This is a genomic window from Paucihalobacter ruber, from assembly GCF_006494535.1.
GTDB lineage: Bacteria > Bacteroidota > Bacteroidia > Flavobacteriales > Flavobacteriaceae > Paucihalobacter > Paucihalobacter ruber.
This window is the reverse complement of the sequence record NZ_VHIQ01000004.1, coordinates 230,687-288,357: the sequence shown is the minus strand read 5'-3', so window position 1 is coordinate 288,357 and position 57,671 is coordinate 230,687. Positions and strand designations below refer to the sequence as shown.

Sequence of the window (57,671 nt, the reverse complement as noted above, 5' to 3'; positions counted from 1 at the left end):
CAGTACCATCAAAATATTGGCTGCTGTTATCATCTCTAAACATGGTATCTACCCAGTGTTTTAGTTCATCACCCCTATTTTGATCATAACCCAGTATTTTAACATCAGGGTTTGTTTGTCGTAATTGCGGACCCAGATATTGCTCCACAAAATCGGTCATTTCCTCCGCAGTAAAATGCATGCTTTCCCAGTTGTTATCGTTACCTAGAGGCTCGTTTTCAACAGTGATACCCCAGATATCGATACCTTCGTTTTTGTAGGCTTGCAAATATTTTGAAAAGAACAATGCCCAGGTTTGATTGTATTCAGGTAATAACTTGCCACCGCGCCAGTCTTTATTGTCTTTCATCCAGGGTGGCGCGGTCCATGGCGAGGCTATGATATTAAAACCTTCGGTAGACACCTTCATGGCATCTTTTATCATAGGAATGATATCGTCTCTATCTTCGTCTATGCTAAAATTGTCGAGATTCACATCGCCTTCAACCGGCGCATATGAATAGTTTGACAGCGAAAAATCACATGAGTTGATATGCGTACGGGTTAAAGAATATTTCGCCCCATCATCACCAAAATAGGCTTCAATAATATGACGTCTGTTAGTTTCACTTAATTGATTAAGTAAGTAGGCTGAAGCTTCTGTAAAAGAGCCTCCTATTCCTGTAAGTGTTTGAAATTTTTGATCTGGATTTAAGGCAATGGTCGCATCTGATTCAACAGATTCTAAAGCAGCTATCTCAGTAAATTTATTACCTGATTTTGAGGTTTCAAAAACCTGAACATTTAACTGCTTTGATACGTCGTTGCAAGCCATAACTACTAGTGAAAATATGATAACAAATATTGTTTTTAACGGGTTGTTGATTTCAATTGTCATTGGTTGTTAATTTTATTCATTTGCCAGTCGTTCATCGATTTCTTCTGTAGTTGGCGGTACCAATACAGTTTCCATTAAGGCATCTTTATCACCGTTAAATGTTTTGGTGATGGCATTTCCGTTTCGGGTGAGACCGTCAAACGTACCTTGATCTACCATATTCCAAAGAGCGTATTTTGCTTTACCTTCAACGGTAAACAAGCCAAAATGATTTTCAGAACCCAGCGGATTGTGAGCATCTTTCCAAGGCTCATCAAAAGCTTCAAAATAAAAGCAAGAAATACCATTATTATTGGTCCAGTCGCGCATTAATTCATGGTATTTGGCCTCTTTGTATTCGTCAGTGGCTTTCGAACCTTTGGGTCCGTAGTAACCATTTGAAACAGTGGCCCAACCGGTTTCACCAATGTGTACCGGTTTTTTAACGCCAATGCTATTCATATAACCAACCACGCTGTCGTATTGTTTTTGCGCAAATTGCAAGGCGCGATACATAGCATTGTCAATCTTTTCAATATCGGTTAAATCTTGTTCACTTTCAGGAACACCCCAAAATTGCGGATTGTAGTGAGAATTGTGGTACGGATAGGTATGCATAGACACATAATCTACCGCTTTGAAAAGTTTTTCCAAGTCTTCTGTATGGTAAGTGTTGTCACCACCACCCCAAGACACATAATCGTCTGAACAGGTGATCCATAAATCTTTTGGTAGTTTACCTGCGACTTTTAGATCCTGCAGGTGGGTTACCCATTTCAAAATAACTTCGGGTTGTACAAAATAGCTGGCAGCCCAACGCACCATGGCTTCGTTACCAACCGCAAGAATTTTAATAATATCGGGATATTTATTAGCCAAATCAACTGCTCTTGCTATTTCATCGGCATTGGCTTCGCTTTCAACCGTATGATCGGGTGCTAGTTCTGTCCATGCATTTTTACAATCAATCCAGGCGCCCAGCATCATATACATTTCAAAATTTTCATCGGCCGACTTTAATTCTGAAATGGCCTTTGCTACATTTGATGCATGTGGTAATTGTACATTATAGGTACGCACTATTCTAATACCCATAGCGTGTAATATTTTTAAATCGTCTTTAATCTCATTTAAAGTTGGCTGTGAGTCTCTGGTTTTTTCTCTGTAAGCACCAAAAGAAATGGCTTGATAGTCCGGATTACCCAAAATATCTTTTGCGGTTAGCGAGGTTGTTGTCTCCAAATTTTCGGTTTTAGAATCTTGTTTGTTTTTATCGTTACAACCCGAAAGCAGAGCGGTTAACAAACAAATAGCAGTTAGTTTTAGATTGTTTTTCATAACTCAATAATTTAATCCGAATCCATATTCAAACAAAGGTTCTATACTGTTATCCCAAAAATTAGGACCGAATAGACCTTCAAAATCTTCTTCATTTTTAGGCCATGAATGTGGCAATGTTCCTTTAAAATTATAATCTCCAAACAACACTTCGGCAATACCATGACCTTCAGAACCCGGTAACCAAGCCGCCACAAAAGCATCGCTTTGCTCAATTTGTTGAGTTGTCACCAGAGGTCTTCCTGAAATTAAAATCACTACCACCTTTACACCCTGATTTTTGTAATGATTGATGTAGTTTTGGTGTGCTTCGGTAAGTGTTAACTGGTATCTATCCATTTCACCACCTATATCGCCAAAGAACTCTGCATATGGGGTTTCACCTATTACTATCACAGCCACATCGGCGTCTGGATGTTGTTCTAATGCTGTTTCGTCGTAAATGATTTCGGTATTGGTTTGTTGTTTGAAGCCATCTAATATGGTGGTTGCACCGTCATAATTTTCGGTAACACCTTGCCAAGCGATGGTCCAGCCACCCGATTGCAGTCCGGCATTGTCTGCATGTTCACCTACCACCACAATTTTTTTAAGATCCTTACTTAGAGGAAGTGTTTGATTGTTATTCTTAAGCAGCACCATTGATTCTCTCACGGCTTGTCTGGCGACATCGCGATGTGCTTTAATCCCTATTTTTGAAACCAAAGTGGTATCGGGAAAAGGATTGTTAAATAATCCCAATCTATATTTTTGACGAAGAATACGTTTAACGGCATCATTGATTCTATCGATGGAAATAGAATCGTTTTCCAAACCTCGTTTGATGCCAATATGAAAATCATCCATATCTCCATCAACTGCCATCACCATATCAATACCGGCATCGATAATGGCATTTTCACCGTACTTAGAATATCCTTTCCAGTCGGATACCATGATGCCGTCAAAACCCATTCCTATTTTTAGAGAATCGGTTATAAGACGTTTGTGTGCATGCATAGGAATATCTGAAACCTTGTTAAAAGATGCCATCACCGAACCCACGCCGGCTTTTACGGCCTCGCTATAGGGTTTCATTAATTGCTCACTAATTTCTAGTTCGCTTAAAGAGGTTTTGCCGCCTTCAATTCCATAATCGGTGGCACCGTCGCCAATGTAGTGTTTTGCTGTGGCCATGACAGTGTTCGACTTTGACAAATCACCCTGATGACCTTGAACTGAAGCCTTGGTTAAATTAGCTGTTAATTCTACATCTTCAGCAAAAGCTTCGTACACTCTACCCCATTTTTCGTTGTAGGGAATAGCAACACAAGGCGAGAACACCCAATTAAAGCCGGTTGCCTGCGATTCTATAGCCGTGATTTCTGCGATTTGTTCCACCAATTCTGCATTACGCGTGGCACCTAAGCCTATATTGTGCGGAAAAATAGTGGCACCATTATAGGTGTTTTGGCCATGCACAGCATCCACACCAAATAACAACGGAATCCCCAATCTGGTAGACAGCGCCAATTTTTGCAGTTCGGTAAACTTGCCCTGCCAGGCTTTGGCATCTTCACCGGGCGCAGGTCCGTCAGTATGAATGATAGACCCAATCAACTTATTGGTGATGGCTTTTTCGGCATCTTCATCAAAATGCCTGATTTGTGTCATCTGACCGATTTTTTCATCTAGGGTCATCAACGCCAAAATGGAATCTACTTTGCGCTCAATCTCTATGGACGGATTTATTGCAAATTCTGTATCTGATTTACAGCCAAAAAACAATATGGTAAGTAAAACAAGACTTACAATAGAACCTTTATATGACCGAGAAACCAATTTCACTACTTCAATAAATCTTTGGTTAAATTCACAATTAACTGATTGACTTCACCGGTTCTGTTAAAAATTCGACTACTAAAGTCTTTATTTAATTGAAGACCTTCAACCAGCATATTATCATTATCTTGTAAAACAACTTCTATATTTGCGCTGTCGGCTATATTATAAATAATCGGTACCTGGCAATAGCTAAACGCCAGAGATTGCGGTTGCAACGAAATTTGTTGTTGGTTGTGGTGAATATCTATAAATCTATAGGTTCTGGGTTCGGTTAAGAACTCTGTAGCCCGCAGCAGACATGGATTAAAGGTGATGCATCCATCTTTAACAAACACACCCAATTCCCCTATTCTAGATAAGATATCTTCCTTTACCTGACCGGTCATTCCGGGTTGCTGTACGCCTTTACCTGCCGGTGTATGCGAATACGGATCGGTTGGGAAGGCACCGTACAATTGTGGTGATTTATGAACGCCAATACCTTCATTGATTTCGTAGTAATGTTCTAATAATTTACCAACAGTTACCTCATTTTCTCCGGCTTCAACAGCTTGTAAACAGCACTCCTGAACAGCCAGTTGTAGCTTAGATACCATATGCCAGTAAATAGAACCCAAACCTTCATAGCCATAAAAAGTACCTGATCTACCGGTAAAAGCTTTATGGTTGAATACGGTTTCGAATGCTTTTAAAGCATGGTCGGTTTCTTTTTTAACCAAGTCGCCAAACTCAGAATCTTTTAAATTATTCAATGCGTTTTTTAAATCATTGGCATTGTTAAAGCTGCCGTTGAAATGGTATTTTCCATTGATATCCTTTGTGATGATACGCTGGTTACCTTTAGCTACCAATGTCTTAAACAATTTAGATTCTTCAATCAAATGCTCCGGAATATTGTTTTTTTCGGTGAACTTTGGCAAATCTTTATTAGGATACAATATATAACTGTATTGATCGGGTCTAAACAGCTTACTGGCTTTCATGGCGTCTAACACCTTTAAACAATCGGCTGCCGATAAATAGCCGGCGCTTAAAACAGCCACCTGACCTTCTAACATTTCGTCTAAATAAGATATGGCAATACCATCGTTATGTATGGTCATTAAATTATAAGCGTGGAACAGGTTATCAGTGCGTTTGTTGGCTTCAATTGAATGCTCTGCAAACTCAAGCATGACGGCAACAAAATCTTTGATGTTTTCAACAGCTATTTTGTTCTTTTTACCCGAAAATGCGTTTTGATACACATTTACGCGATACCTACTGCCGGCGGTACCCAATCCATCTAAAATAACCTTGCGGTCCTTATCAGAAATTTTACCTGACAACAAGTGCTTATTAGATTGAAGTGTTGCATAGGTAGAATTAAAGAAACTAAGCAGCTCTTCTGAAATTTCAGTATCTTTTAATTTGGAGTGCTCTAAAATTTGTTCTAAAAACTTAAGAAAACGTCTCAAATAGTAAAGCGTCACCATAGAAACACCATTACCAACAAGTGCATTGTTGGCATCGTTCCATTCTGGTCTTTGTGTATTTAACCAAATACCGCCCTCGGGAATAAAATTGGAAACTTTAGCTAAAACGGTGGCCAATATTTTCTCAACAAAATTAACTTTATGGATAAAGTAATTCTGGTCTCTTAACAAAGCGCCGTCGGCACCAAGCTCAGTTTTTTTAATGTTGATTTTTTGATCTAAGTCGTAGTCAAAATCAATGGTATCTTTCGGGTTTTTTAAAGTCTCCTGATAGCTCTTTATTTTATAAGGCACATTGGCGTACACAAATAAATCATCATCAAAATAGCTATTAAGTTGACCCGGATTATGATTTTCAATAAACTCTAAAAACTTCAACAAATAAATAATTTGATGATCGCCCCAATAACCAATATAAGACCACGGATCGTGTTCTTCAATCACCTCCCAGTCAAAGCCATCTTTGGTAACCCGGTATGGATTGTAGCCATCGAAGGTGGTTGCATTTAAGAATTTATGAATCATGCTGTCTATAAACTCCGGATAGGCATGTGCCAGCGCTTCCCAGTTTTGGAAAATATCACGCCAGTTACCTTCGTAATCCAGAATTTTAGAGCCATCTACTTCGCTGCGCGTATTAATTGAAAATCTGTTCCAGGGCCTGCTGGGGTCGCCATGTCTGCGACTAAACTTAAGTGGCATGTACTCCAAACAAAGACGTCTGAAATTTGGATCGGTACTTTCTGTTGCTAATCTTCTTAAATGACTTAAATTGAATTGATTTGGCAATTCCTGCAACAACTTTTGAGACTTGGCATATACCTTTTTATTGGCTTTTGCCAAATAGTTGTCGAAATCCCACTTTTCGATTTGATAGTTAAAATCGAAAATACCGCCGCGCATAATGTTAAAGAGCGTGTTTGAAAAATGACGCGTATCTCTATATTGATCAGCGGTGAGTTGTAAACCATCTGAAGAAGCATTCAAATTTAACAACTGTCTTGAACCGCTCTCAACATCGGCTTTAATTTTAACTTCTAAATTGCTGCTATTTTTAATTTCAGAAACTAGTTCAACTATGGCAGCATGATCTTGGTTGACGTTTGCTATGATAAACCATGACTTTTCACAATTGGCTTCAAGAGTTATTTCCTTACTAACAAAATAGGCACCTTTTTCAGCCTTAATATCGGTTTCGGTATTAATTTTTTGGATTCCTCTAAATTTATCAAGTTGAAGAGATGACAACAAATAAGTTGGATTTTCAAGTCCGATGGACCAGGCCAGATTGGCTTTAAGCGCCTCGCTGGGCTCAGCTTTATCAACTATTTTTGCACTTAGGGCAAATATACCCATTCCTGAAGATGTTTCGAGTTCAGAACGCTTATAGGCGTCTACCAAGTTACTCACTCTGTTTTGAAGATCGGCACCAACACCATAGGGTAGCACATTTTGAATACCGTCTAAAAGTTCAATGGTGACGTTTTGATCACTGTGATTAACTAAAGTTGAAGTTTTAACAAAACCATACACATTACTAGAGCTCCACTGGTATTTAAAAGAGAGGTTTAAATCGTGATTAATCTCTTCAAATATAATTTTATTGCTAATGGCATTTTTGTATAGGTTTCTTGAAATTTGATATGCCCCTTGAAACCGAATTGAAAAAGGTTCCCATATATGAACTTTACCGTTGTGATGAATTCTAAATATGGATTTACTTCCGGTAATTTCGGCGCTTTCGGTTATTTTATCGTCGGTGTAATATGGAAATAAAGAATGGTCGCTGTCCTTTCTTCCCGCACTTAGTCCACCATTACTCGATATAAACATCCAGTGATTGGAATCGCTCACAATGCTCATGAAGAATGGCCGCATGAGGTTACTGTTAGTGATCTTGTAATAGTATTCGTTATCTATTTTGAGATAATCTATAGTAACTTTTTTGTTCGAATCAAGATTTAAATCTGCACTCATTGTTGATGATTATAATGTATTATTTAGTTTTTAAAAATAGTTGCTCTAATTGTTCCAGGCTTTTTCCTTTGGTCTCTACAACATATTTGGCTACAAATAAAAAGGCCAATAATGATAAAATGGCATAGATGGCAAAAGTAAGTGTTGGACCCAAGTTTGATAATTCCCATGGGAATATTTGGGTTACCGAAAAACTTACCAGCGAATTAAAAAATCCTACTACCGAGATGGCGATGCCTTTGATTTTATTTGGAAATATTTCTGAAATAAGCGCCCACATTACCGGACCTAAGGAAATGGCGAAGGCAGCAACATATAAAAGTATTGAAATAAGCACCAAAGGTGCATTAATACTAATTAAATTAGTGATTTGATTGCGCTTAAAATCTATAAATTGTTCTTTACTGAGTTGCGCTTCAACAGCATTAAAAAGCAAGGTCTGACTGTTATAAGTGTTGTTTGATAAAGGCTGAAGTAATTGTTTGGTTTCCTCGTTGGTTATTTTAGCCATATTGTCTTCAGAAAATGAGTAGGTAGCTTTATTGAAGGCAAAAGTGGTCATTAATAAAGCCACTGTCATTACCGAAGTACCAATTAGCAACAAAGGCTTTCTTCCTAATTTATCGATTAAAGCAATGGCCACTAGGGTAAAAACAAGGTTTGTTAATCCAACAACAATAGCTTGTAAAAAAGAGGCATCTGTTGAGCCTCCGGCTTGTTCGAATATGGTAGGTGCGTAATAAAATATAGCATTGATACCGGTTATTTGCTGAAAAAAGGCAATACCTAGCGCAATAATCATAATGGTGGTATACTTACTGCTGAACAAATCAGACAACCTCCCTTTAGATTCAGAGAGATTGATATTTTGTTGAATTTCGTTAATAGTTTGATCGGCATACTCTTTGCCTCCAATTCGCTCCAGTGTTAATTTGGCGGCTGCAACTTTATTGCACTGTTGTACCAACCACCTTGGACTCTTTGGAACTAAAAATAAAAACAAAAAATACAACAATGCCGGAATGGCCTCTACCCCTAACATCCATCGCCAGCTCTCTTCACCGTAATTTACTAGGAAATAATTTGAGAAATAAGCTACCGAAATCCCAAGTACAATATTAAGCTGATTAAAAGAGACTAGTCTGCCCCGTAAATTGGCAGGTGCTACTTCGCCTATATAAATGGGTGCAATTAAAATAGCACCACCAATACCAACACCACCAATAATTCTGGCTATGATAAACTCGGTGTAATTAGTTGCCAATGCCGACCATGTTGCCGAAATAACAAACAAAGCTGCAATAACTATAAGTGTGCTTTTTCTTCCAAACTTATCGGCAAAATAACCTGACATTAAATTACCGGCCATAGCACCAAAAATAACACAACCCACTGCAAAGCCCAACATTTCGTCGGTCATGTTGAAGTAAATTGAAATACCTTTAACTGCCCCCGAAATAACCGCACTATCAAAGCCCAACAAAAATCCGCCAAGAGCAACAATTAAACTAATGAATGTGGTGTACGATTTATTCATAATTACAGATGCAGATTAACTAGAGTATAACTGATTCAAGCGTTTCCATATTAACTAATGAAAAGGCCGAAAGTTTATTTCGACCTTTTCCGGGATAGTTTATTTTTAATTATTAATCTAATCTAATATCGTCTACATAAAATATTTGTTCTTGAGAAGTCACCTGTGGATCTGTTCCTTCTGGATTATCCGGTTTAATAACCAACTGATTATAGGTAGTTGGTGTTGCCGGTAAATTGATAAATGTAAACTCAAGTTCTACCCATTGGTTCGCGCCACCACTCACCTGACGGAATACCGGAGCCGGATTACCAACTACGGGATTGGGTTGCGGATCTAAGGCCAGTTCAAATCTGTAGGTTACGTCAGGAATACTGGAATATACTTTTATTTTGAAAGTTCGTGTTGTAATATCAATAGTTCCGGCAGGAAAAGAGTTTTGAACACCACCCCAACGGTTAATGCCACTGGCACGGGTAATTCTTAGTACATTATCTGAAGTATTGATACCTGATGGATTAGGATTGGCCACCAGATTTGTGGTTACACCGCCATCACCTATACTTGAGAATGTGCTGATGAACGATTCGCAACCTTCAAAATCTACGGGTAAAGTAGTTGCAGCAACCGCATCGCCTTCACAACCGCCGCCACCGCCGCCGCCGCCGCCGCCGGTAACGAACAGCGATACGTTGTCAATGTTTACCACACCGGCTTCCTCTGCTAAATCAAACAGAACTCTGGCATCAGGCGCACCAAAACCGGTGGCCGTAAAAGTACGTTGGTAAACAGCAGGTGTTGTAGTAATATTAACGGTTTCGGAAGCATTAGAAAAGTCACCACCACTTAAACCAATACCGGCAACAATACTTCTATTGACACTGGACCAGGCTTCGAAAGATAGTATGTAAGATGTACCCTGAACTATTTCAACCTTTTGACTTAAGTTTATATTGAAGGGCTCACCAGGTGTTGGTGTGGTTATATTTATAGAATAGTAAGTATTTCCACTTACAGTGACAACTGGCGCGGGATTATCATCATCTACACCTTGTATCCAGGCCACCACATTACCGTTGCCATCTAAGGTTTGGAAATCGCCATTAGTTAGCAAACCATCGTCAAATGGTGGTGGTGGTGGTGCTCCGTCAACCTTCTCAATATCGTCTACATAGAAGGTTCCTGCTGCCGTTCCGGGGCCGTCTACAAACAATATCATATCGTTGTAAGTGCCGGTTGAGTTTAAGGTGAAGGTTAATTCTTCCCATCCAGAACCACCGTGTAATTGGGTGTCTTCAACATCGGCTTGTGTACCATCTTCAAATTTTAATAAAATTGGAAGTGCTTGCGATGAAAACAACTTCATTCTAACACCTGTTTGCGATGAAAAATCGGCCGGAGTATCTAAATTGAAAAAGGCGTTTTCAAATTGCTCACCTGAATTGGTAATACGTCCAACCTTAGTTTCTACGTTATTAATTCCTGAAAGTTCAGGGTTATCTACAACTGTGAAACCAACATTTCCAACAATTTTAGCTGCATAATCGATTCCATTACAATCAAAATCAATTGGAAATTCCAATTCGGTTTGAGGGCATGGCACGTCGGCAGCATTGATTTGCTCTATATCGTCCATATAGAACGTACCTGCTGTTGATCCCGGACCATCAACAAACATTGTAAATCTGGAGAAACCGGCAGCAGAATTAAAAGTGAAATAAATCTCTTCCCAGCCTGTACCACCATGGCTTGCAACGGTTTCAACATCGGGACCTGTTCCTTGCTCTAATTTTAAAAGAATATTTATCGCTGAGGTCGACCAAAACTTCATTTTAATGGCTTTGTCTTCACTCAAATCTATTGGCGTGCCTAAATCAAAAAAGAAGCCTTCAAAAGGAGCACCATTATTAGTTATGGCACCAACGTTTGTAACTTCGCTGTTGGTACCAGATGGATCAGGGTTTTCAACAACAGCAAAAGCCACACCGCCAAAAGCAGTGGCATCGTAACTTACCACCGGATTATCAAAAGTAATCGGTAAGGTAATAGGCTCAGGCACCTGAATAAAAATGGTGTCTTCAAAAGTATCTGAATCACCACGAGCGTTCGTAGCAGTTAACACTACTGTGTAACTACCTGTTTCATAAGTTTTAACAGGACTGATTAAATTGGATGTAGTGCCATCGCCAAAATCCCAGGAGTAGCTATCAGCATTAGAAGATACATTAATAAATGTTACTGTACCTGTATCTTGATTGATGGTATGGGTAAATAGGGCTTCTATAGATGAGGATAGTGCGTCGTCGTCGTCGGCACAGGTCCAAAAAGTAATCGCCAAACAAAGTAGCCCGAATATTTTTATTCCTTTAATTATTTTTTTCATACTGTTTAAAATTTATGTTCAAAATGTTTTATTGCAACAACAACCAACTTTTTTGAACAGTGAGGTTTTGAATTAAAGACTTGCATTAGTTGTAAATACGAACATAATCAACCAACATAGTTTGCGGAAACACTGTTTGGTTATTCGGACTTCCAACAAAACTACCACCAACGGCAAGGTTGATAATGATATAAAATGGACGATCAAACACCCATTCACCCGGTACGTCTTTAGGGGTAATTTGGTTGTAAAGTACATCGTCCACATAATAGTTAATGTAATTTGGACCCCATTCTATTCCAAACACATGGAAATTAGTATCAAATCGGTCGTTTTCCAGATTGTATTCCTTTGAGACTGCGTTTCCACCAGAGTAGCCCGGGCCATGGACACTACCAATAATTTTGGTAGGTTCTTGACCTCGGTTTTCCATGATATCAATCTCACCAATATTTGGCCAGATTTCTGTGCCATTGTTATCATCTCCCAACATCCAGAAAGCAGGCCACATGCCTTGACCAAATGGTAAACGCATACGCGCTTCAACACGGCCGTATTGGGTTTCAAGCTTACCCTTAGTAATCAATCTTGCAGAAGTATATCCTGCTCCGTTAAATAACTCTTGTTTGGCGGTAATTAGTAAAAACCCGTTTTCAACTTTTACGTTTTCAGTTCTGTCTGTATAAAACTGAAGTTCATTATTGCCCCAGCCGGGTATTCCCTGAGCTGTTCCGTCGCCTATTTCAAAACTCCAAATATTTGGATCAGGTGCACCATCTACGTCGAAGTTATCTTCGGCCACCAAATTATTAAATGTGGTTACTGTTTGTGTCTCATCGAGATCGCAACTTAAAAAAGCAGTTAGCGAAAAGAAAACCAAGCAAATCATTATGCTCCTTTTCATTATTAGGGTATTTATAGTTTGTTTTAACATAATTTTCTTTGTTATGGATTATATCTTCTACTCGATGTAAAAATAAATGTTATCTAAATAAAAGTTTCTTAATGTAGAAGCATTGACATTTTCATAAATGATGAGACCTATGTTAGACCTTTGTGGTAGTGTAATAGGAATTTCGAGTGTTGCCCAAGTATTAGCCACGAAATCTGACGCATTAAAAAATACTTGTTGGCGCGTATCATCTCCGCCACCTTCAACACCATCAGGCCCGAAGTTAACAATAGAAATTAAAAAATCTAAGTTTGCAGGCACCTGCCCGGGAATGTACATGTTTAAATGCAGGTTTGAAAAATTAGTAGCGTTGACTGGTGGATTTCCAAATCTATTACCAACAAAATTAAAGTTGGTATAATTTAAAATGTTATCTCCATTTACTACAAAATCTGCTGATTCGGTTGTTTGAAATGGTTGCCAGAAACCATTGAAAAAGTCAACAGGCCGATTATTGTAATGATCACTAAAAATTGAAATAACGTTACTTGGATCTCGGGATGGTGTTGGTGCTAATACAAAATCTCCTAGAGAATTAATTGTTACAGAACCATTGGCTTGTACACCGCCCAATGTTGCAGTAATTTTGGCTGTTCCAGCGGCCAAAACCGATATAATCCCGGTATTATCAACAGTTGCAACGCTTGGATTTGAGGAACTAAACTGGAAATAACTTATAGCCGGAGCAACAGTACCATCGATGCCGGTGGGTAAACTAACCGTATGAATTAATCCTGTAACTGCGGCAGTTACTCCAATAAAAGAATCTATGGTGATATCATCTCCATTTGCAATTCCTGGTCTTGGTTGTCCAATAGTGCCAAGTTTTTCGAATTTGATTTCGTCAAACCACAACACATATCCCGATCCGCCTGTAGCTTGCGTGCCGGCAGCATACCAGAATACACCTCTCTCGTTCACTAATAAAGAAGGGTCTGGAATTGGTATGTAATATTTTTGCCAATTGGTGCCAACGCTCACATTGTTGGCGGTAACTTGATGTTTGTTTTCAAAGAAATCTTGTCCAAAACCGATGGCATCAACACTAACACCACGTGAAGCCTTGGCATAAAAGGTAAGGACATTAAATCCTGATAAGTCTCTTCCCGCTCCATCCACTCTTAAAATAGCACCGGCGTAATTGCCGGTTGGATCGGTGTCATTAGGCACATCCACACGGTAAGACGCATTACTTTCGAAGCCTTCACGAGTGTCTACTGAGAAGGCATCCAGTTTAGAATCTGCAAACGGGAAGTAAAAATTAGATCCCATTGCCACGAAATTATCAGTAAAAATTTCACCGGTTTGCGCAAAGGTCGCCACCGTAGCATCGTCACTTAGTTCTCTCTCGCAGCCTAAGTTTAGTACAAGCACTAAAGATAACCACAGTGCTATGTTGAGCTTGTTTGTTTTTGTATTTTTCATATTTAGCATTTTTTTATTTTCCAACGTTGATATGAACATAAGTTCTTATTTCCCATTCTGATCCATTCGGGAACCCAACCGGGCTCAATGGTGGAACACCAAATTCCGGCGCGGCTAGTGGCGCATATCTTGGTGAGAATTCGTTTAATGAACGCCAGGTGCCTCTTAAACCAATGGTTGTGTTAGGTAAAATAAACCAATCCGGTTTTCCAAAAGACGTAGAGATATCTAACATTAATTGTAGTGGGAAGGTTAAGTTAAAATCTCTGTGGTAATCAAATGGTCCCCAATCGTTTACTTTGATATGCGTTTGCAGCATCATCTTTTTGTAGATGGCTCTGATGTCGCCACCAAATCTTTTAATAACTCTGTCGCTATCGCCGTTAGCCTGACCGTTACCGTAGTAGAAATTACCAATTAAGCCTAGGTCTGGCGATAATTTGGAAACCATTCTAGAGTGAATTTCCCATAAATCTTCGGCAGGAACTGCATTAGGGAAGGCAAAAAATTCACGAGTTGCCAAGAAACCAATATGGGAATCCATAGAGGTTGGCAGGTGTCTGTAAACAAATCCTAAGTTCATAGCGAACTTGGCATCTTCTGCTCTGTCGTTATCCCAGCTGTACATCCAGGTACCGGGAGTTGGATCGAAGGTTAAGAGTAACTCACCCGCGGTGGTTTCTCTGTTCCATCTTACTGCAAAAGGGTCGTCAATAAAGTTTCTTAATCTTCCCGGTGCTTCTACACCATTTGGCATTGGATCGACCAAAGGACGTTGCCATAAAAAGTTCGGGGCTATTTGAAAATTTCCTGTTGAATAGGTAAAACCCGTTAAAAAATTAGACTGGTTACCACTACCGGTATCTTTAAGTCTCCATCCGGTAAAGGTTTGTGTTGCATCGGCACCGCCATTAGCCACAATACCCATAATAGCTCCTTGGGCGTACCAGTTAAATCTACCACCTTCGTAAGTGATTTTAGCCTTACCACCCCAATTGTCTTTGCTCTTAACCTTATCGTCAAAAACAACACCGTCTTTAATATCTTGATAAGTACTTCCGTTTAATGGATTTCCGCCCCAAATACCGCCAAGGGTTAGGCCTACTTTTCCAAAGTCTCTTTCAACGGCTATGGTTGCTCTTTCTGTTGGCCATGGTGGAATGATACCACTTCGTACTTGATTGGGATCTAAAACTCGTCGACCATTTTCATCAAATCTCAACTCGGTTAATACATCTCTGTGGTAAATACCGGCTACTTTATAATGACCAAAATCACGCTGGTATTTAAATAACATACCAGGGTTAGCGCCCCACCATAATTGTGGACCAAAGGCAGCTTTTAAACCTTCAAACACGCCTTTACCATCTAACTCGGCACCGAGGATTTCACCACCGTAAATATCTAAGTTTGGCCCGTAATTGGCTTCCGGATATAGTCCGAAGAAATCACCTTCATATTGCCAATGGTAATGACCGGTACGATAGAAACCTCGCAAATCAAAATCTTTGGCATTCCATTCGAATTCGGCTTGGTAAACATTTACTCTGTTAATGTCTGAAAGCGTTACTTCGCCGCGGTCTGTATCTAGGGTAATCACACGACCTCTGTTTTCGTAGAAGATTTCATCAATTGGGTTTTGAGCCACATTTCCTATGACGTTAAAAACAACTTCAGCCCTCACATTTCCGGCAGGGTTGGCTTCAACGCCTATAAAATAGGACTGCATATGATCAAATCCTGTTTGATTTGGAAATTCATTCGCGTTTGGATCTGCATTTTGAGGTGTTGTTAACAAGGAGCCACCTGTGGTAAATGAAGTAAACTTGGCTTGAAGCTGACTTAACCTAAGTTTTTGAGTTTCGCTGCCACCTAGAGCAGCCTTATCGCCTCTGGCTCTTAAAACAGCATCCATTATATTGATGCTGCTAAAGTAATCGTCGACAAATTTTCCTGTGACACCTTCCTCGTATGGATTTAATTGATGTGCTTCTTTGAGTGCGTAATACGCTGCTCTTGGATACAATTCATAAAGACCCCTTTCATTGGTTGGGCCTTTGGCACAGATACCAAACCACTCTTCGTTCATATTGTTTTGTCCTTCAACAAAATCAAAGCTATAGCCACCATTAGCCCAAGAGGCGTTGGTGTCGTGTCTGTCGGCATTTTCTCTATCATCAAATCCATATTTCCACCAGCCATCACTAAACTGAAACGTAAAACCACCTATTGAAATACCTGTTTGTCCTAAACCAGCTGCATGTAAATAAATTTCTCTCCAGTTTTCTAAGTTGTAGTAAGCCTGAGCTTTTTGATCTTCTCTATTTTCTTTAGCGTTAAAAGCATCTGAACCAAACTCAGTAAATAGTAAAGGCATGTTCAGTTTGGTTTTTACTACATCGAACATATCAGTAAAAGATTTTCCTCGATAGGTATTGGTACCAAAAATATCGACATCTTTACATTCTTCGGCAATAATATCAATAAACAAAACGTCACCATTACAAATAGCAACCGGATGAGAAGAATCGATCGATTTCATCACCTTTGCGGCTTCATTCATTAATTTGTACATAGGCCTGCCTCTACTCTCACCAATAAATTGTTTTTCTTGCTCATCGTCAGGGAAATCTTCGGTTTCTGCGCCCTGCCAGAACAATCCATAGTTGTTTTCGTTACCTAAAAGGTACAATAACAAACCGGGAGTATTTTTATATTCTTCTGCTAGTTGCGTAATTTCAGACATCAAATGATCAACAGTTACTTTATCATCATAAATGGTGACCGGCGTCCAAACACCATTAAGCGTTAGTCCGTATCTACCAAAGGAATGGTTAAGCATGGTATAGATCCCGTAATTCTCATAAATATATTTAATCCATCTTGCAGGAACACCGGTGTATTGTCTGATGACGTTAACATTCATGTTTTTGAGTAAAGACATTTCATGATCAAGCCCGGCCTTAATAATATCGTCTGACTTTTCCCAAAACGCAGCGTCTACGGTATTAGTTCCTATAGGTATATAGTCCCAGTTCATACCATTTACCATAAATGGTTTGTTATCTACCATCAACCTAAAACCATCCTGGTCACTTTTAACGGTGACCTTATTAGATTGTGAGAAGCCTGCAAATGTTATTAGCAGTACGCTCAGTTTTAAAAAAAGTTTTTTCATTTAATTTTGATTTTGTTGATTCAATTTGAAACACTATAAAAAAGTAAAATTGTAATAGTGAATTATTTAACTTTTCATAATTGGAAAGTTAATAAATAATTAAGAAATATGTAAGATAATACCTAAACAAAAATCATACATCGTAATATTAAAGTGTAAAAATTAACAATTTATCAATATAATTAAATGTATATTAATAATTTATAAATTTAGGATTTTACTTAATTTCTATCACATTCCTCAAATATTGATGTGCTTTTAAGGTAATGTATAGGTAATGTTGTTGTTTTTTTAACAATTGTATGGTTGATAGTTTCAAAAGATTATAATTATCAAGAACGTTCGGCAAAAAATACTAGCTAACAGTCTATAAATAGGTTTTTATTTTTAAAGTTTTACGCAAAAACAAAGGAGATTCGTCTCAAAAACAAATCTCCTTGTTTATCATAATAACATTATTACTTTGATTTATTACTGATACAATCTTACATAATCGATTTCCATAGTTCCTGATGTAAATGCAGGATCAATATCGCCTCCTAAACTTCCTCCCATTGCAATATTCAATATAAAGAAGAAGTCTGAATTAAACGGTGTTGAAGCGTCATTAACAAAGCTATGGTAAACAGTATCATCTACCAAAAAGAAAATACCATCAGGTCTCCATTCTACAATATAATTATGGAACTCAGTAGTAGCATTCGGTACAAAAGTTGATGCCGAATTACCAGCACCTGGGGAAACACCTGGATAATGTAAGGTGCCTAACACAGTATTAGGATTATTACCTACATGTTCCATAATATCAATTTCACCACAGGCAGGCCAGGTATTGGTTTGATAATCTGCACCAAGCAACCAGATTGCAGGCCATGTGCCACCACCTTCGGGTAATTTAGCTCTTACTTCTACTCTACCATAGGTAAATTCGTAAAGACCTTCAGATTTAATACGGGCAGATGTAAAGTTACTACCATTTCTTAAAGCTGTAATTTTTAATAAGCCATCTTCTACTCTCACATTCTCTGAATTGTTGGTATAGTTTTGAACTTCATTATTACCCCAACCGTTTACTCCGTTACCTAAATCGTAAGTCCAAACAGCAGGATTTGGTGCACCGGCAGTATCGAAGTTGTCTTCAAAGACCAAATCGTTATAGATGGTATCGAAACCGGCATCGGGTGGTGAAGTTGTAAAAATGTGGTACCATGCCAATACAGGGTTTCCAACGTCAAGCGTTCTAACTCTTAAAAAATTATCGGATAATTCAAGTATTTCGTAATCCGATGTTCCTACATAATAGCCCATGAAATTATTATCAGAAAAATTCATAACAGTACCGGTAGTTTCTGCTTCAGGTAAATTTTGATCAGATGGGAAGAAGGACACAAGACTGGTTCCTGATGTATCAAAATCAAAACATCTGTCTTGACCAACCGAACCACCAACAATATCTTGGTTAGCTACATTAAAGAATGTTGCTCCTTGGTTGTTGTACACATAGGTTACCTGCCCATCGGCATCCATAGAGAATACCAATTCATCATCGTAAAAACAAGGATCTGTTTGTGCTTTTTCAAATGGTGCCGCCTGATAAAAAGCAGGGAACCAATAGGAATCTGGAGCTATAGCCACTGTGCCACCTACACCTAAGTGTGCAGGTTCAGCCGCTGCCCAATACCAGGTTTTAGAAGAGCCTTCACCACCGGTAAGCAATCGTTTAGCCTCAGGATCATCGAAGGAACTAAAAACTTCAACCTGAGTAGTTGCCGTAGTTGACAAACCACCGGCACCAATGGCGGTAACTACAACATCAAAGGTATTAATACCTACAGCAGTATAGCGTTTAGAAACTTCGCCTGTTGGAACAATTTGAGTAATGCCGTCGCCATAGCTAAACTTAAAACTGATGACATCATCGGCGGTTGCTTTAAAATTAACAAAACCACTACCATCTCCAAAAGGATTTTCAGCATCAACCCCAACTACCTCCGTAGTAATAACGATGTTGGAAGGTGCTATAATATCACCAATGCTGTAGTCTTCATCTTGACAGCCCAGGAATGCTATGCCGGTTGCCAAAACAAATATGAGTATATTTTTGATTTTTATCATAATTATAAATATTAGATTTTAATAAGTCTATATTGCCAGAAGACGCCATCACCAGACTCTATAATAACAGATATTGTAGTAGCATCTAAAAATTCCACATTATAGGTAACAGCATTAGGTACCGCTACATTTGGTAGCTCTCCTTGGTTGTTAGCCTTAGGTAATCCAATGTAGGCACCAACCCCATTGAGAGTTATGGTTCCAGAGGCTTCGTCATAAACATAGGTAGCAGGGTTGGAACCATCATGCGGAGCCACAGGGGCACCGCAAGAATCAGAACCACCTTGCCAAGGTTCAATCCAAGACTCGTCACCTAAAATATTAGTAAATGAGCCGTCGGCACCAAATTGATACACATCATCAAAGTAACAGGCTCTTTCTGTAACGCAACCGGCATTACAACTAAACCATTCGATATTACCGGGGGCAGGACCAACTCCTAATGAACCGGCTTCAGGTGCCATGACCCAGTTACCTGCAAGTGGCGATGATGGTGGGTCGCCATCGCGTACTAATTTGTATTGCCAGAATACACCAGCACCGGATTCAATGACTACAGAAATTGTAGCAGCGTCTAAGAACTCAACATTATAGGTTATGGCACTTGGTACTGCTACGTTTGGTAATTCACCTTGATTGTTAGCCTTAGCCAAACCAATATAGGCTCCAACGCCGTTAAGTGTAACAGTTCCTGCCGCTGAATCGTATATATAGGTAGCAGGATTTGAGCCATCGTGCGGCGCTACAGGTGCACCACAAGAATCGCTACCGCCTTGCCAACCTTCTATCCAAGATTCGGCACCTAAAATATTTGTAAAAGAACCATCAGTTCCAAATCTGTATATATCATCGAAATAGCAAGCTCTGTCTTCAACACAACCGGCATTACAGCTAAACCATTCTATATTTCCGGGTGCAGGACCAACGCCGAGAGAACCAGCCTCCGGAGCCATTTTCCAATCACCTGCCAGGGTGTTTGGTGTAGTAGCTGCGCGATAGAAATAAATATTATCAATAAAGGCAGTGCCTCCACCCGCAAAAGGTGTGCCTACATATTTTAATTGATGGATATCGTTAACAGTGAAACCGTCCTGATCTGTGAATTCTGAAATTGGAATATTGATACTTGTCCAACTGTTTGGATTTAATTGCACGGTCACAGGTCTTTCACCATTAGAAACGCTAATCAAAGAAACTTCAATAGCTTCTAAAACATCGGCAGTCCAAATATCTAAATGAATGAATTCCATTTGGGATACATCAACAGGAGAGCCAAATTGATTTCCTTGATAACTCAAATTGGTATATTGTAGTATTTCGTCTCCGTTTAATTCAAACATATTCCAGCTACTACCACAGCAACCGCCTTGACCCCAGTCTGGAAATGGGTTAAAATCAGGTACATTTTCATAAACTGAGGTAAAAATTGAAATTACATCACCACTTGCTCTAAAAGGTGGAGTTGGTGCAGAAGCTAAAGGTGCTTCTATAGAAGTAACTTCAAATTCTTCGGTTATTGTAACAGTTTCGGCTGCGCCTCCCATCACTTCAATTGAAATTGTATAGGTTCCCGCTTCTGCATAGGTATAAGAAATACCTTCACCAATGTTAGCAGATAAAGGCTCAGCTCCCTCAACTTCTCCAAAATCTACTTCGTAGAACATGGCGAAATCTGCGCTCACATTAACATTAACCTTTTTAGAAATAGCAGGGTCGTTTTCAATAGATACTTCAACATTAGAAGGTGGAATAAAAGACACCACAATTTGCTGAGCAACGGTAGTAGCCAATCCATTAATACCTCTCGCCGTAATTGCGGCTTCATAAACGCCCTCGGCGTAGGTATGAATTACATTATTACCGGGTAAAATGTTATCGGCAGGATCTGAACCATCTCCAAAGTCTACTTTAAAAGAGGCAACACCTTTGGCTAATGGCGTAATGGTTACCAAGCCCGTATTGTCTTGGGTTATCCTAACACTGGCCGACACCTCACTGGGTGCGGCAATGTTATTGACGAAATCTAAATTATCGTCATCTTGCGTACAGCTTATAATAAGCAGAAACGCAAGCATTAATTTAAAAGTTGAATTCACAATTTTCATATTCATTTTTTTTTAATATCCTGGGTTTTGTTGCCAGTTGCCATTAGAGAATTGAATTTCTTCAAATGGAACGGGAAAAAGTTCATGCTTGCCTGATATAAAACCATCAATTCGATTAGCGGCCTGATTGGTTCTTACTAAGTCGAAGAATCTGTGTCCTTCGCCAACCAACTCAACACGACGCTCGCGCAATATGACATCGGTTAATGCATTTCCTGAAACAGTCACATCATCTAAACCGGCTCTTGACCTAACCTGATTTAAATAACCTCTGGCTCTTGCATCGTCAAGACCACTGCGGTTGTAGGCTTCGGCTGCCATTAAAAGAACGTCAGCATAACGTATAGCTCTATAGTTATTAGGGTTTGTTAAGTTTTGATCACCTAAATTCAAATCGCCTTTTCTGGCAATATATTTTCTATTGAAGAATCCGGTATGTTCATTACCAATTCCGAAAGTAGCACCTGTTTCAGCTGCCCATGCATCGATGTTTAATATAGCGATGTCTCTTCTAATGTCACCATCTTCAAAAGCATCGTAAGTTTCCTGAGTTGGCACGTTAAAACTAAAACCTGAATCAAACAACGGACCGTTATAATTTCTAATACCGTTAAACCCAACAGCCACGTTACCTTCACTACACTGTAAACATCCAAATCCGGCACCTTGTTGATCTGTATATTGTACTTCAAAAACAGATTCTGAACCGTTTTCACCAACTAATTCGAAGATATCATCATAATCTTCTAGTAAGGCGTATGGACCACTAGTGATTAAGTCACCCAAAACACTTGCGGCCTGCGGAAACTTATCTTGATAAAGGTAGGCTTTACCCAATAGCGCTTGTGCAGAGCCTTTAGTGGCTCTACCAACATTTGGCGCGGTGTAGGATAAATTATTAACAGCAAACTGTAAGTCTTCTTCTATTAAAGCATAAACTTCTTCAACAGATGAACGAGGAATAGTTGTTTCGTCTCCAATTTGAAAACGTTGATCAATTTTAAGCGGAATTGGACCAAACCATTTAACTAACTCAAAATTGTAGTACGCTCTAAGAAATCTTGCCTCCGCGATGATAACCTCTTTTCCTTCGAAATCTGTTTTATCTTTAAATTCAAGAATGTAGTTGGCACGGTTAACTCCGGCGAACATCCAGTTCCAAACATCTCTTAAATTGGCATTAATAGGCGTATGAATCATATCATCAACCTGTTGAATTCCAATAACATCGGTTGGGCTTTCGCCTCCGGCCAATGTGTTATCTGATGCTATTTCACCAAGCATTACGTTAATGTAAGATGCTTGTAATAAATCATAGGCCGCAACCAAAGCGCGGAAATAGTCAGTTTCACTATTAAAAAAGTTCTCTGAATCTATAGAATAAACCGGCTCTCTAGATTCGATAAAATCATCTGAACACGCCGATGACAGGAACAAAACAATGACTATTAAACTAATTTTTATGTTGTTCATTTTCATAATGTAATTTTTAAAAGTTAAGATTTACACCCATTAAATAGGTACGGGGTATTGGATAAAAACCAAAGTCTATACCACCACCAATTGGTGCACCGGATGATGCTCCGGGGTCAAATCCACGATATTTTGTAAAGGTGTAAAGGTTGTTTGCACCTACATAAATTCTCACTTTTGTAAAGCCCATTTTTTCTATGGCTGTTTGTGGTAAACTATAACCAACCTGTACATTTTGTATTCTCACGTAAGAAGCATCTTCAACAAAGAAATCTGAAAACACAAAATTTGAGGTAGCTGCTGTGGTTAATCTTGGTACGCTGTTGCTTGTACCTTCGCCTCTCCATCGGTCTAACCAGTAGCTTTGGCGATTAACATCAGTAAGTGCACGTTCGTAGTTTCTAACCATATCGTTTCCGATGGAAGCGAAGGTGTACATTACAAAGTCGATATTTTTATAATTAAAATTAAAATTAAGACCCATAGTGATATCAGGGATTGGATTACCTAAATTAGTGCGGTCGTTTTCATCTATCACGCCATCGCCATTAATATCTACAAATCTTAAATCACCCGGTTGCGCAGCGGCACCCAATGCTGTTTGTGATGGATGCGCAGCCACTTCTGCTGCATTTTGGAAAATACCATCGGTTTTATATCCGTAGAAATAACCTAGAGGTAAACCTACTTCCATTCTAGAAGGCGCAGGTTGTCCAACTCCAAAAGCACCACCTTCAATAAAACCGGTACCATTATTAACTTCGGTAACTTTATTTGTTAAAGTTGTGATGTTATAGTTAATACCAAAATTAAAATCTTCACCAATGTATTCTTTATAGTTAATAGCAAACTCAAAACCTGTATTTCTAACAGATCCAGCGTTGACTGTAGGTGAAGCCGCGCCCGGAGCAGCAACTCCAAGAATACCGGAAACCGGAATATTTGGAATTAGAAGGTCTCTCCTATTATTAATGAAATAATCTGTAGTAATTTCTATTCTGTTTTTTAGCATACTCAAATCCATACCTACGTTGAATTTTTCTGCCTCTTCCCATTTAAGATTTGGATTTGGAAGTTGACCGGTAGCAATACCGTTAACTACATTGCCGTCCAATACATATTCCCCTTCGCCATTTAGCAAACCAATAAATCCGTTAGCAGGAATTTGGTCATTACCAAGAAGACCATAACTGGCTCTAAATTTCATGAAGTTCACCGTGCCACCATCTCCAAAAAATGCTTCGTCTGATATCACCCAACCACCGGTAACCGATGGAAAGATACCCACTTGATTACCTGGACCGAATTTGGTTGAAGAATCACGACGAATCATGGCTGAAAACAAATATTTACCTTTAAAGTCGTATTGTAATCTTCCGAAAAATGATAAACGTCTTTCGTCAAAAGCAAAAGAACCTACGTCTCTTACGCCCTCACCACTGGTGCCGACTGCCAAAGAAATATCTGCAAAATCCCATGAATTATTAGGGACATCAAAACCGGTAGCGAACAAGCCGGTACCCCATTCTTTAAAAACAGTTGTACCACCTGTTAAAGTCACGTTGTGATTTTCAGCGAATGTGTTGGTATATGTACCAAAAATATCTAAGGAGTAATCGTTGAAGTTTTGTTTGTTTTGATTGACGCTACTGCGTTGTGTATCGAATACTTTACCCCCGTAATTAATGATAGGGAAAAATTGTTTACCTTCTTGATTTGTGGTATTAAAACCAACTCTGGATGTTAAAGTAAAATTATTGAACATGTCATAATCCACCTGAACGGTACCATTAAGTTTTCTTAAATCAAAGTCGTTGTAAGTATTGAAGATTTGAGCTAATGGGTTGATAATTTCAATTCCCAATCCGGGAGTGTTTGGCACCAAACTAAAATCGCCATTTGGTTGAAAAGGCGACAAAGTTGGCGGTGCATTTAAACCGTTAAATAATACAGACCCTAAGCCAAAGTCGTTAACCGAGTCTCTGTCTAAATAGGTGTAGATGACGTTGGTCGATACCTTAATCTTGTCAGATAATTGGGCGCCAAGTGCTAAACGCGCCGTATTTCTTCTAAAATCTGTTTTTTTAGGAGCCACAATACCTTGTTGATATACGTGTGATCCGCTAAATGCATATGTTATTTTTTCAGAACCGCCCGAAACACTAAAATCATGGTTAATTAACGGCACATTATTTTCGAGCACTGCATTTTGCCAATTAGTACCAACGCCTAAGGTATTTATGTTTGGAAAAGGAATGGCTTGTCCGCCGTTGGCATAGGTTTCATTCAGTAATACCCCATACTCGGTAGCGTTTAACAGCGGTATTTTTCTGCTGGCCTCTTGATAACCCACCCAGCTATTGAAAGCTACTTTGGTTTTTTGGCCTAATTTACCTGATTTGGTAGTGATTAAAACAATACCGTTTGCACCAATCGTACCGTAGATAGCCGCTTGAGCATCTTTCAAGACTGTAATAGATTCGATGTCGTTTGGGTTGATGACGTTAATATCCCCTACATATCCGTCTATAATAACAGTCGGGCCACTTTGCCCGTTTGTACCAACACCTCTAATACGAATGTCTAATCCGGCGCCTGGAGCTCCCGATTGGGTTGTTACATTCACACCGGCAACGGTACCTTGTAAAGCCTGTTCAACTTTAACCGGTTTTAAATCATCGATGGTTTGTGAATTTACAATAGAGACCGCACCGGTAACGTCTCGTTTCTTTTGAGTACCATAACCCACCACAACAACTTCATCAAGAGACTGAGCGTCTTCCTGCATAACAATGTTAAGCGGTTCATCATTGATAATAGTAATTTCTACAGTGCGATAGCCTATGTATGAAACCACTAAAACAGAATTAAGCGGTACATCATTTATGGTGAAGTTACCATCAAAATCTGAGCTGGCTCCAAGAGATGTACCTTTAATTAATAAATTTACACCAGGTAAGGGACTACCAAATTCGGCGTCAACTACTACACCTGATACTTTAATGTTCTGCGCACCTAAAATAAATGTGCCCAGCAACATTAAAAAAAGCAAGGTTGATTGTTTTATGTTCATTTGAATTAACGTTTTGTTAAATTTAACATAAATCAATAAACTTCTGGCAAATTATATCTATACAAAAAACATACAATCTAAAATAGTGGCTAATATTTTACGAAATTCACAATAAAACCAATAAAAATAAGTGGTTAGCCAAAATGTGCTTTACCCAACTACAACGATGTAATTTGAAAAAAACCAGCCTTTGTATGGTTAATGTTAAGTTATTTTTAACATACGTAGTGTTGTTATAAATCCAGAATATAGTTTGTTAAGTTAACGTCTCTATCTAAATTCATCTTTTTTCGCAATCGATATCGTTTAACTTCAACACTCTTAGTTGAAATATTCAACAGAGGGGCAATCTCTTTTGAAGTTAGGTTTAGCCTCAAGTAGGCACATATTTTCAAGTCGTTTGAGGTTAAATTAGGATGTAACGCCTTAACTTTTTTAAGAAAATCTTTATCTGCATTATTAAAGGCCTCTTCAAATGCTTTCCAATCGTCTGTATTGTTGATGTTTTTATTGATAAGACGTAAAACACGTTTTAAATCTTCAAGTTTTTTTGCGTCGGTAATTTCTTTTTTAATTTCTCCAAGCAGTTCGTTCTTCTTAATTAAGTTCATAGTGGAAATGCCAAGTTCCTTGTTTTTTATTTCAACGTCTTGCTGTAATGTCTTGTTTTTAAACTGCATGAGTTGTTTTTGATTCTCTAAATCTTTAATCTCCAATTCAATTTCTTTCTGCTTTATTAAATTATTTCTTTGTTTTTTATAATAGGATGTGTACAAATTGTGAATCAATAAAGTAAGAAGAACAAGACAAGTAAAATAAATTAACAATGCCATGGTAGAAAGCTGCCATGGTTTTTTTATAACAAAATCAAACTCGGCAATATTTGAAGAAATATTATTACCTACCTTCGATTTTACTTTAAATTTATAACTCCCATGAGGTAGGTTTTCGAATAATACTCCTGAATCGTCACTCCATTGGCTCCAATATTGATTAAAGCCATCTAGCTTGTAACTGTATTTAGTTGGCAAAAATTTATTGTAATTAGGTGTACTATAAGAAAATCTTAAGTTATTACTTTGAACGGGTAAAATAGTATCTGTATTGATTGTTAGAAAATATTCGGGTTCATTAAGCTGATAATTTATGACTTGATTAATGACAATATCATAAGTAGCGCTCTCTATTTTACTTAAATCCAATACAATATAACCCTTTGTTGTTCCTATTAAATAATTTTGATTTGAAAGGTGTAAGATATTTTCAAATCCGGGTTTTGTTTTCCTGACATCTGTCGGTAATGAAATTTCAGTTAATTTCATCTGATTGGTCAGTCCGGCCGATTGCACAAATCCAATAGAATTTTCTGCAAACATCCACAGCCTATTATTTGAAAGGTCTGTTTTAAGTTTTCCCGATAAAAAGCCATTGTTTTTGTAAAAACTACTTAAAATACTATCCTTTGAAAAAGTTAAATCATTTCTGTCGATCTTAAAAACACCTTCATTGTAAGCGTATAAACAGTTGTTGTTAAAAGTTGCTAAACTAGATTTAATACCATTGGCAATATCGTTATTGGTGTATTTCTCTACTTTAGAAATTTCATCATTGAGCGTAAGGGTATAAACACCTTTATACTCATGACTAACAAGCATGGTTGTATTGGTTAAAAATTCGAAATAACGGGAAGAAATATTGAAGCCGCTCAATTTGTGATGGTACTCCCAACTTAAATCAGTATTTTTTTTGAGTAAATGCAAGCCGTCGTAGTTTCCTTGAACTAACAAATCATTTCGACCGGGAATTTCGGCTATTTTCCAAGTGCCCTCGGTACTAAATATATTTTTTGCTTTTAAATTTTCAATTATGAAGGTACCTTTATCATGGCTACAAAATAATTGGTTGTCTATAACTTGCAGATTCCAAACCTGTCCATTGGTACCTTCAATGACTTTAAAATTGCCTGGTGTTGCCATAGGTTTGTAAAACAAGCCCTGATTGGTTCCAAGAAATAAATTCTCTTGGTAAACTACTGACGTATATACAGTTCCTAAAACCCCAAGATTATCAATATATTCTTTAAAAGGAGAATTGATATTAATCACGTTAATACCATTATCAAGTCCAACCCAAATATTTCCTTCTTTATCCTCGAATAAAGATAAGACAGTATTGTTGGCTAAACCATTTGTTTGATTTACAGTGAAATTTAACTTACCGTCGTTATTGAGATGTGTGAGACCGTTAGAAACAGTGCCTAAAATATAAGTCTCGTTGCTTAATTTAACGCTGCTGTACACGCTGTTATTTTGAAGAAAACCAGATAAGTCGCTATTCCAAACAGTAAACAAGTTGTCTTTAAATGTATAAAAACCGTTTTCCTTTGTGTGTATTAATAAGCCGCTGTTATGTTGAAAAACATTGGTAATAATGTGATTATAAATAATAGCATCCTTAGTAACCAAAATAGCCTCACCGTTTACCACTTTAAATAAACCACGGTTTAACTGCTGGAAATAAACATCGTCATTTACCTTAAACATTCTCGATATGCGCACATCCGAACCAACAGTAACGAAACTTTTGTCGTGAGTGTTACAAACATAAATTCTGTCTAAGGATTGAAAAACAACTAAATTATCGAAAATAAAAATGTTCCAGAACTCTTCATCTTCAAGAACTTGTATTTTAAATTCATCAGTTAAAGAATGGTAAATTAATTGGCCTAAATCATCTTTGGTGTAATAGCCAAAGTCCATATAAAATCCCGTGTAAATTTTATCATCATGAACTTTTACCGATCTTACTATAGATTTATTGGGAGTTTCATAAATATTCCAATTGGCGCCGTTATATTCCAGTAGCCCTCTATTATTTGCAACATAGATATTACCATTGTTGGCCTGAGAGATTGACCAGTTTTGATCTTCGGCATTGTAATCTTGCGGAGTAAAGGTTTGTATGGGTGGTAATTCTTGTGAAAAAACAAATTGTACCAACAAAAAAATCAATAGCGCTGCAGGTTTATATAATCTCATACCCAAAATTTATTTCAAGATTATTTATTAAAAAAAACAATTTGTATGGTATATATTAAATAACAATAAACTATACAAATAAAATTAAAGATAATCTAAATAGCCGAAATACAAAACAAATTGAAAAAATTGAATATATGCAGTTGTTACAACAATTCTAAAAATAATGCGATTTAAACACTACATCAATAATTAGACGATTACCCTGTATTTTTCAATCCACTGGAAAGTGAATTAATAATACTCAGTAGTTTAGTGAGTATTTTTTCTTTCTCCCGGCTGTTATCGTCAGGCATATTACGCCAAATTTTCAGATAAGATATGTGAACTTTATGAAGCGTTTTGAGTTTGCTATCTCTCCATTTTAAATTGTCGTACTGCCCTTCTCTTCTTAATGACGCCGATGCCTCAAAAAGGGTCTCAATCATTTCAAAACCGTTTTTATAATCGGTTAAAATTTTATCCATGAACAAATCTCGCTCTTCTGAGCTGTCGTCTAATTGAGCGTACAGCTTCATCATTTCAACATTGGAAAGAATTAGATTAGTTTCGGTTTGAATCATTAAAAACTTAAAGAAAGTCCATTGATTAATGGCCTTTTTTAGTTCGTTAAAGGCTTCAGGTCTTTCTGCTTTTAAGGCCTTTAAGGCTGCACCCAAACCGTACCATCCGGTTAATGATATTCTGGAGAGATTCCAGCTAAACACCCATGGTATGGCTCTTAAATCGCTGAGTGTTCTGGTTCCCGTTCTTCTGGCCGGTCTGGAACCAATTTTACTTTTTTCCAATACATCAATACAGGTGGCTTTACCGTAAAAATTGATAAAGCCGGGTGTTTCAATCAGCGCTCTGTAATGCTCAAATGATTTTTGAGCCAAAAACTCCATTGTCTCTAAGGGGTAATTTACTTTACTTGCCATTACCTGACTGTTAATAGCATGTTTTGCCACACCAGAAGTAAGGGCATTTAAGTTATAGGTAGCCGTAAGCGGATTACCAAACAACTGGGCAATGGTTTCACCTTGAACTGTAATTTTAATGGCATTATTTACAGTGTTTAAAGGCATACTCTCTAAAAAACGATGGTATTTGCCACCACCTCTACTAATGGTACCTCCTGCACCGTGGAAAAAGTAGATATCAGTATTGTTTTTATTGCCGATTTCAAATAGTTCTTTTTCTGCTTTATATAAATTCCACTTGCTGGCAATAGTACCGCCATCCTTATTACTGTCGCTGTACCCCAGCATTACTTCTTGTTTGTTTGACACCAAAGCAGACCTTTGTTTAGTAATAAAATGTCCAAGGAATTTTTCTAAAATTATCGGGCCATTATGCAAATCTTGTATGGTTTCCAACAATGGTACCACCTTAATATTGGTATTTAATAACTGTGTTTCACGCATTAAGAAATACACTACCAACAAATCGCTTAAATTACGCGTCATACTCACAATAAAAGAGCCGATACCATCAGCACCGTAATGATTAATATGGCTGCGAACAACCCTGTAACAATCCAGTACATTATCGGCTTCTTCTCCATAAGACACGGTGATATCTGTAATAAGCGCATGACTTTCAAGTATGTTATTTAAGTAATTAACCCGCTTATCTTCGTTCCAGTTTTGAAAATCGAAGTCTTTTTCGCCGTTGGCTTTTAAAATTTGAGAAATGGCTTTGTCGTGGAAAGCACTGTTTTGTCTAATGTCTAATTTTGCCAGGTGAAAACCAAAACAGCTTACGGCTCTTTCAACAGGAAACAATAAATCTTCAGAAATACCTTTTAGTCCATTATCAATCAGCACTGATCTTAATAATTTAAGATCTGCTGCCAGGTATTGACTCGATCTGTAATGTACTTTCGCATCTGCATTGTTATCAGAGATGGTATGCTCTAATTGCAACAGCATTAAACTTACAAATTGTCTCCATGGTTCATACGGATTTCGTTGCACTGCTTTTTCGCCCAATTCTCCCAAAGCTTGTAGTTTTTCGTTAATGGCTTTGGTTAATGCAAATGGCACAGGATTACTAATGGCCGAAACAGATAATTTTCTGACCAGCGTCATTAGTTGCTCCTTAACAAGTAAAAGTGCCTGTTTTCTGTGAATTAGTAAAGTTTCTTTAGTAACCTCAGGTGTAACGAATGGGTGACCGTCGCGGTCGCCACCAACCCAACTACCAAATTTAATTTTAGGAAAATCATCCGGGTTTTTAATGTTGTTTGGGTTTAATCCCAATTCTATCCACGACTCTTTAAGTTGTTGATCGCTTTTTTCCAGAACTGTTGGAAACACCTTACTTAAATAATACACCACATTGGCCCGTTCGTCTCTAATATCGGGCTTCTCAAGATATATTTCGCCGGTTCTCCACCATCTTTCCAAAAGATTAATAATTTTTTCCTTAATATCGTTTTGTTCCAGTTTACTGAGCGACTTATTTTCTCTTTGCGACAAGAGCAAATACAGTTCTCGATGAATTTCAATAACTGTTACCCTTTTGGCTTCTGTAGGATGTGCTGTTAATACGGGAATAACAGTAGCCTTTGAAATGGTTTTCAACATTTCAGCTTCGTCAACACCCTGATCTTTCCACAGCTTAAATGCTTCAGCCCATGAACCGCGAATATCGGCCACATGCGCCTGGTTTTCCATAGTTCTTCTGTATTGCATTGCCGCATTTTCTTCAACCAAGGTCATTAACTGAAAGTAAATACTTAAAGACTGTATTACTTTTTCAATAGACATTTCAGAATACTTTGGGTTTGAAATATCTTTAGAATCGCTATTAATTAGTTGAATAACATCGTCTTCTTTAATTCTAGACAGCATTTCTACATAACAATTAATGATGAAATGTCTGTTGGTTGTTATTTTCTGAAATGGATTTTTTGTTGCGCTCATAAACTTTATCTATTGATTTATTATGTTCTTAATTTAATTATTTTTCAAGGATTACAAAAGTCACAATAAGTAGGATCCTCGGTTGTTTTATTGAATGGATATTTTACTTCTTCTGAAAATGCACAATGTTGACAAACGTACCTATAACTCAATGTAGCCTTTGTAGGTAAACCGCATAAACTACAGGGTAAGCCTTTCTTAGCCTCTTTAATATCAAAACCGGGCATTTCGCAATTTGGACAAACAGATTTTATTTTTTCCAGTAATTTTTCTGTCGTCTTTTCTATTACTGCCATTCTGGTTGGATTAAACATGGCACGCATATCTGTTTCTACAAATAATTTGCTGTATTTAGCCGATAAATCATTATAGATTTTGATGAGTAGCGTTGTTTCTGTTATTCCTTTAAAGATGTCTAATTTATCATGGTTCGATTTTCTTAAAATTAAGGCATGCGAAGGAAATCCGGCTTCGTTGGCAAATTCTAATAATTCTTTTTCTGAAAAAATTTCTTTTCCATTGAAATTTGTTGATAAACTGAGTTCTCTGGCAATGATTTCCAAATTATTTTTTTTATCGATAAATATTAAAAATTCATCATCGGCACTGGCAAAAAACACAGACGGATGCGCACCAAAAGACCCTTCGCTTGCCACGCCTAAATCGCAATTGTTTTTTTGCATCGCGAGTAAACACTTTTCTCTGGCAGTAGTAAGGGGGTCGTTTTGTCTTTCAACTTCTCCAGAAAATGTTCCCAGCGTATCAGTATCAAAACTTGGATCGGTAAAACAAATAACGCCCAATTCTTTTTCAAGCAAAGGTGCAATGACCTTTTCTTTATCGTGTTTTGTGGCAACTATAAGTCTTCTGTTTTGAAACATGTTATGGCTTAAAAGTTGTTAGAGCCATACCTCGGTGGCTTTCATTAAAATTGCCATTTTCGTAAACAAGGTTACCATTTACAAATGTATGCGTAACTTTAGTTTGGAAATTGGTACCTTCAATTGGCGACCACCCACATTTGTACAAAATATTGTCTTTGTGTACAGTCCAGCTCTGATTTAAATCAACAATAACTAAATCGGCAAAATAGCCTTCTTTAATAAAACCTCTCTTTTCTATACTGTAAAGTATGGCAGGGTTGTGGCACATTTTTTCTGCAATTTTTTCGAGCGAAATGAGACCTTGTTTATAAAATTCCAACATAATGTTTAAAGAATGTTGCACCATAGGAGCACCCGACATTGACTCAAAATAGGGTTTTTGCTTTTCTTCCAAAGTATGCGGTGCGTGGTCTGTAGTCACCAAATCAATTCTATCGTCTATGAGCGCTTGTAAAAGACCTTTTTTGTCCTTTTCCGTTTTTATGGCAGGGTTCCATTTAATGAGTACGCCCAAATTTTCATAGTCTTTATCTGAAAACCATAAATGATGCACAGACACTTCGGTTGTAATTTTTTTTTGTGATAAAGGAATATCATTCCTAAACAAATGTGTCTCGGCCTCCGTTGTTAAGTGCAAAATATGCAATCTGGCCTTATGCTTGTTTGCCAGCTCAATGGCTCGTTTGGTAGCTTCATAGCAAGCTTTTTCACTTCTAATTAACGGATGACAGGAAACCGGAACATTTTCTCCATATTTATTTCTATATAACGCTTCGTTGGCTTCTACAATTTGTTCTTTTTCAGAATGGATGGCGATTACAGATTTACAATTGGCAAAAAGTTTTTCCATTGTTTCCGGATTATCAGCCAACAGGTTTCCTTTTTTAGTGAAATAGAGTCCATCGTCTGAAACACCTAATAAATTTGTGGTATCCAGTTTAATTACCTCATCTAAATTGTCGTTGTTAACTCCCAAAAAAAATCCGTAATTGGCAAGGGATTTTTGACCAGCAATCTCGTATTTTTCGTTTAAGGCGTCTATGGTTAAAACGTTGGGCAAGGTATTGGGCATATCTATAAAGGAGGTCACTCCGCCTGCAACGGCCGCTTTACTTTCGGTGTATAAATCTGCTTTATGAGTTAATCCCGGATCCCGAAAGTGTACCTGGCCATCGATTATACCAGGAAGTACATGCAGACCTGTACCATCAATAACCTTTGCGCTATTCTCATTTTCAATGTCGCCTATTTTTTGAATATATCCATTGTCAAGCAGTATATCTGCAATTAAAATTTGACCTTCGTTTACAATACTTATGTTCTTTAAAATAGTTCTTTGCATAGCTATTTATCATTCTGTTATATTGAATTTTTGATGATTAATATTATAAATGCATCAAAATTTGGAATACAAGCCTATCAAAATTCATTTCTGAAATTCAAAGTTAATACTCATCATCCAATTTAAGGTTAAGCAATGATTATAACTTTTTAAATCTCACGCTTTTTTTATTAACTTCTACTTTGGAATTGCTATTTTCAGACATGTATCATCATTAAGTATTGAAAATAACTGAGTTTTACCAATAGATGTATAGTATCAAAATTTTAAAATAAAAGCCTGCAGAACTTACTCTGCAGGCTTTTATTAGATGATAATAAACTTACGAATTAGCCTTAATTGCGGCTTGAGCAGCAACCAATCTTGCTATTGGAACTCTGTAAGGTGAACAACTCACGTAATCTATGCCTGTGTTGTAAAAGAATTCTATAGAGGTAGGTTCTCCGCCATGTTCGCCACAAATACCAACTTTTAAATCGGGTTTTACGCTTCTGCCGCGTTCGGTGCCAATTTTAACCAACTGTCCAACACCTTCCTGATCTATTTGTTCAAATGGATCTACTTTTAAGATGCCTTTTTCAATATAGATTGGTAAGAACTTACTGGCATCGTCTCTTGAGTAACCAAAAGTCATTTGTGTAAGGTCGTTGGTGCCAAATGAAAAGAAGTCGGCTTTTTCGGCAATTAAATCGGCAATTAAAGTAGCCCTTGGTACCTCAATCATAGTACCAACACTATATTCCAAAGTTTCGTTACGTTCCTCAAAAATAGCATTAGCAGTATTGACAATGATATTTTTTTGAAATTCAAACTCTTTTACCGTACCAACCAATGGCACCATAATTTCGGGCTTGGTAACAATACCTCTTTCTTTAAGATTTAGCGCAGCCTCTATAATGGCGCGTGTTTGCATTTCGGTAATTTCGGGATAGGTATTTCCTAATCTACAACCTCTGTGACCCAACATTGGGTTGAACTCTTCCAGTTCGGCTACTTTATTTTTAACGGCTTGTAAAGAAATATGCATCTCATCTGCCAGTTCTTTTTGGGTTGCCAATTGGTGAGGTACAAACTCGTGTAATGGCGGATCAAGCAAACGAATGGTGACCGCACAACCTTCCATTACTTCAAAAATACCTTCAAAGTCTGAGCGTTGCATTGGCAGTAGGTCTTCTAAGGCTTGTTTACGTCCTTTAACAGTGTCGGAAAGAATCATTTCGCGCATGGCCTTAATTCTGTCCACCTCAAAGAACATATGCTCGGTTCTGGTTAAGCCAATACCTTGAGCACCAAAGTTGCGTGCAACGCGGGCATCGTTAGGAGTATCGGCATTGGCACGAACTTTCATATCGGCATGCTTATCGGCCAAAATCATGAGTTCGGCAAACTCGCCGCTCAACTCGGGTTCCATGGTGGCTACTTTACCTTCAATGATATTTCCGGTGGAGCCATTTAAAGAAATCCAATCGCCTTCGTGATATTCTTTATCACCAACGGTTAGCGTTCTGGCTTTATAATTAATTTTCAAAGCACCCGCACCTGAAATACAACATTTACCCATACCACGCGCTACAACAGCAGCGTGTGAGGTCATACCACCACGGGCAGTTAATATACCTTTGGCAATGTTCATACCTTCGAGGTCTTCGGGAGAGGTTTCAATTCTCACCAATATACTGTTTTTGAATTTGGCGGCTTCATCAGCAAAAAATACAATCTTTCCTGTAGCAGCCCCTGGAGATGCCGGTAAACCCTGCGCAATAACATGAGCGCGTTTTAAGGCAGCAGTATCAAAAACAGGGTGTAATAATTCGTCTAATTTATTAGGTTCCATTAATAATAAAGCCTCTTTTTCGGTAATCATACCTTCTTTAAGCAGGTCCATCGCTATTTTAACCATAGCGGCGCCGGTTCGTTTGCCATTTCTGGTTTGTAGAATCCAAAGTTTGCCATCCTGAATGGTAAACTCCATGTCTTGCATATTGCGGTAATGTTTTTCAAGAATTTCCTGATATTCGTTTAACTCGTTATAGATTTCAGGCATCAATTCTTCTAGGGAAGGATATTTTTCAAAGCGTTCCTGCTCATCAATAGTAGCCAATACTGCCCAACGTTGGGAGCCCAATTTGGTGATTTGTTGAGGTGTTCGTACACCCGAGACCACATCTTCACCCTGGGCATTAATTAAATACTCGCCATTAAATACATTTTCTCCTGTACCTGCATCTCTGGTAAAGCACACGCCTGTACCTGAGTTATCACCCATATTGCCATATACCATGGCCTGAACGTTTACAGCGGTTCCCCAATCGGCCGGATAACCGTGCATGGTTCGGTAATAAACCGCTCTATCGCCGTTCCAGCTATTGAAAACTGCCATAACTGATCCCCAAAGCTGATCCCATGGGTTGGTTGGGAAGTCTTTACCGATACGTTTTTTAACGGCATCTTTAAAATCGTAAACCAAATCTTTTAAATCCTGAACGGTAAACTGGGTATCTAGCTCAATACCGCGTTTATGCTTTAGATGCTCCATGATTTCTTCAAACGGATCGATGTCATCCTTTGACTCTGGTTTCATACCCAGAACTACGCCACCGTACATTTGAATGAAGCGTCTGTAGGAATCCCATGCAAACAACTCGTTATTGGTACGTTTAGCAAGACCTTGTACAACTTCGTCATTAATACCTAAATTTAAAACGGTATCCATCATACCGGGCATGGAAACACGTGCACCGGAGCGGACAGATATTAAAAGTGGATTGTCTTTATCTCCAAAGGTTGCACCCATTTGGCTTTCTATACTCGCAACAGCTTGTTCAACTTCGTCTTTAATTAATGCTATAACAGCTTCTCTTCCCAGCTCATTATATTCTGTACACACCTCTGTTGTGATAGTAAAACCCGGAGGTACCGGAATACCGATGGCACTCATTTCGGCCAGATTGGCACCCTTGCCTCCAAGCAAGTTCTTCATACTTCTATTACCGTCTGCAGTTTTGTTCCCAAACCTATAGACACGGGTTTTGACCCCTTCTAAAATTTCCATTGTTCTTTGAATTTATGATTTATTGACATTTTTTAAAGTCTTTTAAAAAGACATATAAAAGTAAAAAGCAGCTAACAATAATTAGCTGATATAAATCAGTTACAGCTTATTTGATAGGGAAAAATGTGGTAGTTTTCTTATAGACATAGAAATCCACCAAGTTTCTTGCGAATATGTTTTACGAATTTTTAAATATGAGGTGACAAATATCTAGAGTTATAGCTTTGATATCTGAGGTATCGGAACATTCTGTAAGACAATGACCCTAGCTGTTACTATCAGTCAGTAATTTTGTTTTTTCAAAGAGTTGCAAAGAGGTATCAACCTAAGCAGACACTTCGTTCGCTTCTTTATAGGCCAAATTAACAGAGCGTTTCATTAATAATGATACTACAAAAGCAATTAAAAACAATCCTGAAAATACTTTAAGTGTAATATCTAAGGATCCGGTTGCTTTTAATACCACATCGTAAATGGTTGGGCCAATAACACCGGCCAATGCCCATCCGGCCAGCACCAATCCATGAATGGCACCTAATTGCTTGGTTCCGAACAAGTCTCCCAAAAAGGCAGGTAATGTGGCAAAGCCGCCGCCGTACATAGTAATGACAGTAAACAATATCGTTAAAAATGCCAGTTCAATAGTTATTTGTGGTAGAAAATAAAATGCCAGAATTTGAAAGGCAAAAAATATGACATAAGTATTAGAACGCCCCAAGTAGTCTGAAAGTCCCGACCAAATAATTCGTCCCAAGCCATTAAATACCCCTATTAATCCAACCACTGTGGCCGCTTGCATGGGCGTGTAACTCAGTTTTTCCTGCACCATGGGGCTTGCAGCTGCAATAATAGCAATACCGCAAGTAATGTTAATAAACATCATGATCCAGATATAGTAAAATCTTCTTGAGTTTAGGGCTTCTTTAGAGGTTATATTAGAAATATCGGCTCTCGCATTTGCTGAAGTTTCAAGGCTATATCCTTTTGGTCTATAACCTACAGGTGGACGTTCTATATATCGTGCAGAGGCTAAAATCAATATCATATAGACGATTCCTAAAACGTAAAAAGCATTCGATATACCAACCGTTTCAAACAGCGTTTGCATAACCGGACCAAAAATCAATGCCGAAAAACCAAAACCCATAATGGCCATACCGGTTGCGAGTCCGCGTTTATCGGGAAACCATTTAACCAGCGTACTTACCGGTGTAATGTAGCCAATACCAAGACCAATACCGCCAATAACGCCATAACACAGGTAAAACAAGGTCAGCGATTCTAAATAAACTGCCAAACCCGAACCTAAAATTCCCACACCATAAAATAAGCCGGCTGCGGTACCACTTACTCTGGGTCCGACTTTCTCGACCCACGGACCTAAAAATGCTGCCGACATGCCCAAAAAGAAAATAGCCAATTTAAAAGCCCATTTAATGGTACTACCTTCAACATCAAATATATCTTTTACAGGATTGGTCATTACTGAATAGGCATACACCGAACCAATTGAAATGTGAATACCAATGGCCGATAGGGCAATTAACCAGCGATTTTTAAGTTGTTGTGTCATCATTTTTTTTGTTTTACCCTAATCGGGCCTAATTAATACTTACCTGATTAAAGTATGGTTCCAGCATGGTTTTAACATCATCAAGCTCGGCTTTTGTATTTTCTCTGGCGTCCTTTAACTGATATTCCCAACCCAAGGCTTCCCATTTGTGAATTCCCAACTTGTGATAAGGCAGAATTTCGAGCTTTTCGATGGTAGAAAAATCTTTAAAATAATTTCCCAATGCAGACAACAAATGCGGTTGACTGGTGATGCCGGGTATCAGTACATAACGAAGCCACATAGGTTTACCAGATGCTTCGCGATGTTTACTTAAATTAAACGTGGTTTGATGGTTTTTCATACCTGTGAGGTATTGATAGCCTTCTTCTGTCATATGCTTGATGTCAAGCAAGACCAAATCTGTGTAGTTGTCTAATAATTCTTCCACAAAGTGGTTAAGAATTCTGCCGTTTGTATCAACGGCGGTATGAATGCCTTCAGCCTTTAGCATTTTAAATAGTGGTATCAAAGCTTTGGCTTGCAGTAGTGGTTCACCACCTGACACCGTTACTCCGCCATTTTTTCCGAAGTAAGGCTTAGATTTCATAATCATCTTAAACAGCGCTTCAACAGAATAAGGCTTTCCGCCCTCCATGGCGATGGTATCGGGATTATGACAATACAAACATTTTAACTTACAACCCTGTAAAAAAATCACAAATCTAACACCCGGTCCGTCGTGGGTACCGAAGGTTTCGATAGAATGTACGTTTAGTATGTCTGGTGAAGAATTCATTGTTTGTTTTTAAAAAAAAGCACCTAAATAAACATTTATTGAATTTAGGTGCTTTAAAATAACTAATTACATAGACTCATGGAAAGATCTTGAAATCACTTCCATTTGTTGTTCTCTAGTAAGTCTAACAAAGTTAACTGCATAACCAGACACACGAATGGTTAATTGCGGATACGCTTCGGGATGTTCCATTGCATCCAATAAGGTAGCCTTATCTAAGACATTGATATTGATATGCTGGGCGTTATTCGAAAAATAACCGTCTAAAATAGTGGTAAGATTTTCTACCCTGGCATCAATATTTGCGCCTAAAGATTTTGGAACAATAGAAAATGTATTAGAAATACCATCCTGAGCGTCTTCGTATTTAATTTTAGCCACCGAATTGAGCGATGCAATAGCTCCCATTTCATCGCGACCGTGCATAGGGTTGGCTCCCGGTGCAAACGGTACGCCAAGCGCACGACCATCAGGTGTTGCACCAGTCTTTTTACCGTATACCACGTTAGAAGTGATGGTTAATACCGATAAAGTTGGGGTTGCGTTTTTATAAATCGGGAATTGATTCAATTCATAATTAAAATCGGCTACCGCCTGTACAGCAAGGGCATCTACACTATCGTCGTCGTTACCGTACTTTGGGAACTCCCCTTCAATTTTGAAATCTATGGTTAAGCCTTCTTCATTTCTTATCGGTTTAACTTTGGCAAATTTGATGGCCGACAATGAATCAGCTACAATAGATAAGCCGGCGATTCCATAGGCAATATCGATATGCGGATTGGTATCTATAAGTGCCATTTGCGCTTTTTCGTAATAGTACTTATCGTGCATAAAGTGAATGATATTCATTGTATCGCCGTATACGCGTGCAACTTCCTGCATGGCTATTTTAAAGTTGGTCATTACCTTATCAAAATCGAGGTACTCATCTTTATCTACCGGAATACCTTCAATCACTTGTTCTCCTGTTAGCTCGCATCTACCACCGTTAATAGCTAATAACAAAGTTTTGGCTAAGTTGGTGCGTGCACCAAAAAACTGGATAGATTTTCCCAAATCCTGATGCGATACACAGCAAGCAATACCGTAGTCGTCTGAGCCTCTGCTCTCGCGCATAAGTGTATCATTTTCAAACTGTAAAGATGAAGTTTCGATGGCGACTTTAGCGCAGTAAGCTTTAAAATTTTCAGGGAGATCTTCAGACCAAAGGACGGTCATATTTGGTTCGGGAGAAGCACCCAAATTGTAGAGTGTATTTAAAAAACGGTAGGATGTTTTGGTGACTTTGGTGCGTCCGTCGTGAAACATACCGCCAATGGCTTCGGTTACCCAAGTTGGATCGCCTGCGAACAGTTCGTCGTAGGCTTGCATTCTGAGGTGACGCACCATTCGTAATTTCATTACAAACTGATCGATATACTCTTGTGCTTCATTTTCTGTGATAAGTCCTTCTTTTAAATCGTTTTCAATATAAATATCCAAGAATGTAGAGACATTACCAAGCGACATGGCAGCACCGTCTTGCTCTTTAACAGCAGCCAGATAGGCCATGTAAGTCCATTGTACGGCTTCCTGTGCATTCTCGGCCGGACGCGACAGGTCTAATTGATAATTATTACCCAGAACCTTCATGGCATTTAGGGCCTTGATTTGTTCAGATACTTCTTCACGTAATCTAATCACCTCTTCGGTCATTGGCCCTGTAAGGCGCTCTAAATCTTCATTTTTTCGCTCAATAAGAAAATCAATGCCATAAAGAGCAATTCGTCTGTAGTCGCCTATAATTCTACCTCTGGCATAGTTATCGGGTAAACCGGTTAAAATGCCCAATGAGCGGTATTTTCTAATTTCGTCGTTATAAGCATCAAACACACCGTCATTATGTGTTTTTACATATTTTGAAAACAGTTCGGTTAATTTTTCGTTAGGTACCAAACCGTGTTCAGACAAGGCTTTTTCAACTACTTTAAAACCTCCAAAAGGCTTCATGGCACGTTTTAAAAGCACATCGGTTTGAAGACCAACAATTACTTCGTTGTCTTTTTCTATATAACCGGGCTCAAAGGCCTCTATGCTTGAAATGATATTGGTATCTATGCTCCGTACGCCGTTATTGGCGCGTTCTTCGGCCATCGCTTTAACGCAAATATCCCAAAGCTTTAGGGTGCGCTTGGTAGGCCCCACTAAAAAATCGCTTATGCCGTGATAAGGTGTGATGTTATTAAAAACAAAATCCCGAACGTTGACTGTTTTTGTCCAGGTACCACCCATAAATTGCTTTACTTCCATAATGATATCTTTATAAATATTGTTAGGTTTTTAAACCGATACAAAATTAGATGTAAAGCCAAAGATTTTTAATGACATTGGTCATGTTTATATCAAATAAAAACAAGTTAAAGCATTGAATTTAAGAACGAAAACGATTGAGTTGAAATATTTTTAACAGAATAAAATTTAAAATTAAATAAGAAGCTCATTTTGAAATCAGTCGATAGAATTGAAAAATTTCGCAGCTGGTGCTTGACCGATTTAGTTTCACAAATAGGTTGAAGTATTAATAGTTCCAGCGAACATTTACAATATTGACCCGTTTTAAAATAACTAGACAAGTTATTAAATAAATCCTATTATAGCGATTCAATTATAATACCGGTCTGCAAACCATGTTTATTAAGGGATTTTTCGTGGGTTACCACGTTATATGTAGTGAGTATTTTTTCACGACAGATTTATTTTACCAAATATTTACAAAGTCCATTAGAGATCTTTGTTTTAAAACAAACTTATTGAACCAGAATTTTTTTAGTAATAACCTGATCGTTGTCTACAAATCGCACAAAATAAAGTCCGCTTTGAAAAGTCCTAACATCCACTTCCTTTTGAAAAGAATAAACCTCATTCTCTTGTCCAATTTGTTCAGTAAACAGAAGTTTTCCCGCTACATCAAACATTTGAATGATTGAAACATTAACAGCGTTATTTAACTGAATATATAAAGTTTCACTTACCGGATTAGGATATACTAAGAAGGCAATATTTGCATCTAAGTCGTTATCTTCAAATACAACACTCTCACATTCTTGATCTACCATTACCATTACCGATGCTTCATCAAAATCAAGTTCATTAAAAACAGTTACGGTATACAATGTGGTTTCTTCTGGAGACACTTCAATACTTTGGGTTGTTTCGCCGGTACTCCATAAATAATCGTCGCCACCGGTTGCCGTTAAAATGGCTGACTCCTCTGCACAAATAGTGATATCTTCTCCGGCATAAGCCTCAACGCGTGGTACCACATTTACAGTAATGGCTTTTTCGTCGTAACAATCGTTAATAAAACCTCTTACTTCATAGGTGGTTGTAACGCTAGGACGCACGGCTATATTAGGCTGAGTTGCACCATTACTCCATTGATAGGTGTTGGCACCCCTTGCAGATAAGGTGATGAAATTACCTTCTAGTACGGTAGCTTCAGCTCCATTAATAACAGTTACATTAGGATTAGGATCAACAAAAACGTTCACACTATCGCTATCCTGATAAGGTCCGTTAAACACAGTAACTGTGTAAATGGTATTAGAGGCCGGACTAACCGTAATGCTTTGCGTGGTGGCGCCTGTACTCCACAAATAGCTGCTACCGCCATTAGCAGTCAATGTTACTTCATAACCTTGACATATACGTTGATCTTCACCTGCAGAGGCCTGTACATTACTTTCAACCACAACAGTTACAGAAGCTGTGCTAAAGCAATTATTAATAAATCCGGTAACCTCGTAAGTGGTAGTAGTTTCAGGTTGAACCGTAATACTATTTGAATTTGAACCATTATTCCAAGAATAACTTTCGGCACCTGAAACTGTAAGTGTAGTTGACTGTCCGTAAACAATGTTAGTACTACCCGTTATTTGTAATTCAGGTTGGGCGGTAACACTTACTGTAACCTGGTCGGTGCTAGAGCAGCCGTTATCGGCAACTTCAACTGAATAAGTGGTTGTTTGGTTAGGACTTACATTAATGCTTTGCGTGGTCGCACCGTTGCTCCACAAGTAGCTACTCCCGCCGGAAGCCGTAAGTGTTACGCTGTCACCGGCACAAATACTTTGGTCTTCGCCGGCATTGGCAGTTGGTATTGGGTTGACTGTAACTTCAACTTCGGCAGTGTCAAAATTGCCATAATCATCACTAACTTCTACGCTATACTGTGTAGTAGCATTAGGACTAACAGTTATACTGGCAGTTGTTTCACCGTTATTCCACAAGAAATTAGTACCACCTTCAACAGTAATCGTAGTGCTTTCTCTTTGACAAATGGTAGTTGTTCCGTTGATAACAGCCGTAATCGGACCGGCTATAAATACCGTTACTTCATCTTCAGCGCTACAGCCATCGGTAGTTCCTGTTACTATATAGGTAGTGGTTTCGGTTGGACTCACGGTTATGCTTTCGCCGGTTTCGCCTGTATTCCAGATATAAGAAGTCGCTCCGCTCGCTGTTAAATTAACAGATTGAGTGATACCAATGGTTACGTCGTTGCCGGCATTAACCGGCGGTGCAGGATTAATAGTTACAGTCACCTCATCAGAACTAGAGCAGCCGTTTTCGGTAACTTCAACTGAATAAGTGGTTGTTTGGTTAGGACTTACATTAATGCTTTGCGTGGTCGCACCGTTGCTCCACAAGTAGCTACTCCCGCCGGAAGCCGTAAGTGTTACGCTGTCACCGGCACAAATACTTTGGTCTTCGCCGGCATTGGCAGTTGGTATTGGGTTGACTGTAACTTCAACTTCGGCAGTGTCAAAATTGCCATAATCATCACTAACTTCTACGCTATACTGTGTAGTAGCATTAGGACTAACAGTTATACTGGCAGTTGTTTCACCGTTATTCCACAAGAAATTAGTACCACCTTCAACAGTAATCGTAGTGCTTTCTCCTTGACAAATGGTAGTTGTTCCGTTGATAACAGCCGTAATCGGACCGGCTATAAATACCGTTACTTCATCTTCAGCGCTACAGCCATCGGTAGTTCCTGTTACTATATAGGTAGTGGTTTCGGTTGAACTCACGGTTATGCTTTCGCCGGTTTCGCCTGTATTCCAGATATAAGAAGTCGCTCCGCTCGCTGTTAAATTAACAGATTGAGTGATACCAATGGTTACGTCGTTGCCGGCATTAACCGGTGGTGCAGGATTAATAGTTACAGTCACCTCATCAGAACTAGAGCAGCCGTTTTCCGTAACTTCTACTGTATAAGTGGTAGTTTGGTTTGGAGTAACCGTAATACTTTGCGTGGTGGCGCCATTGCTCCACAAGTAGCTACTCCCGCCGGAAGCTGTGAGTGTAATGCTTTCGCCGGCACAAATACTCTGGTCTTCGCCGGCATTGGCTGTTGGTATTGGGTTCATCGTTACAGTAACTTCGGCGGTGTCTGATTGCTCATAGTCGTCAGTTACTGTTACCATGTAGGTGGTGGTTTCTTCCGGGCTAACTGTAATGCTGGCGGTTGTTTCACCTGTGCTCCACAAATAACCCGTTCCACCTTCAACAGTAAGTGTGGTGCTGTCTCCCTGGCAAATGGAAGTTGTTCCGTTGATAACAGCCGTAATCGGACCGGCTATAAATACCGTTACTTCATCTTCAGCGCTACAGCCATCGGTAGTTCCCGTTACTACATAGGTAGTAGTTTCGGTTGGACTCACGGTTATGCTTTCGCCGGTTTCGCCTGTATTCCAGGTATAAGAAGTTGCTCCGCTCGCAGTTAAATTAACAGATTGAGTGATACCAATGGTTACGTCGTTGCCGGCATTAACCGGTGGTGCAGGATTAATAGTTACAGTCACCTCATCAGAACTAGAGCAGCCGTTTTCCGTAACTTCTACTGTATAAGTGGTAGTTTGGTTTGGAGTAACCGTAATACTTTGCGTGGTGGTGCCATTGCTCCACAAGTAGCTACTCCCGCCGGAAGCCGTAAGTGTTACGCTGTCACCGGCACAAATGCTCTGGTCTTCGCCGGCATTGGCGGTTGGTATTGGGTTCACCGTTACAGTAACTTCGGCGGTGTCTGATTGCTCATAGTCGTCAGTTACTGTTACCATGTAGGTGGTGGTTTCTTCCGGGCTTACGGTAATTGTTGCAGTTGTTTCACCTGTGCTCCACAAATAACCCGTTCCACCGGTTGCAGTGAGTGTTGCGGATTCACCTTCGCAAATTTGTTGGTCATCACCTGCGCTCGCCTGGAGCGCTTCCGGAAAAACCCTTATCTCGGCTGTATCTTTAAAACCACCATCATTAGCAGTAAAAGTTATAAAAACAACACCCGGTGAAACCGGCGTCACCAAACCATTGCCATCTACCGTGGCAATACTTTCATTACTGCTTTTCCACGTACCTGTTTGATTGGTAGCATTTGATGGCGTAAAGGTAGCGGTAAGCGCTATGGTATTGGGGATTTGAATTTCTGCGGTGTTTGGGGTTACGGCGATGCTTTCGAGGGCGATGGCATTGGTATCTCTATCTACCATGTTAAGGTACTCCTCCAACCAAGTATAGCCACTAGGCGCTATATCATTATGGTCTTGACCTGCTGGAACGTTGGCCTGGAACCATATTTCTGGGATGTGTGGGTTGGAGATGTAGAAGTTGGAGGGTCTTGTATTAGTAGTTATAGGATCTAATGAAACATTTGAAATATCAAATGCCGGCGGGAATACGTTATTTATTATATTTTCTAAAAATTCGGCATCATGAGTATCTAAATTAGAACTTACACTACCATCTGCATTTAGTCTTGCATTACAGCCACTATCATAAGGTAATATTGATTTTAATTCACTTGCTGGAAGTATTGTCTGCGAAACTCCCCTAATAGGATAAGCTGTATTTACAAAAAAACTCGAAGGTAGTTGTTCTCCGTACCTGTCACCAACAAAATATTTCCATGATAAAGTATTATCACTATTCATTTGGTCAACACTATATGTTAGTGACCCTGAATTTATATTCGTTTCATATATTAGATTACCGCTTGTATATATTTTAGGATTAAAACCTCTGCCATCAACCCATAAATTTAATGTTCTATCCCAAATTGGAAAAGGCCCTACATATATAGCATTATTTATATGATTTAAATTCATGTCTCCACCTCCATTTGTAAATCTACCATCATTCCGCCACGTTAAGTTGTTTATGACATCAAATGAATTATTTGGCCCATGATTACCAGAAACATTTGGCACTCTATATCTTGTATTATAAAATATATTTCTAATAAAAGTCATGTCACCGGTTAATCGATATGTAGGTTGCATCACATCTTTACCTACTATTGCACCTTTATCGGTTTCTGAAAATAAGCAGTTTTGTATTGTTACTTTATCAAACTGATCAGGATTATCGCCTTGTGGTATCCATGTAGGCATTGTTTTACCAAACCCAAAAGACACGTGGTCAACTATAATATCAACATTATTTCCTACTCCTGAAAAGGAAGCAGAACCTATATCATCTCCAGAATGAGGAACCCAATCTGCTTGAAAACCACCTTTAAATCTGATATGGCGCATTATATAATTTGTGACTCCTGAAAAGTAAACTCTTCCACCTGCTATAGTTATTCCGCCCTCAGGGGCTGTTTGTCCTGCTAAAGTAAAATTACTATTTACCCCACTTAGGTACAAAAACTTATTTATATTGATTACCCCACTAACATCAAAAACTATAATTCTCGGAACTGTCATTGATAAAGCTTCTCTAAGACTTCCTGCTCCACTATCATTAAGATTTGTAACATGTACTACTATACCACCCCTACCACCTGTTGTATATGCACCAGCCCCAACTGCTGTTGGAAATGCAATTTGTTGAGCAAAGGAGAGTTGCCAAGAAAAAACAAACAAAAAAAGGAAAAGAGTTTTAAAATCTAACAATGTAGGTATAGTGAAATTTCTCATAAGTGTTTAAAGTTTCGCATAATTTGGGGTTGATGCAATATTTGTGCTGGCCAATTTAAAAAATTAAAAATAAATATAACGTTTAAATTCATATATATTCGATAATCAGGTATTATAATGTAAGAAAATAATTATATTTTGATGCTATTAATAACAATCAACTGTATTATTTAAGCTCTAAGCTCATGTATTTGACGATAAAAAGCACAAACTTACGGTTGAAATACGCAATAAAGCTGAATTCAGATTTTTTTATTCAAAACTTTAACAGATCTCAGAATAAGACTACAACATATATAATGCAAGTCAGCTGTAAATTCAAAACAACTTTTATATAGTCCTTCCTAATTGACATAACTCACAAAGAATTCTTTATATATTTGATACTTAACAGCCCTTAAAGATGAAAAAATGACATTCATCGTAAAAAAACCTTCTATTGTCCAGATTGTTATGTATCAATAGAAAAATAAACAATCTTTGCTTGGGATTTATAATTAAAATCATCTGTCAAATTATAAATCCTTAAAAAGTATATACCATTAAAAAGATTATATTTATTTGTGTTTAATTTAGCTTAAAATCAAAATTTACCGATAGTACCCAAATCAAAAACATGAACTTTTTAATTTCTATTATAGTACCGGTATACAACGTGGATAATTTTATTGAACGTTGTATTTTATCTTTAATTCATCAGACTTATCAACATCTGGAGATTATCTTAATTAATGATGGTTCAACTGACAATAGTGGCAGTTTATGTGATAAATACGCAAAAATAGATCAACGTATCCAAGTTTTTCATATTTCAAACGGTGGGTCAAGTATTGCAAGAAATTATGGACTAAAGGTGTGTAAAGGTGATTATATAGGGTTTGTGGATAGTGATGATTGGATAGACCCAAAAATGTTTGAGTTATTGCTGAAGTACGGGGTAAATCAATCACTCAAAGTTATTGAATGTAGTTCTATTGATTCTAATAATTATACTGATAATCATTTAAACCATAATTTAAAAAAAGCCATAATTGAAGATAAAAACACTTTTTTAGAACGCGTCATAAGTCATAAAAGATTTGCAGTATGGAGAAGATTATATCACCGCAGTGTTTTAACCAATAGATTTTTTATTGAACATATTCTGCATCAAGACGTTTATTATACCATTGATGTACTCACATCCGTCAATGAAATTGGTTTTATCGATTCGCCGCTGTACATCTATAATGTTGAAAATCGAAATAGTGTTATTAGAAGTGAATACTCATTAAAAAAATTAAATTCAATCAATGCAGCTTATTATGTTTTAGAACAAACAAAGCCATACCATGTGCGCATACAAAATGCAGCCAAGAAATACCTTTTTAATTTTTTAAATTCACATTACAATTCTCTTTTCGATCATCATGAATTGGATCCCGAATTTTATCATAGAAAAAAAATTAAAAAGTCACTTGGTAAAAATTTGAGTTTTAAAAATTTTGATTTTTATAGCTTTATGATTGTGATTTTACCATTTACCTTCTATCAAACATTCTTGCGTATAAATCGAAGACGTATATCATTCAAACAGAAACTATTTTATAAGTATTAAGATGTCTAGAGTTAACCATGCCCTAAAGAACATGAAGTTTAGTATGTCTTTTTACCTTCTGTTCTTGATTTTACAATTTGTTTCCAGAAAATTATTCTTAGATAATTTGGGAGATGAATTCATGGGGCTATCCGGTACTTTAAGAAGTTTTTTGGGATTTTTAAATTTGGCAGAACTCGGTATTGGTGCCGCAGTGGGCTATAGCCTATACAGACCCATTTTTAATAAGGAACACGGCCGAATCAACGAATTAATTGGCCTTTTTGGTCACCTATATAAAAAAATAGGCCTATTTATTTTAACGGCCGGAATAATATTATCATTCTTTTTTCCATTAATTTTTGATTCTCTTGGTGCATCGTTATGGGTGGTTTACTACACTTACTATACGTTTTTGTTTGGTATGTGTTTAAATTTTTTCTTTAATTATCATGTTATTTTGCTTCAGGCAGATCAAAAAGATTACGTCATTACATCCACTTCGCAATCCATTAATCTTCTAAAAATTCTTCTTCAATGTATTGTGGTTTATTGTTTTCAAAGTATTTATGGCTGGATAACCTTAGAGTTAGTTTTCTATTTAACCAATAGTTACTTTTTAAGATCAAAAGTTAAACATATTTATCCTTGGCTGAATATTAATCAAAGAACCAATAAATCGATATTAAAAACGAATCCTGAAATTATAAAAAAAGTAAAACAGATTTCTGTTCACAAATTAGGCGCTTTTGTAACAGGCGGAACAGATCAAATTTTGATTTTTATATTTATTAGTGTTGAAAGCGTCGCGTTTTTTGGTAATTATGAAATGGTTTTTAGCAGATTACTGCAACTTGTAAATACCACATTTTCCGGAACGGCAGCGGGGATCGGCAATCTTGTGGCGGAAAATAACAAGAAAAACATTACTAAGGTGTTTTGGGAGATGATGTCTCTGAGATTTTATATTGGCGGCATCGCTGTAATTGTTTTGTACTTTATAACAGAACCTTTTATAATAGTTTGGCTTGGTGACAAGTATCTTTTGAGTAAATATGTGTTACTCCTTTTTCTTATCAATATGTTCATAATGCAAATAAGAATCCCCGTGGATCATTTTAAAGATGCCTATGGATTGTTTCAAGACGTTTGGGCACCTGTTGTTCAAAGTTTAATTAACCTTACAATGTCAATGATTTTGCTTCATTATTTTGATTTGGCGGGAATATTAATGGGCACTACTATAGCCTTTTCTTTAGTGATTTTAATATGGCGACCCTATTATTTATTTAAATATGGATTTAATATTAAACTATGGTATTACTGGAAACATTTTTTTGTTCTCGTATTTACTTCTGTTTTGGCTTTTGTATTATGCAATAAAATTCAAGCGTTTATAGTTTTAAAAGACATTACCATTTTTAATTTGATATATTACGCATTAAAAATTCTGATTATTGTACTTATGGTATACACGCCGATAATTTATATTTTTAGTTCCGGGTTTAGAAATGTTTCTAAAAGAATTTTAGGTCTTGTTAAAATAAGAAAATGAAAATAGATTTTATAATATCAGCTTTAAGTAGTGGGGGTGCTGAAAGAGTTGCTGCAATTGTAGCGAATAGTTTGGCTAAAAATTATGAGCACGAAATATCGGTTATAACTTTTTACGAAGAAAAAGAAGAAGATTATCATCTTGATCCGGCTATTAAAAGAATAAAGCTAAGTAACCCTAAATTTGTTCCAAATCCTGCTCTTAAAAATATGTTTGGTTTAATTAAGTATTACAAATTTAAAGAAAATAGACCCGACATTATAATATCTTTTATCACACTTACAAATCTGATTTCTATTATCGTTGCTAAATTATTTTCAATAAAAATTATTGCACAAGAGCATAACTCGCATTTAAGATATATGGAAGGTAGAAAAAAGATTTCAAATTTCACTAAAAAACACGTCTATAAAATGGCAAATGTTGTTACTTTATTGACATCTTTTGATATTGAATTTTATAATAAACATGGAGTCAATACTTATGTCATGCCTAATCCTTGTAGTTTTACCCCAATTATTGATAATAAACATAAAAGAGAAAAATCAATTTTGGCAGTAGGTAATTTAACTCGCTTCCACCATAAAGGATTTGACAATTTAATTAAACTAATTGCTCCCATACTGAAAAAAAATCCTGATTGGAAATTAAAAATTGCTGGCACTGGAGATGGAGATGTTGGATTAAATTATTTAAAACAGCTAGCTAAAGAAAATCATATTTTGGATAAAATTGAATTTATTGGGTTTATAAAAAATATCGCCGAGGTCATGATCCAATCATCCATTTTTATCTTGCCTTCTCGGTTCGAAGGACTACCCATGGTTTTGTTAGAGGCTATGTCTCAAGGTATGGCGTGTATCGCTTACGACTGTAAGACCGGTCCGTCAGATATTATTGAACATAATATTAATGGTTTACTAATTGAAGATCAAAACATGATTAAAATGCAACATGCTTTGAATGAACTTATTATTAATGAAAGTTTAAGACAAAAACTTTCGGAAAATGGTATAAAATCACTTGATAAATATCATATTTCGAATATTACAAAGCGCTATGAAAATCTAATTTTAAAAATAGTCAATAATTCATGAACAAATTTATACCCATAATTTGCTTTTATGTACCTCTCGTGATTAGTTGTCTTAATATATTAGGGTTAATTTCTAAATTTATTTCACCAGATAGAGCTCAATTAGTAGCTTACTTAAATCTTGTGCTTATCATAATTGGATCTTTATTATTTCAAAAAAAAATAAAAACCTTATCGAGTACTAATCAATTATGGTTTGTATTCTATATTTTATATTATTGTTTTGGATTATTAGCAACGGGCTTGTATGGTTTTCAAACATCTATAATCGCCACCTTTGTTCCTGTAATTTATTTCATAGGTTTTAATATTTTATTAAGCGATAAAGATCAATTAAAAATTTTCTTGCAAGTTGTAACAGTTTGTTTTGTTATTTCATCTTTTGTTACGATTATATTTCTAAAACTCAACTTCAACATTTATACAGGCGAAGTGCTTCGTGGATGGGATCTTGATCGTGCTGGAGGTCTTAACGGTGATCCTAATGCAGCAGCCTACACGAGTATTTTTGCATACATATTATTTAATCAATTATATCAACCTTCAAAATTTGTATTTCGATTACTCAAAACTATAATTTTAATTACAATAGTTTACAGTTTAATATTAACATTTTCTACCACTGGTTTATTCGTGTTTACCCTCGTTTTTTTTATATTAAATTACAAATTTTTTACTGGTTTAAAACTTATTTTATTGGCTTGTGCTATCCCATTATTCTACTTTGGAGTTTTTGCTCTTCAGTCTCAATCTCAAAATTTAGATTTATCGAAAGCACAAACAGCTAAAGTTAACAATCTATTTAATTTAATGACTTTAAATTTTGAAGAAGTTGACAATTCCGGACGTGGAGAGTTATTAGAACAAGGTCTCTATTACCTTTATAAAAATCCAATTCTTGGTAATGGCATCGATTTTTCTGTAGCCATGAGAACACATAATACTTATGCAGGTGTCTGGATAGATGCAGGCATCTTTACTTTTCTGTTTTTTATTTTTATGTTGTTTTCTTACCTTTTTAAAACATTTACTTTAAAACCTCGACTACGCTCTTTTTCTATGTCAATTCTGGTAGTATTATATTTATTTATGATAAGTTTACAAAGTGTAATAAATCAACCTAATTTAATAATTTTCTTTGTTTTGGTTGGTTATTTAATTGATTACAGTAAGTCGGATCAATCCTTTAACTCATTAGAAACATCAAAATCATTAAATTAAAATTATTGAATAGTTATACTTAAATTTTTTATCATCAATTAAACGAATAAATTAGCCTTAACTGAAAATAGTATAAATTGAAAACACAAGAAAATCATGAATTTTATTGACTATTTACCAACGTTAAAAAACGAAAACATTACTAAAAATTTCAAGTATAAATTTACAGTTTTTACGCCAGTATATAACAGAGAAAGTACTATACATAGAGTTTTTAATTCTTTGAACAAGCAAACTTTTAAGGACTTTGAGTTGATTTTAATTAATGATGGGTCGACGGATAGTTCCCACGAAGTTATATTAGAACTTTTAAAAACCGCTAGTTTTAAGGTTAACTATATAAACAATTCTGAAAACCAACATAAAATGGCTTGCTACTTCCAAGCCATTGATTTAGCTCAAGGCAAATTCTTAATTATACTAGATTCAGATGATGAATGTGTAGAAAATGCATTAAATATTTTTAATGAGACATATAATTCCATACCTAAAAACAAAAGAGAGATTATCAGCGGAATTACTTCGTTATGTATGGATGTTTCAGGACAACTGATTGGTGAAAAATTTCCAGAACATCATTATTACAGTAACACATTCAGAAAAAATATTTATTTTCCTAATTCGGGAGAAAGATGGGGATTTACAAAAACTGAAATTTTGAAGAGGATAAAAATAAATCCTAATATGTTTTCGAGAGGTTTAATTCCTGAAGGTCTAATTTGGGAGTTTATATCAAGCCAAGGTTATGAAACTTTGTATATCAATGAAATATTAAGGATATATCATACCGATACGAGCAACAGATTATCCAATATAAATCATAAAAAAAATTCTTTTGGTGTTGCTGTGTATTCAATATCTGTTATTAATTGGTTTTCAGGAGATTATATTTTTAAAAAACCAAAATATTTTTTAAAACGAACTTATACCCTTTTAAGAGCAGCAAATTATTTAAATTATAAAAAACAGGACTATCTGCGTGCAATCCCAAATAAAGGTTTAAAAAAAATTTTTGAGATTGGGTGGCATTTTAAACATTTGTTTTGATAAAATGTTTTAAGAATAATTCGTCCGACGGAATAACTATTCTAATTAAGTGATGCATGGTAGTTTAAGTAGGTCTTTAATCTATAAATTGAAACATGAAAGAAATAATTAAATCAGATTTATTTCGTTACGGTGGTTTGACGAAAATTTCTAGAGGAAAAAGAAATCCAGGTTTTAAGTATATGTATTATTTACGTAAAGCATCTCAGTATAAAAGATTTTCGTTATTAGGAATTTACTTTGGTTTTATTGTAAAAAGACTTAGTTATAAATATGGATTTCAAATTCCGATTACAACTTCAATCGGAGAAGGTTTTTATATTGGACATTTTGGTACTATAGTAATTAATCAAGATGTTAAAATTGGAAAAAATTGCAATATAGCTCATCTAACAACTATTGGACGGGCAAATAGAGGTATTCATAAAGGCTGCCCCACTATTGGAGATAAAGTTTGGATTGGAACCGGATCTGTAATAGTAGGTAAAATAAATATTGGAAATAATGTTCTAATAGCACCAAACTCATTTGTAAATATGGACATACCCAATAACTCATTAGTTATGGGCAATCCGGCTAAAATTATATTTAAAGAAAACCCGACAGAAGGTTATATTAATAACATTTTATGATGATAAAAATTAAAAAATTTAGGCCTGCTATCTCAAATATTGACTAGTAAGAAAGATATATGGAGTCAAATAAAATTAATATTGCGTTCATCTTACCTAATCTACTTCCCGGCGGAGCCGAGCGTGTTATTTCATTTATTGCTCAAAATTTAAATCCTAAAAAGTTTAATTCAACCTTAATCATTATGGGGTTTTCAAAAGATGCTTCGTATGATATAAGGAATATTAATGTCGTGTTTTTTGAAAAACAGCGTGTATCCAAAGGCGCATTTTCATTGGTTAAGTTTCTCAAAAAAAACAAACTAGATATCGTTGTCTCTGCAAATGACCATCTCAATACTTTAATTGCTTATGTTTCACTTCTATTTCCAACAGTTAAGTTTATATCAAGAGAAGTTACCATACAATCTTCAATGGTAGAAATGTTTTCCCAGCGTAAGCACTCGTTTAATCTTTTGTCATATTTATCTAGAAATCGCTACAATTATTTTGACAAAATAATTTGTCAATCTCAAGACATGCTTCAGGACCTCAAAAAAAGAAATAATATAAAAAATGATAAATTAATCGTTATTAACAACCCCATTTCCAATAATTTTAAAGTTAAAAATAAGCACCAAGATAATGAAATTAAGCAATTTGTCACAGTTGGTAGGCTCAGTAAAGAAAAAGGGCATGCACGATTATTATCTGTGTTATCTAAAATAAATTATCCTTTTCATTACACAATAATTGGGGATGGTCCTGAAAAAGAAAATATCTATAATTTAACTCTTAAACATGGATTAAGTAGTAAAATTACGCATGTAAATTTCACAAATGAAGTTCATAAATATCTTGCAAAAAGTGACTTGTTTTTACAAGGGTCTTTTTATGAAGGTTTCCCTAATTCATTGATGGAAAGTTGTGCTGTTGGGACCCCTGTTTTAGCCTTTAATGTTCCTGGTGGCACGAAAGAGATTATAAAAAATGGAATTAATGGCTACATGGTTGATTCTGAGGAAGACTTTTTAGAAAAAATGAACAACTTAAAACATTGGAATTCAATTGATGTAAGTAAATCCGTAACGGAAAGATTTAATAAGTCACGTATAATCGAGGAATATGAAGATTTATTTAAAAATATTTTAAAACAAACACAAAAATGAAATTAGGAATATTCATGTACTCCTTATCAGGAGGAGGAGCAGAAAGACAATTTATATATATTGTATCTTATTGTATCAAGCATGATATAGATGTTTGTTTCATTTTGATGAATTCAACTATAAAATATGATTTACCTGAGGATGTGAAAATTTACTATTTGGAAAAATCAAACTTTAATGAGAGTGGCATTCTAAAAGCGGCAAAAATTCCTTTACTAGCATACAAATATTCAAGACTAATTAAAAAGCTAAAGGTAACACATAGCATTAGCCTTCTTTCGAGACCAAATTTTATTAACATAATTGCTCGAACTTTTACAAACTACCGTTTTAAACTAATAATAAATGAACTAGCTTATCCTAGTTTAGAATACAGTTATAAAAATTTTCAATCGACTTTTAACAAATTAATGATACGTTTTTTCTTTAAAAAAGCAGATTTAATAATTTGTAATTCCAATGGTAATCAAATGGATTTGATAAATAATTTCAAGGTACCTGCTAATAAAACAGCTGTTGTTAATAATCCGATTGATTTAGATAAAATACACAATATTGCAGCCATTAAGGGTTTCTTTTTAAAAAATCACTTTAATATGATAACTATTGGCCGGCTTGATCGTGGTAAGAATCATTCCTTACTCATAAATGCTTTATCAAAATTGAACAATCCAAAATTAAAATTATATATTTTTGGTGAAGGTGTTTTGCGCGACGAACTTGAAGCTCTTATAGATAAATTAAAGTTACAAAATCAAGTGTTTTTAATGGGCTTTGATTCAAACCCATTTAAATATCTTAAAGGTGCAGATTTATTTGTTTTTGGCTCTAATCATGAAGGTTTTCCTAATGTTGTTTTAGAAGCCATGGCATCTGGCTTACCTATTTTAACTACAAATTGCAAATCCGGACCTAGTGAAATTATGAATTTAGTTGAAAAGAAAGAAGATCTTATGATTACTGATTACGGAATTTTGGTACCCGTTATGAATGTTGAATTAATGTCAAAAGGTATGAGTTATTTTATTGAAAATATAAATTATTTAAATACTAGTAAAATTAATGTTTTAGAACGGGTTAAAATTTATGAAAAGGACAGAATATTAGAAAAATATATTCAAACAATAAAAAGTGTAAATTAACTCTTATTAATGCCTGCAATATGTGCGGAATAAACGGAATCATAACCAAAAGTCAAGAGAACAAAATTTTGTTAGCCGGACAATTATCTCATATGAATAACTTGATTATTCACAGAGGACCAGATGATGATGGTGTTTATACTCATAAACAAGATGATTTTGCAGTTGGAATGGCCATGCGTCGATTATCTATTATAGATTTAAGTACAGGTAAACAACCGATTTATTCTGATGACAAGCAGATTGTGATTGTCTTCAATGGTGAAATATATAACTACCGCGAACTTAAAGCAGAGTTGGAAATTAAAGGGGTTACTTTTAAAACAACAAGTGACACAGAAGTTATATTAAAACTATATGAGCAACAAGGTGTTAATGCATTTAAACGATTAGATGGCATGTTTGCCTTTAGCATCCATGATAGGCACAAAAATAAGGTTTTTATTGCTAGAGATTTTTTTGGAGAAAAGCCATTGTACTATACAAAAACAACAACAGATTTTATTTTTGGTTCTGAATTAAAGTCAATACTTAATTATTTACCGAGTAAACCAGACATTTGTAAAGAAGGTTTAAATCTTTTTTTTAGACTTACCTACATACCTGCACCCTATTCGATCTATAAAGATATTTTTAAATTACCTAGTAATCACTATATAGCCTTTGACTTAAATACCCATTCTTACCAAATTGAACTTATTGAAAAACAACCACCTATTGTAAAACAAGACATCAGTTTTCAAGATGCCAAAAAACAAATCTATGATAAAGTTTTACAAAGCGTTGAATCCAGATCAATTGCAGATGTATCGTTAGGTACTTTTTTATCCGGTGGTGTAGATTCTTCTGTGGTAACCCACTGCTTAGCTGAAATTTCAGATGGAAAAATTGAAACATTTTCAATTGGTTTCGAAAAAAAGGGATATAATGAAACTGATAAATCAAAAATCGTCGCGCAATTAGTTAATAGTAATCATCACGAATTTATCGTTAAGGAAACTGA

General features: G+C 36.8%; 31 protein-coding genes (2 of these 31 running past the window's edge). 9 read left to right on the top strand and 22 right to left on the bottom strand.

Going from position 1 to position 57,671, the window contains the following annotated elements:
- The 22 genes from FJ651_RS09895 to FJ651_RS09790 form a co-directional block, all read right to left on the bottom strand.
- Window positions 1–877, bottom strand: partial view of a glycoside hydrolase family 30 protein gene (locus tag FJ651_RS09895; protein WP_394348090.1) — the 5' portion only. The gene continues 629 nt to the left of window position 1, outside the view; only the first 877 of its 1,506 coding nucleotides appear in the window; the start codon lies at window positions 875–877; its stop codon lies beyond the left edge, outside the window.
- 12 nt (window positions 878–889) lie between these two features.
- The gene (locus FJ651_RS09890; protein WP_140990352.1) at window positions 890–2,194 is read right to left on the bottom strand and encodes a glycosyl hydrolase family 17 protein; all 1,305 of its coding nucleotides are present in this window, start codon (window positions 2,192–2,194) and stop codon (window positions 890–892) included.
- Between the two features lie 3 nt (window positions 2,195–2,197).
- The gene (locus FJ651_RS09885; protein ID WP_246085346.1) at window positions 2,198–4,021 is read right to left on the bottom strand and encodes a glycoside hydrolase family 3 protein; all 1,824 of its coding nucleotides are present in this window, start codon (window positions 4,019–4,021) and stop codon (window positions 2,198–2,200) included.
- A complete protein-coding gene (locus tag FJ651_RS09880) occupies window positions 4,021–7,470 on the bottom strand; it encodes a hypothetical protein (protein ID WP_140990351.1) in 3,450 nt (1,149 codons plus the stop codon). The genes FJ651_RS09885 and FJ651_RS09880 overlap by 1 nt, the downstream gene beginning before the upstream one ends.
- Before the next feature lie 19 nt (window positions 7,471–7,489).
- Complete coding sequence (locus tag FJ651_RS09875; RefSeq protein ID WP_140990350.1) at window positions 7,490–9,007, bottom strand: sugar porter family MFS transporter; 1,518 nt, start codon at window positions 9,005–9,007, stop codon at window positions 7,490–7,492.
- Window positions 9,008–9,119: 112 nt separating this feature from the next.
- Window positions 9,120–11,390 (bottom strand): PKD domain-containing protein, encoded by a 2,271-nt coding sequence (locus tag FJ651_RS15740; protein WP_216746121.1) that lies wholly within the window; start codon window positions 11,388–11,390, stop codon window positions 9,120–9,122.
- An 85-nt stretch (window positions 11,391–11,475) separates the two neighbouring features.
- Window positions 11,476–12,294: a glycoside hydrolase family 16 protein gene (locus FJ651_RS09865; RefSeq protein ID WP_246085345.1), complete on the bottom strand. Its 819-nt coding sequence runs from the start codon at window positions 12,292–12,294 to the stop codon at window positions 11,476–11,478.
- 57 nt (window positions 12,295–12,351) lie between these two features.
- Window positions 12,352–13,767, bottom strand: coding sequence for an Ig-like domain-containing protein (locus FJ651_RS09860; protein ID WP_140990348.1), 1,416 nt, complete (start codon window positions 13,765–13,767; stop codon window positions 12,352–12,354).
- A gap of 13 nt (window positions 13,768–13,780) precedes the next feature.
- Window positions 13,781–16,945, bottom strand: a complete 3,165-nt coding sequence (locus tag FJ651_RS09855; protein ID WP_140990347.1) for a glycoside hydrolase family 2 TIM barrel-domain containing protein — start codon at window positions 16,943–16,945, stop codon at window positions 13,781–13,783.
- 471 nt (window positions 16,946–17,416) lie between these two features.
- Window positions 17,417–19,060, bottom strand: a complete 1,644-nt coding sequence (locus FJ651_RS09850; RefSeq protein ID WP_140990346.1) for a family 16 glycosylhydrolase — start codon at window positions 19,058–19,060, stop codon at window positions 17,417–17,419.
- Window positions 19,061–19,071: 11 nt separating this feature from the next.
- Window positions 19,072–21,165, bottom strand: coding sequence for a PKD domain-containing protein (locus FJ651_RS09845; protein ID WP_216746120.1), 2,094 nt, complete (start codon window positions 21,163–21,165; stop codon window positions 19,072–19,074).
- 12 nt (window positions 21,166–21,177) lie between these two features.
- Complete coding sequence (locus FJ651_RS09840; RefSeq protein ID WP_216746119.1) at window positions 21,178–22,644, bottom strand: RagB/SusD family nutrient uptake outer membrane protein; 1,467 nt, start codon at window positions 22,642–22,644, stop codon at window positions 21,178–21,180.
- Between the two features lie 10 nt (window positions 22,645–22,654).
- On the bottom strand, window positions 22,655–25,711 hold the full coding sequence (locus FJ651_RS09835; protein WP_216746118.1) for a SusC/RagA family TonB-linked outer membrane protein: 3,057 nt from the start codon (window positions 25,709–25,711) through the stop codon (window positions 22,655–22,657).
- Window positions 25,712–25,944: 233 nt separating this feature from the next.
- On the bottom strand, window positions 25,945–28,749 hold the full coding sequence (locus FJ651_RS09830; protein WP_140990343.1) for a helix-turn-helix and ligand-binding sensor domain-containing protein: 2,805 nt from the start codon (window positions 28,747–28,749) through the stop codon (window positions 25,945–25,947).
- Window positions 28,750–28,949: 200 nt separating this feature from the next.
- On the bottom strand, window positions 28,950–31,658 hold the full coding sequence (locus FJ651_RS09825) for a phosphoenolpyruvate carboxylase (protein WP_140990342.1): 2,709 nt from the start codon (window positions 31,656–31,658) through the stop codon (window positions 28,950–28,952).
- 44 nt (window positions 31,659–31,702) lie between these two features.
- A complete protein-coding gene (locus FJ651_RS09820; protein WP_140990341.1) occupies window positions 31,703–32,539 on the bottom strand; it encodes a DUF6671 family protein in 837 nt (278 codons plus the stop codon).
- A 1-nt stretch (window position 32,540) separates the two neighbouring features.
- On the bottom strand, window positions 32,541–33,884 hold the full coding sequence (locus FJ651_RS09815; protein ID WP_140990340.1) for a dihydroorotase: 1,344 nt from the start codon (window positions 33,882–33,884) through the stop codon (window positions 32,541–32,543).
- A 322-nt stretch (window positions 33,885–34,206) separates the two neighbouring features.
- Window positions 34,207–36,936 (bottom strand): pyruvate, phosphate dikinase, encoded by a 2,730-nt coding sequence (gene ppdK, locus FJ651_RS09810; protein ID WP_140990339.1) that lies wholly within the window; start codon window positions 36,934–36,936, stop codon window positions 34,207–34,209.
- A gap of 325 nt (window positions 36,937–37,261) precedes the next feature.
- On the bottom strand, window positions 37,262–38,512 hold the full coding sequence (locus tag FJ651_RS09805) for an L-lactate MFS transporter (protein ID WP_140990338.1): 1,251 nt from the start codon (window positions 38,510–38,512) through the stop codon (window positions 37,262–37,264).
- Between the two features lie 25 nt (window positions 38,513–38,537).
- Window positions 38,538–39,287 (bottom strand): pyruvate formate-lyase-activating protein, encoded by a 750-nt coding sequence (gene pflA / locus FJ651_RS09800; RefSeq protein WP_216746117.1) that lies wholly within the window; start codon window positions 39,285–39,287, stop codon window positions 38,538–38,540.
- Window positions 39,288–39,353: 66 nt separating this feature from the next.
- Window positions 39,354–41,579 (bottom strand): formate C-acetyltransferase, encoded by a 2,226-nt coding sequence (gene pflB, locus FJ651_RS09795; RefSeq protein WP_140990337.1) that lies wholly within the window; start codon window positions 41,577–41,579, stop codon window positions 39,354–39,356.
- Between the two features lie 497 nt (window positions 41,580–42,076).
- Window positions 42,077–47,251 carry an Ig-like domain-containing protein gene (locus tag FJ651_RS09790; protein WP_140990336.1) on the bottom strand — a complete coding sequence of 1,725 codons (5,175 nt, stop codon included), beginning with the start codon at window positions 47,249–47,251 and terminating at the stop codon, window positions 42,077–42,079.
- A 616-nt stretch (window positions 47,252–47,867) separates the two neighbouring features.
- Here FJ651_RS09790 and FJ651_RS09785 point away from each other — a divergent pair.
- The 9 genes from FJ651_RS09785 to asnB all read left to right on the top strand — a co-directional run.
- A complete protein-coding gene (locus FJ651_RS09785; RefSeq protein WP_140990335.1) occupies window positions 47,868–48,848 on the top strand; it encodes a glycosyltransferase in 981 nt (326 codons plus the stop codon).
- Between the two features lies 1 nt (window position 48,849).
- Window positions 48,850–50,382, top strand: coding sequence for a lipopolysaccharide biosynthesis protein (locus tag FJ651_RS09780; RefSeq protein WP_140990334.1), 1,533 nt, complete (start codon window positions 48,850–48,852; stop codon window positions 50,380–50,382).
- Window positions 50,379–51,479 (top strand): glycosyltransferase family 4 protein, encoded by a 1,101-nt coding sequence (locus FJ651_RS09775; protein WP_140990333.1) that lies wholly within the window; start codon window positions 50,379–50,381, stop codon window positions 51,477–51,479. Before FJ651_RS09780 ends, FJ651_RS09775 begins: the two co-directional genes overlap by 4 nt.
- Window positions 51,476–52,699, top strand: a complete 1,224-nt coding sequence (locus tag FJ651_RS09770; protein WP_140990332.1) for an O-antigen ligase family protein — start codon at window positions 51,476–51,478, stop codon at window positions 52,697–52,699. Before FJ651_RS09775 ends, FJ651_RS09770 begins: the two co-directional genes overlap by 4 nt.
- Before the next feature lie 96 nt (window positions 52,700–52,795).
- Window positions 52,796–53,746 carry a glycosyltransferase family 2 protein gene (locus FJ651_RS09765; RefSeq protein WP_140990331.1) on the top strand — a complete coding sequence of 317 codons (951 nt, stop codon included), beginning with the start codon at window positions 52,796–52,798 and terminating at the stop codon, window positions 53,744–53,746.
- 95 nt (window positions 53,747–53,841) lie between these two features.
- A complete protein-coding gene (locus FJ651_RS09760) occupies window positions 53,842–54,378 on the top strand; it encodes a serine O-acetyltransferase (protein WP_140990330.1) in 537 nt (178 codons plus the stop codon).
- A 59-nt stretch (window positions 54,379–54,437) separates the two neighbouring features.
- Window positions 54,438–55,526, top strand: a complete 1,089-nt coding sequence (locus tag FJ651_RS09755) for a glycosyltransferase (RefSeq protein ID WP_140990329.1) — start codon at window positions 54,438–54,440, stop codon at window positions 55,524–55,526.
- Window positions 55,523–56,668 (top strand): glycosyltransferase, encoded by a 1,146-nt coding sequence (locus FJ651_RS09750; RefSeq protein WP_140990328.1) that lies wholly within the window; start codon window positions 55,523–55,525, stop codon window positions 56,666–56,668. The genes FJ651_RS09755 and FJ651_RS09750 overlap by 4 nt, the downstream gene beginning before the upstream one ends.
- Window positions 56,669–56,688: 20 nt before the next feature.
- A protein-coding gene (gene asnB / locus FJ651_RS09745; protein ID WP_140990327.1) for an asparagine synthase (glutamine-hydrolyzing) crosses the window boundary here: on the top strand, window positions 56,689–57,671 show its 5' portion. 919 nt of this gene lie beyond the right edge of the window; only the first 983 of its 1,902 coding nucleotides appear in the window; the start codon lies at window positions 56,689–56,691; its stop codon lies off the right edge, out of view.

What these genes read in the sequence shown, in the direction of transcription:
- FJ651_RS09785 (WP_140990335.1), top strand. Translation starts at nt 47,868, where the DNA reads ATGAACTTTTTAATTTCTATTATAGTACCGGTATACAACGTGGATAAT.
- FJ651_RS09805 (WP_140990338.1), bottom strand. Translation starts at nt 38,512, where the DNA reads ATGATGACACAACAACTTAAAAATCGCTGGTTAATTGCCCTATCGGCC.
- FJ651_RS09755 (WP_140990329.1), top strand. Translation starts at nt 54,438, where the DNA reads ATGGAGTCAAATAAAATTAATATTGCGTTCATCTTACCTAATCTACTT.
- FJ651_RS09825 (WP_140990342.1), bottom strand. Translation starts at nt 31,658, where the DNA reads ATGAGCGCAACAAAAAATCCATTTCAGAAAATAACAACCAACAGACAT.
- FJ651_RS09760 (WP_140990330.1), top strand. Translation starts at nt 53,842, where the DNA reads ATGAAAGAAATAATTAAATCAGATTTATTTCGTTACGGTGGTTTGACG.
- FJ651_RS09815 (WP_140990340.1), bottom strand. Translation starts at nt 33,884, where the DNA reads ATGCAAAGAACTATTTTAAAGAACATAAGTATTGTAAACGAAGGTCAA.
- FJ651_RS09790 (WP_140990336.1), bottom strand. Translation starts at nt 47,251, where the DNA reads ATGAGAAATTTCACTATACCTACATTGTTAGATTTTAAAACTCTTTTC.
- pflA (WP_216746117.1), bottom strand. Translation starts at nt 39,287, where the DNA reads ATGAATTCTTCACCAGACATACTAAACGTACATTCTATCGAAACCTTC.
- FJ651_RS09770 (WP_140990332.1), top strand. Translation starts at nt 51,476, where the DNA reads ATGAACAAATTTATACCCATAATTTGCTTTTATGTACCTCTCGTGATT.
- FJ651_RS09880 (WP_140990351.1), bottom strand. Translation starts at nt 7,470, where the DNA reads ATGAGTGCAGATTTAAATCTTGATTCGAACAAAAAAGTTACTATAGAT.
- FJ651_RS09775 (WP_140990333.1), top strand. Translation starts at nt 50,379, where the DNA reads ATGAAAATAGATTTTATAATATCAGCTTTAAGTAGTGGGGGTGCTGAA.
- FJ651_RS09840 (WP_216746119.1), bottom strand. Translation starts at nt 22,644, where the DNA reads ATGAAAATGAACAACATAAAAATTAGTTTAATAGTCATTGTTTTGTTC.
- FJ651_RS09855 (WP_140990347.1), bottom strand. Translation starts at nt 16,945, where the DNA reads ATGAAAAAACTTTTTTTAAAACTGAGCGTACTGCTAATAACATTTGCA.
- pflB (WP_140990337.1), bottom strand. Translation starts at nt 41,579, where the DNA reads ATGGAAGTAAAGCAATTTATGGGTGGTACCTGGACAAAAACAGTCAAC.
- FJ651_RS09860 (WP_140990348.1), bottom strand. Translation starts at nt 13,767, where the DNA reads ATGAAAAATACAAAAACAAACAAGCTCAACATAGCACTGTGGTTATCT.
- FJ651_RS09875 (WP_140990350.1), bottom strand. Translation starts at nt 9,007, where the DNA reads ATGAATAAATCGTACACCACATTCATTAGTTTAATTGTTGCTCTTGGC.
- FJ651_RS09890 (WP_140990352.1), bottom strand. Translation starts at nt 2,194, where the DNA reads ATGAAAAACAATCTAAAACTAACTGCTATTTGTTTGTTAACCGCTCTG.
- FJ651_RS15740 (WP_216746121.1), bottom strand. Translation starts at nt 11,390, where the DNA reads ATGAAAAAAATAATTAAAGGAATAAAAATATTCGGGCTACTTTGTTTG.
- ppdK (WP_140990339.1), bottom strand. Translation starts at nt 36,936, where the DNA reads ATGGAAATTTTAGAAGGGGTCAAAACCCGTGTCTATAGGTTTGGGAAC.
- FJ651_RS09780 (WP_140990334.1), top strand. Translation starts at nt 48,850, where the DNA reads ATGTCTAGAGTTAACCATGCCCTAAAGAACATGAAGTTTAGTATGTCT.
- FJ651_RS09765 (WP_140990331.1), top strand. Translation starts at nt 52,796, where the DNA reads ATGAATTTTATTGACTATTTACCAACGTTAAAAAACGAAAACATTACT.
- FJ651_RS09865 (WP_246085345.1), bottom strand. Translation starts at nt 12,294, where the DNA reads ATGAAAAGGAGCATAATGATTTGCTTGGTTTTCTTTTCGCTAACTGCT.
- FJ651_RS09750 (WP_140990328.1), top strand. Translation starts at nt 55,523, where the DNA reads ATGAAATTAGGAATATTCATGTACTCCTTATCAGGAGGAGGAGCAGAA.
- FJ651_RS09845 (WP_216746120.1), bottom strand. Translation starts at nt 21,165, where the DNA reads ATGAAAATTGTGAATTCAACTTTTAAATTAATGCTTGCGTTTCTGCTT.
- FJ651_RS09835 (WP_216746118.1), bottom strand. Translation starts at nt 25,711, where the DNA reads ATGAACATAAAACAATCAACCTTGCTTTTTTTAATGTTGCTGGGCACA.
- FJ651_RS09830 (WP_140990343.1), bottom strand. Translation starts at nt 28,749, where the DNA reads ATGAGATTATATAAACCTGCAGCGCTATTGATTTTTTTGTTGGTACAA.
- FJ651_RS09850 (WP_140990346.1), bottom strand. Translation starts at nt 19,060, where the DNA reads ATGATAAAAATCAAAAATATACTCATATTTGTTTTGGCAACCGGCATA.
- FJ651_RS09820 (WP_140990341.1), bottom strand. Translation starts at nt 32,539, where the DNA reads ATGTTTCAAAACAGAAGACTTATAGTTGCCACAAAACACGATAAAGAA.